51 protein-coding genes and 2 pseudogenes (1 of these 53 running past the window's edge) are annotated in these 55750 nt (G+C 65.5%); 29 read left to right on the forward strand and 24 right to left on the reverse strand.

The genetic code is table 11. The features are described from left to right. The 6 genes and pseudogenes from C936_RS14955 to C936_RS0109610 form a co-directional block, all read left to right on the forward strand. Positions 1–574, forward strand: a pseudogene (locus C936_RS14955) (transposase); the annotation flags it as partial. A 106-nt stretch (positions 575–680) separates the two neighbouring features. After that, entirely contained in the window at positions 681–992 is a 312-nt protein-coding gene (locus C936_RS0109590) for a BrnT family toxin (protein ID WP_018649437.1), read from the forward strand. Then, positions 967–1242 (forward strand): BrnA antitoxin family protein, encoded by a 276-nt coding sequence (locus tag C936_RS0109595; RefSeq protein ID WP_018649438.1) that lies wholly within the window; start codon positions 967–969, stop codon positions 1240–1242. The genes C936_RS0109590 and C936_RS0109595 overlap by 26 nt, the downstream gene beginning before the upstream one ends. Positions 1243–1404: 162 nt before the next feature. Further along, positions 1405–2034: a hypothetical protein gene (locus C936_RS0109600; protein ID WP_018649439.1), complete on the forward strand. Its 630-nt coding sequence runs from the start codon at positions 1405–1407 to the stop codon at positions 2032–2034. 179 nt (positions 2035–2213) lie between these two features. Beyond that, the gene (locus tag C936_RS0109605; RefSeq protein ID WP_018137580.1) at positions 2214–2993 is read left to right on the forward strand and encodes a nuclease-related domain-containing protein; all 780 of its coding nucleotides are present in this window, start codon (positions 2214–2216) and stop codon (positions 2991–2993) included. A gap of 198 nt (positions 2994–3191) precedes the next feature. Then, the gene (locus C936_RS0109610) at positions 3192–5189 is read left to right on the forward strand and encodes a S9 family peptidase (protein ID WP_018649440.1); all 1998 of its coding nucleotides are present in this window, start codon (positions 3192–3194) and stop codon (positions 5187–5189) included. A gap of 86 nt (positions 5190–5275) precedes the next feature. Here C936_RS0109610 and C936_RS0109615 read toward each other — a convergent pair whose 3' ends face one another. Further along, a complete protein-coding gene (locus tag C936_RS0109615; protein ID WP_018649441.1) occupies positions 5276–5752 on the reverse strand; it encodes a YqhA family protein in 477 nt (158 codons plus the stop codon). A gap of 84 nt (positions 5753–5836) precedes the next feature. Continuing rightward, complete coding sequence (locus tag C936_RS0109620; RefSeq protein WP_018649442.1) at positions 5837–7306, reverse strand: amidohydrolase family protein; 1470 nt, start codon at positions 7304–7306, stop codon at positions 5837–5839. A 385-nt stretch (positions 7307–7691) separates the two neighbouring features. Between C936_RS0109620 and C936_RS0109625 the strand changes: the two genes are divergently transcribed. Both C936_RS0109625 and C936_RS0109630 read left to right on the forward strand, forming a co-directional pair. Beyond that, on the forward strand, positions 7692–8012 hold the full coding sequence (locus C936_RS0109625; RefSeq protein ID WP_018649443.1) for a hypothetical protein: 321 nt from the start codon (positions 7692–7694) through the stop codon (positions 8010–8012). 58 nt (positions 8013–8070) lie between these two features. Then, complete coding sequence (locus C936_RS0109630) at positions 8071–8403, forward strand: antibiotic biosynthesis monooxygenase (RefSeq protein ID WP_018137811.1); 333 nt, start codon at positions 8071–8073, stop codon at positions 8401–8403. Positions 8404–8413: 10 nt separating this feature from the next. On the opposite strand, the gene C936_RS0109635 is transcribed toward C936_RS0109630, so the two are convergent. Both C936_RS0109635 and C936_RS0109640 read right to left on the reverse strand, forming a co-directional pair. Next, the gene (locus C936_RS0109635; RefSeq protein WP_018649444.1) at positions 8414–9769 is read right to left on the reverse strand and encodes an MFS transporter; all 1356 of its coding nucleotides are present in this window, start codon (positions 9767–9769) and stop codon (positions 8414–8416) included. A gap of 157 nt (positions 9770–9926) precedes the next feature. Beyond that, complete coding sequence (locus C936_RS0109640) at positions 9927–10187, reverse strand: diguanylate cyclase domain-containing protein (RefSeq protein ID WP_018137809.1); 261 nt, start codon at positions 10185–10187, stop codon at positions 9927–9929. A gap of 351 nt (positions 10188–10538) precedes the next feature. Here C936_RS0109640 and C936_RS0109645 point away from each other — a divergent pair, with 351 nt between their 5' ends. The 5 genes and pseudogenes from C936_RS0109645 (at position 10539) to C936_RS0109665 (ending at position 18514) form a co-directional block, all read left to right on the forward strand. After that, complete coding sequence (locus tag C936_RS0109645) at positions 10539–12275, forward strand: HAD hydrolase family protein (protein ID WP_018174167.1); 1737 nt, start codon at positions 10539–10541, stop codon at positions 12273–12275. Between the two features lie 82 nt (positions 12276–12357). Next, complete coding sequence (ftsH, locus tag C936_RS0109650) at positions 12358–14490, forward strand: ATP-dependent zinc metalloprotease FtsH (RefSeq protein ID WP_018649445.1); 2133 nt, start codon at positions 12358–12360, stop codon at positions 14488–14490. 121 nt (positions 14491–14611) lie between these two features. Beyond that, positions 14612–14695: pseudogene (locus C936_RS14960) on the forward strand (DUF2442 domain-containing protein); the annotation flags it as partial. Positions 14696–14719: 24 nt separating this feature from the next. Further along, complete coding sequence (locus tag C936_RS0109655; protein ID WP_018174169.1) at positions 14720–15436, forward strand: nuclease-related domain-containing protein; 717 nt, start codon at positions 14720–14722, stop codon at positions 15434–15436. Positions 15437–15841: 405 nt separating this feature from the next. Then, complete coding sequence (locus tag C936_RS0109665; RefSeq protein ID WP_018174171.1) at positions 15842–18514, forward strand: AMP-binding protein; 2673 nt, start codon at positions 15842–15844, stop codon at positions 18512–18514. Positions 18515–19113: 599 nt separating this feature from the next. On the opposite strand, the gene C936_RS0109670 is transcribed toward C936_RS0109665, so the two are convergent. From C936_RS0109670 to C936_RS0109680, 3 genes are all read right to left on the reverse strand, one after another. Next, on the reverse strand, positions 19114–19320 hold the full coding sequence (locus C936_RS0109670; protein ID WP_018649446.1) for a cold-shock protein: 207 nt from the start codon (positions 19318–19320) through the stop codon (positions 19114–19116). A gap of 578 nt (positions 19321–19898) precedes the next feature. Continuing rightward, positions 19899–21350 (reverse strand): diguanylate cyclase, encoded by a 1452-nt coding sequence (locus tag C936_RS0109675; protein ID WP_018137803.1) that lies wholly within the window; start codon positions 21348–21350, stop codon positions 19899–19901. A 236-nt stretch (positions 21351–21586) separates the two neighbouring features. Next, positions 21587–22597, reverse strand: coding sequence for a TIGR00341 family protein (locus C936_RS0109680; RefSeq protein ID WP_018137802.1), 1011 nt, complete (start codon positions 22595–22597; stop codon positions 21587–21589). Positions 22598–22797: 200 nt separating this feature from the next. Here C936_RS0109680 and C936_RS0109685 point away from each other — a divergent pair, with 200 nt between their 5' ends. Together C936_RS0109685 and C936_RS0109690 are read left to right on the forward strand one after the other, a co-directional pair. Further along, complete coding sequence (locus tag C936_RS0109685) at positions 22798–24336, forward strand: AAA family ATPase (protein ID WP_018174173.1); 1539 nt, start codon at positions 22798–22800, stop codon at positions 24334–24336. Between the two features lie 175 nt (positions 24337–24511). Continuing rightward, positions 24512–25636, forward strand: a complete 1125-nt coding sequence (locus C936_RS0109690) for a site-2 protease family protein (RefSeq protein WP_018174174.1) — start codon at positions 24512–24514, stop codon at positions 25634–25636. Between the two features lie 53 nt (positions 25637–25689). Here C936_RS0109690 and C936_RS0109695 read toward each other — a convergent pair whose 3' ends face one another. From C936_RS0109695 to C936_RS0109710, 4 genes are all read right to left on the reverse strand, one after another. Further along, positions 25690–26628 carry a hypothetical protein gene (locus C936_RS0109695; RefSeq protein ID WP_018174175.1) on the reverse strand — a complete coding sequence of 313 codons (939 nt, stop codon included), beginning with the start codon at positions 26626–26628 and terminating at the stop codon, positions 25690–25692. A 157-nt stretch (positions 26629–26785) separates the two neighbouring features. Then, positions 26786–28024, reverse strand: coding sequence for an MFS transporter (locus C936_RS0109700; protein ID WP_018174176.1), 1239 nt, complete (start codon positions 28022–28024; stop codon positions 26786–26788). Between the two features lie 342 nt (positions 28025–28366). Next, positions 28367–29140 carry a hypothetical protein gene (locus tag C936_RS0109705; protein WP_018649447.1) on the reverse strand — a complete coding sequence of 258 codons (774 nt, stop codon included), beginning with the start codon at positions 29138–29140 and terminating at the stop codon, positions 28367–28369. 234 nt (positions 29141–29374) lie between these two features. Then, on the reverse strand, positions 29375–31078 hold the full coding sequence (locus C936_RS0109710; protein ID WP_018174178.1) for an HAD family hydrolase: 1704 nt from the start codon (positions 31076–31078) through the stop codon (positions 29375–29377). A 297-nt stretch (positions 31079–31375) separates the two neighbouring features. On the opposite strand from C936_RS0109710, the gene C936_RS0109715 reads away from it, so the two are divergent. Then, the gene (locus C936_RS0109715) at positions 31376–31795 is read left to right on the forward strand and encodes a CBS domain-containing protein (protein WP_018137795.1); all 420 of its coding nucleotides are present in this window, start codon (positions 31376–31378) and stop codon (positions 31793–31795) included. 49 nt (positions 31796–31844) lie between these two features. Here C936_RS0109715 and C936_RS0109720 read toward each other — a convergent pair whose 3' ends face one another. Beyond that, complete coding sequence (locus C936_RS0109720; RefSeq protein ID WP_018174179.1) at positions 31845–33128, reverse strand: hypothetical protein; 1284 nt, start codon at positions 33126–33128, stop codon at positions 31845–31847. Between the two features lie 193 nt (positions 33129–33321). On the opposite strand from C936_RS0109720, the gene C936_RS0109725 reads away from it, so the two are divergent. Beyond that, positions 33322–34092: a hypothetical protein gene (locus C936_RS0109725; RefSeq protein ID WP_018649449.1), complete on the forward strand. Its 771-nt coding sequence runs from the start codon at positions 33322–33324 to the stop codon at positions 34090–34092. Positions 34093–34145: 53 nt separating this feature from the next. Here the strand turns inward: C936_RS0109725 and C936_RS0109730 are convergent, their stop codons facing one another. Beyond that, a complete protein-coding gene (locus C936_RS0109730) occupies positions 34146–34682 on the reverse strand; it encodes an HIT family protein (protein ID WP_018174181.1) in 537 nt (178 codons plus the stop codon). Positions 34683–35136: 454 nt separating this feature from the next. On the opposite strand from C936_RS0109730, the gene C936_RS0109735 reads away from it, so the two are divergent. From C936_RS0109735 to C936_RS0109755, 5 genes are all read left to right on the forward strand, one after another. After that, positions 35137–37194: a sodium-translocating pyrophosphatase gene (locus tag C936_RS0109735; protein ID WP_018137791.1), complete on the forward strand. Its 2058-nt coding sequence runs from the start codon at positions 35137–35139 to the stop codon at positions 37192–37194. Between the two features lie 48 nt (positions 37195–37242). Continuing rightward, positions 37243–37443 (forward strand): hypothetical protein, encoded by a 201-nt coding sequence (locus tag C936_RS0109740; protein WP_018649450.1) that lies wholly within the window; start codon positions 37243–37245, stop codon positions 37441–37443. 115 nt (positions 37444–37558) lie between these two features. Next, positions 37559–38179, forward strand: coding sequence for a VOC family protein (locus C936_RS0109745; RefSeq protein ID WP_231363262.1), 621 nt, complete (start codon positions 37559–37561; stop codon positions 38177–38179). Between the two features lie 40 nt (positions 38180–38219). Next, positions 38220–38699, forward strand: a complete 480-nt coding sequence (locus C936_RS0109750; protein WP_018649452.1) for a VOC family protein — start codon at positions 38220–38222, stop codon at positions 38697–38699. Position 38700: 1 nt separating this feature from the next. Then, a complete protein-coding gene (locus C936_RS0109755) occupies positions 38701–39153 on the forward strand; it encodes an SRPBCC family protein (RefSeq protein WP_018649453.1) in 453 nt (150 codons plus the stop codon). Here C936_RS0109755 and C936_RS0109760 read toward each other — a convergent pair. The 4 genes from C936_RS0109760 to C936_RS15030 form a co-directional block, all read right to left on the reverse strand. After that, entirely contained in the window at positions 39128–39775 is a 648-nt protein-coding gene (locus C936_RS0109760; protein ID WP_018649454.1) for a dienelactone hydrolase family protein, read from the reverse strand. The genes C936_RS0109755 and C936_RS0109760 overlap by 26 nt on opposite strands. After that, complete coding sequence (locus tag C936_RS0109765; RefSeq protein ID WP_018649455.1) at positions 39762–40415, reverse strand: phosphoribosyltransferase; 654 nt, start codon at positions 40413–40415, stop codon at positions 39762–39764. The genes C936_RS0109760 and C936_RS0109765 overlap by 14 nt, the downstream gene beginning before the upstream one ends. A 126-nt stretch (positions 40416–40541) precedes the next feature. Beyond that, positions 40542–41162 (reverse strand): phosphoribosyltransferase, encoded by a 621-nt coding sequence (locus tag C936_RS0109770; RefSeq protein WP_018649456.1) that lies wholly within the window; start codon positions 41160–41162, stop codon positions 40542–40544. 35 nt (positions 41163–41197) lie between these two features. After that, complete coding sequence (locus tag C936_RS15030) at positions 41198–41341, reverse strand: hypothetical protein (protein WP_018137588.1); 144 nt, start codon at positions 41339–41341, stop codon at positions 41198–41200. Positions 41342–41443: 102 nt separating this feature from the next. On the opposite strand from C936_RS15030, the gene C936_RS0109780 reads away from it, so the two are divergent. Beyond that, positions 41444–41992: a cyclin-dependent kinase inhibitor 3 family protein gene (locus tag C936_RS0109780; protein WP_018137589.1), complete on the forward strand. Its 549-nt coding sequence runs from the start codon at positions 41444–41446 to the stop codon at positions 41990–41992. Here the strand turns inward: C936_RS0109780 and C936_RS0109785 are convergent. Further along, entirely contained in the window at positions 41989–42450 is a 462-nt protein-coding gene (locus tag C936_RS0109785; RefSeq protein WP_018137590.1) for an SRPBCC family protein, read from the reverse strand. The two genes, C936_RS0109780 and C936_RS0109785, sit on opposite strands and share 4 nt — an antisense overlap. A 114-nt stretch (positions 42451–42564) precedes the next feature. Between C936_RS0109785 and C936_RS0109790 the strand changes: the two genes are divergently transcribed. Continuing rightward, positions 42565–44088, forward strand: a complete 1524-nt coding sequence (locus tag C936_RS0109790) for an NAD(P)H-dependent oxidoreductase (RefSeq protein WP_018649457.1) — start codon at positions 42565–42567, stop codon at positions 44086–44088. Between the two features lie 103 nt (positions 44089–44191). Beyond that, complete coding sequence (locus tag C936_RS0109795) at positions 44192–44890, forward strand: transporter substrate-binding domain-containing protein (protein ID WP_018649458.1); 699 nt, start codon at positions 44192–44194, stop codon at positions 44888–44890. Positions 44891–44909: 19 nt separating this feature from the next. Here C936_RS0109795 and C936_RS0109800 read toward each other — a convergent pair whose 3' ends face one another. Next, the gene (locus C936_RS0109800; RefSeq protein WP_018137593.1) at positions 44910–45998 is read right to left on the reverse strand and encodes a lecithin--cholesterol acyltransferase; all 1089 of its coding nucleotides are present in this window, start codon (positions 45996–45998) and stop codon (positions 44910–44912) included. Positions 45999–46426: 428 nt separating this feature from the next. Between C936_RS0109800 and C936_RS0109805 the strand changes: the two genes are divergently transcribed. Both C936_RS0109805 and C936_RS0109810 read left to right on the forward strand, forming a co-directional pair. Then, positions 46427–47131 carry a DUF4197 domain-containing protein gene (locus tag C936_RS0109805; RefSeq protein ID WP_018139289.1) on the forward strand — a complete coding sequence of 235 codons (705 nt, stop codon included), beginning with the start codon at positions 46427–46429 and terminating at the stop codon, positions 47129–47131. 332 nt (positions 47132–47463) lie between these two features. After that, positions 47464–47859: a DUF4168 domain-containing protein gene (locus C936_RS0109810; RefSeq protein WP_018174192.1), complete on the forward strand. Its 396-nt coding sequence runs from the start codon at positions 47464–47466 to the stop codon at positions 47857–47859. A gap of 65 nt (positions 47860–47924) precedes the next feature. Here C936_RS0109810 and C936_RS0109815 read toward each other — a convergent pair whose 3' ends face one another. The 4 genes from C936_RS0109815 to C936_RS0109830 form a co-directional block, all read right to left on the reverse strand. After that, entirely contained in the window at positions 47925–49163 is a 1239-nt protein-coding gene (locus C936_RS0109815) for a bifunctional diguanylate cyclase/phosphodiesterase (protein ID WP_018174193.1), read from the reverse strand. A gap of 257 nt (positions 49164–49420) precedes the next feature. Continuing rightward, positions 49421–50368 carry a hypothetical protein gene (locus C936_RS0109820; protein ID WP_018139292.1) on the reverse strand — a complete coding sequence of 316 codons (948 nt, stop codon included), beginning with the start codon at positions 50366–50368 and terminating at the stop codon, positions 49421–49423. Positions 50369–50387: 19 nt separating this feature from the next. Beyond that, entirely contained in the window at positions 50388–51530 is a 1143-nt protein-coding gene (locus C936_RS0109825; RefSeq protein ID WP_018649459.1) for a hypothetical protein, read from the reverse strand. 221 nt (positions 51531–51751) lie between these two features. Beyond that, positions 51752–53059, reverse strand: a complete 1308-nt coding sequence (locus C936_RS0109830) for a PAS domain-containing methyl-accepting chemotaxis protein (protein WP_018649460.1) — start codon at positions 53057–53059, stop codon at positions 51752–51754. 241 nt (positions 53060–53300) lie between these two features. Here C936_RS0109830 and C936_RS0109835 point away from each other — a divergent pair, with 241 nt between their 5' ends. Beyond that, a complete protein-coding gene (locus C936_RS0109835; protein ID WP_018139295.1) occupies positions 53301–54059 on the forward strand; it encodes a hypothetical protein in 759 nt (252 codons plus the stop codon). A gap of 17 nt (positions 54060–54076) precedes the next feature. On the opposite strand, the gene C936_RS0109840 is transcribed toward C936_RS0109835, so the two are convergent. Then, a complete protein-coding gene (locus C936_RS0109840) occupies positions 54077–55204 on the reverse strand; it encodes a flagellin (protein WP_018649461.1) in 1128 nt (375 codons plus the stop codon). Positions 55205–55398: 194 nt separating this feature from the next. On the opposite strand from C936_RS0109840, the gene C936_RS0109845 reads away from it, so the two are divergent. Further along, a protein-coding gene (locus C936_RS0109845; RefSeq protein WP_018174197.1) for a hypothetical protein crosses the window boundary here: on the forward strand, positions 55399–55750 show its 5' portion. It continues 326 nt past the right edge of the window; 352 of the gene's 678 nt are visible here — the first part of the coding sequence; its start codon is at positions 55399–55401; its stop codon lies beyond the right edge, outside the window.

Consider the following 55750-nt stretch of genomic DNA (forward strand, 5'->3'; position numbering starts at 1 on the left):
GAACATCTGGCGCGGCGGGCGAATGCAGAGGATGGCTGCAAGGGCCGCTTCTGGGAAGGCCGCTACAAGAGCCAGGCGCTGCTGGACGACGCGGCCGTGCTGACCTGCATGAGCTACGTGGATCTGAACCCGGTGCGCGCCGGGATGGCGGATACGCCCGAGGCTTCCGATTTCACCTCGATTCAGCAGGGTATCCGGGCGCTGTCCCGCGAAGATCAGGGGCATGAGAGTCCGGCGTGTGAGGGAGGCGAGCCTCGCCTGACTGTATTGGGCCGGGAAGGCGACGATCCGCATGCCAATGCGGTGGCCTTTACCACGGAGGACTACCTGGAGCTGGTGGACTGGACCGGGCGGGCGATCCGCGAGGACAAGCGCGGGGCCATCCCGGAATCCATTCCGCCGATCCTGGAACGCCTGCGGATCGATCCAGTGCATTTCCTGCGGCATGTTGGGCGCGGGGGCAGTACGCAGCATGAGAAGCGCGGCGGTATCGGCAGGGCGATGCTTTATCAAGGGTATCGGGGTGTCGGCGAGGCTCTTCGCGGGTCCGGGCGGATGGATATGTACGCCGTAAGTAGCAGGCGGATTCCCCTTAGGCGGCGCCCAGGCGGACTGGCTCGCATACACCGAAGGGCAGGCGGCCTCTGGAGGCAGGGTGTATATGTTGGTAATATACAGAGATGATCCAGTGGAAGGACATTACCGGGTTTGACTGGGACGATGGAAATGCCCGGAAGAGCGTGGACAAACATGGTGTGGGGCAGTCGGAGGCGGAGCAGGTGTTTTTCAATACCCCGCTACTGGTTCTGGCGGACGAGGTGCACAGCCAGCGTGAGGTTCGCTACCACGCGTTGGGCGTCACCCATGAAAGCCGCGGATTGCACGTTACGTTCACGCTGCGCGATCGAGATACGAAGATCCGTGTTATTTCGGCCCGGGATATGCACCGCAAAGAGCGAGCAATCTATGAGCAACACCAAGAAGATTCCTGAGTTCCAGGACGAGGCGGAAGAACGAGCGTTCTGGGAAAGCCATGATTCCAGCGACTATGTCGATTGGGGCCGAGCCAAGGCCGTCGAGCTCCCGAACCTCAAGCCCTCCACCAAGACGATCTCGCTGCGCTTACCGGAGTCGCTTCTTGACCACATCAAGATCGAGGCCAACAAGCGCGATATGCCGTATCAGTCCCTGATCAAGGCGTGGCTCGCGGACGATGTAAAGCAAGCTCGCAAGAAAGGCTAGCGGTTCGGTTGAGGGGGGGTGGTATCCCGAGCGAAAAGGTGCCCCTCGGCCAATCACGAGACGGACTGATAGAAGGGGCTGTGGGGTCGGATTCTGCCCTAGGGTTCTAGGCCTGATCGGACTCGGGCCAATAGTAGTGATAAGCGACGCATGGAGGCGCGCATGGTTTTACTGATTCTGTATATCCCCGCAGTGCTGGTCGCACTGGGAATCCTGTTTATGGCCAGGCGCGCAGCACTGGGGCCTCGGCTGGGGTACGCCCTTGCCACACTGATTCTCCCTGTCGTGGTGCTCTTTGTGACCTGGGCCATCGCGGGTGGCGACCTGTCGTTGGGGATGGTGCTGGTCGCCGTGTTGCTGAGCTTTTTGGTCGTTCCGGCCGGTCTTGGGGGGATGTTCCTGCGGCGATACCCGTCCGCATCGCCAACGCAGGAGACGAATGTGACTCCGGGTCCGGATCCACGGGTGACCGACATTGCGGGGCACGAGTCCGATTCGTCTCCAAGTAACGATGCGGCTCCGGGACAGGACGACCGGTCGAGGGCGATGCGGCTTGCCGCCCTGGTGCATGCGCCCGGTGCGGTGTTGCTGGGACTCGGCCTCGCAGAACGACTCGGAAATTCGGATCCGATCCTGCCGTGGTTCGAGAACGGCTGGGTGGTCGATGGCATGTTGCTATTGGGGGTGGTGCTGATCGCGATCTCCACGCGGATGATTCTCGCCACGATGTTCGGCCCGTCCTCCAAGGCACGAGATTCGGGGAGCCTGGGCCGCCGGAATCCACGCCTCTGATTCGTTGCGAAGGCACAAAGACGATCTCGATCCGCTCCGGGGTAAAACCCGTGAAGAGCTTAGTGCCGGTGGGTTGCCCCGAGGTGCGACCGATCCCGCTCGCTTAACTGATATCAAAGCCATATCCTGACCCCGCTCAGCCGGCGATGCGGGCTCCCGGGAACGGAAAGGAGGGCGGGATGGATATCGATCTGGGGGCAGCCTTCATAAACGGGGCTCTGCAATTCTGGTGGGCCTGGATGCTTGCGGCGCTGGTTGCAGTTGCTCGGTTCCCGAAGGTGAAGGGCTGGCTTGGCGAGCTGTGGGTTCGTCTGATTCTGGCGGTTGGCCTGGACGGCAAGTCGGGCCGCGTGGTTCACGACGTTATGCTTCAGACCGCGGACGGGACCACGCAGATCGATCATGTGCTGGTGTCGCGGTTCGGGGTGTTCGTCATCGAGACGAAGAATATGCGGGGCTGGATCTTCGGGAGTGAGCGTCAGGCCCAGTGGACACAGAAGATCTACCGCCGGTCGTTGCGTTTCCAGAATCCATTGCGCCAGAACTATCGCCATGAACGCGCGGTAGCCGAGGCGCTGGGGGTAGACCCGGAGCAGATTCACTCGGTAGTGGTTTTCGTCGGTGGCAGCACCTTCAAGACACGGATGCCGGACAACGTGGTCCATGGGCTGGGGCTGGTGAGCTACATCCGCTCATTCCGGGATGAGGTGTGGAGCGAAGACGAGGTCCACGCCATGCTCGCAACGCTGGAGAATTGCGGACTCGAGCGTTCGCGGCAGACGCGCAGGGCACACGTGGAGGGTTTGCGTGAGCGACACGCGGCGCCGGTTACCCCGGACTGCCCGAAATGCGGCAGTACCATGGTGCGGCGCAAGGCGCGCAAGGGAACCCGGGTCGGCCAGGAGTTCTGGGGCTGTTCGCAATACCCGGCGTGTCGCGAGACAAGGGCCTTGCAGTAGAGCCAAGCGGGGACGGTTGATCGGAGCCCCGGCTGGGAACGAAAAGCGGACACCCGGTACTTCCTGGCCGTGTCAGTACGGCGCGTGCTCCCATTCGTCCCGTGCGCGCAGCAGTGTGGGGTCGAAACCGGGGAGAAAAGGACACCCATGATCTCGTTGCGGCAAACTCGGGCGCATTTCCTTTCCCCCGAGGACTCCATGACCCGAACACTGTTGCTGATCGTCCTCTTCTACACGCCGTCGGTATGGGCGGAGGCGCCGGAGCCGATGGTGCCCGCCGACTATTACGACTTCGTGTTCGCGACCGAGCCGCGGCTTTCGCCGGATGCTAGCCGTGTCGCCTTCGTGCGCAGTCACGTGGACGATGAACGCCACAATCGGGAATCGAGTATCTGGATGGTGCCAGCCGATGGCTCGGAATCGGCAAGCCCGTTCAGCCGGGGTGATTCCGATCGTCATCCCCGTTTTTCTCCCGATGGGCGGCAAATGGCCTTCCTGAGGACCGTCGACGAGGACGCCCAGATTCATCTGATGCCCGTGGACGGTGGTGAGGCCCATGCCATCACCGAGATTCAACAGGGCAGTATCTCGGACTTTGCCTGGTTGCCCGATGGTCGACACCTGATCGTCACCCTGACCATCGACCCGGCCGTGGAGGATCCCGCGCAGGAAGAGCAGGGGGATGATGCACCGCAGGCGGATGTGAAGGTCTACTCGCGCGCGCTCAGCCGTCGTGAGTCGCAGGGTTGGCTGGATGAGAGCCGCCGCACCTTGTGGTTGCTGGATTCGGCAAGCGGCGAACTCGAGCGTTTGGCAGGGGACGCCGAGTGGAACTACAACAACCCGACGGTTTCACCGGATGGCCGCTTCCTGGCGTTCAATGCCGATCGCAGCGGCGGCGAGTACGACGGCAGCTTCAATCAGGACGTCTACCTGCTCGACCTTGAAAGCCGTGAGGAACGCAAGCTGGCCGCGCCCGACGGGCGTGCCACCGATCCACTGTTCTCGCCCGACGGGCGCCAGGTCGCCTTCCTCTATCAGTCCGACCGCTTTCGTCCCGTGGAGGTGCACCGCATCGGGATCGGCAACGACGACCACAAGGTACTGCACGATGGCATGGAGTTCTCCGTCACGCAGGCCTGGTGGCCCGAGGGGTTCGATCGTCCCCTGGTGTGGGCGGACTTCCGCGGCAGCCGCCCACTGATGCGCTTGGAAGCCGATGGTGACAGCGAGGTGGTCCTCGGTGACGAAGCCGCTCTCGGCGATATCGACTTTGCCGCCGACGGCGGGTCTCTGGCCCTGCTGGTCGAAGACGAGACCCAGATGCCGGAGGTGCACGTCGCCGACAGCGACGGGTTCGAGTCGCGCCGCCTGACGGGGTTCAACGACGCCCTGCTGGAGTCGCGGTACCGGACCGAGCTGGAACGCTTCAGCTACGAGGTCGAGGATGGCCGCACGGTCGATGCGTTCCTGCTGCGGCCGAAAGGATTCGACGCCGGCGATGACTGGCCGCTGGTACTGAACATTCGTGGCGGCCCGGCGCATATGTGGGGCCATCGCTGGTTCCACGAGTTTCAGATGTTCGCGGGCGCGGGCTACGCGATGCTGTTCACCAACTATCGGGGTTCGACCGGCTATGGCCACGGGTTCCAGGCCTCGGTGCACCAGGACTACGGTGGGGTCGACTATCGCGACAACATGCAGGCCCTGGAGGTGGCACTGGAACGCTACGACTGGATTGATGAGGAGCGCCTGTTTCTGACCGGCGGCAGCCATGGCGGCTTTCTGACCAACTGGATCACCACGCAGACCGATCGCTTCCGCGCGGCGGTCACCCAGCGCAGTGTCTCCAACTGGATCTCCGAGGCCGGCACCCAGGACTACGTGCCGGCACGGATGAATGCCGAGTTTGGCGGTACGATCTGGACGAACTACGACTATTACTGGGGACGTTCACCGCTCAAGTACGCCGACCAGGTGAGTACGCCGACGCTGATCATCCATTCTACCGATGACCGGATCACGCCGATCGGACAGGGCCAGGAGTGGTTCTACGCGCTGCTCAACAACGACGTGGAGACCGAGCTGGCGGTATTTGATGGCGAAGGCCACAACCTGTCCCGGGACGGCACTCCGGTGAACCTGGTCAAACGCCTGGAACTCATCCTCGATTGGTTTAAGCGCCATGAACCGTGATCCGCAGTGCCAGGTATTGATTGCGGGAGAGAAGGAGAGAAGAGGACACCCATAATTTTCCCTGCACGGTTAAAGCGCTGGGTGAGTCAGTCCCCGCCATGGGTCATGTTACGGAACGCAAACACGGCGCTGGCGATGATCACCGCGATGGCGAGGCCGTAGTAGAGCGTTTCCAGAGATGCGCCAACCTCCACTGCCTGCTCCAGGAAAAGCACCACCAGAATCACGATCGCGACCTGAATGATCGTGACTTTGAGGTCATGGAAATGCCGGATCTCCAACACGGAGAGCAAGCTGCTTTTTCCGCGGGAATCCGGGTTGATGAACAGCCGGAACAAGCCGACCGCGATGATCTGGAAGGTCACGGCGATCAGCAGCATGTCGAGGACCTTGAGGAACCTCACCGCCAGGCTCTTGCCCTCATCGACCGTGCTGGGCACCTGCTGGACAAAATCGACCAAGATATTGAACACAATGAATACGTTGGCGGCATACAGCAGGAGAGCCGCAATGGTGCTGACCACGACCGTCACCAGTACCAGCAGCCGGCTGCTGGTGAACATTCTTTCCATCATTCGTGCATGCCTCCATGGGCGATTGGTGGTGCACCGGAGAATCGACTTTCAGGCAGACCGAAGGATATTGAGCTATTCAGCGCGGTCCAGTTTGTTCCGGACGATGGCGCCGCCCTTCATGATCAGGTGCAGGTGGTCGTCGGGTGCATCCAGCCAGTCCAGCCCGGCCGCCGGGTCGGCATCGACCACGAGCAGGTCGGCCAGGGCCCCTTCGGCGATCACGCCGAGGCGGCCGGGGTAGGGGGCGCGGTCGCCGGACAGGGCGAGCAGTTGGCCGGCCGCGCCGGTGGCCATGTGCAGGGCCTCCAGCGGGGGCATGAAGCGGGTCAGCTTGGCCAGCTGGCGGCCCTGGCTGGCGGCGCCCTCGGGGCTGAACAGGATGTCGGTCCCGAAGGCCATGGGCACGCCGTACTGGCGGCCCAGTTCGAAGGCGCGCTCGGTGCCCGCGCTCACCTGGAGCTGCTTGGCCCGGGAGACGGGGTCCGTCTTCGGGTTGGCGTCCTCGTCGTCCAGGAAGGGCTGGATGCTCCACCACACGTTGGCGTCCGCCATCATGCGCACCGTCTCCTCGTCGGCGAGCTGGCCGTGCTCGATGGAGCGCACCCCGGCGCGGATTGCGCGCTGGATGCCCTGCGGCGTGTAGACATGGGCGCATACGTAGGTGCCCCAGTCGGCGGCGGCGCGCACGGCGGCACGCATCTCCTCTTCCAGGTACTGAGCGGTGTCCAGCGGGTCGTACAGGCTGGAGACGCCGCCCCCGGCCATGATCTTGATCTGGCTGGCGCCTTGCATCAGCTGTTCGCGGGTGCGGCGCAGCACCTCGTCCACGCCATCGGCGATCGCAGCGACACCGCTGCTCTCAATGTAATTCGGCGGGGTGCTCGGCATGCGCGGCAACTCGTGGCGCTGGCGAAAATCGCCGTGCCCGGAGGTCTGGGAGATCATCGCGCCGCAGGGGAAGATGCGCGGGCCGGCCACCGCGCCGCGGTCGATGGCCATCTTCAGGCCGAAGGCCGGTCCGCCAAGATCGCGCACGGTGGTGAAGCCGCGCATCAGGGTCGCACCGGCCTCGCGCCCGGCCATCAGGTGCAGGAAGCCGATGTCCGCGGTCATGGCGGTCATCTGGCTGACCCCGACCAGCGTGCTGTGCCAGTGGGCGTCGATCAGGCCGGGGATGACCGCGCGCCCGCCGCAGTCGATTGCGCGCGCACCGGTTGGGCCCTCGCCGCGCCGGGGCAGCGCGGCGATGCGGCCGTCCTCGATCAGGATGTCCACGTCCTCGCGCAGCGAGAGGGTCTCGCCGTCGAACAGCCGCAGGTGGGTGAGCAGCAGCGGCTGCCCGGGCGCGCCGGCCTTGAGCTCGCGCGGGGCGAGGCCGAAGCCCGCGAACATGCCCAGTACGGCGGCGACACCGCCGAGGAACTGGCGCCGGTTCAGGTCGGCCTCGATGCGCCGGAAGGCTGCCTGGGTGTGGGCCGCGCCACAATGGCAGGGGTTGATGCCGGCGTTCGCGCCGTGCGGTGCACAACAGGCCATGCCCATGATGGTGTGGCTCCTGGTGACGGCACCTGGCGGCTGGACTCGGCGCACGCTGCCGGGTAGTGCGGGATGTGCCCCGGTGCCTTGCGGGTACATGAATCCCGGGCGCCGCCGATTGCGGGCGACGGCCGGGGGCATGCTTGCAGCATACCCCTGTTTGGGCGTTCGTCTACTGGCGGGACCGGGCTATTGGTGAACGTGCGCGGGGGGTGAAGGACGGACCGCCTGCGCGAAGAAAAGGAAGAAAAGAGGACAGCCGTGATTTCGTCTCGATATGAGCTCGCGAGGCCCAATAACGGGGCGTCGTTGCTTGAGCATTGTCGGCAAGCCGTCTAGCGTCACAGGGAAGGCCGAAAGACCGCCCGGGATACCGGGAAGGAGTGACCTCATGGCCAGCGATAACATCCCGACCGTGGACTGGCAGGACGGACGGAACGCGGGACGGGTGAAATTCCAGGTGATGCACGAGGAGCCGGTGGTTTTGATGATGCCAGCGGGTATGGACTGGTCCGTGGAGGGCAGCGAGTTTGGGTGCAAGACGGACCCGGACAGCGGAATGCAGCGCGGCTGCGAGGGTGCAGGCCTGGTGCGGAAGCTGGCCGAGCTCAACGACATGCCCAAGCTGAACGACATTGCGGACGCCTGCGAGTACGCGAGTTGTCGCGTCGATATCGACCCCGCCGGCGCGCGCATCATCTTCCACGACTGACCCGTCCGGTAACGCATCGCCGTGACCGCATGGCCTTGCTGACTGCGGAGAGGGGTGGATGATCTTTGTGTTCGAGATCCATCTCCGGCCCGGCTGTACCGCCGAGGAGTATGCGGATGCCTGGGTGCGGGCCAGCCGGATCATCCAGCAGGCCCCAGGTGCTCGTGGCACCCGATTGCACCGGAAGATTGGCGATCCGCATGTACTGCTGGCCATCGCGCACTGGGACTCGAAGGACCAGCGCGATGCGATGGAGGCGGACCAGCCGGACCACGTGCGCCGCATCATTGCAGAGCAGGCGGCTTGCGTGGATGTGCGGGTCATTGGCGAGTTCGAGGACGCCGAATGGTGCGTCGACCCACCCGCAATGGATGACACGAGTATCTGCTGAGTCTTCGGCCTCAGGGAGGTCCCGTGCCACCAAAACCGCCCTTTCCCTGCTGTTCTGTCGAAGAAGGTGAGTGACCGTGTGGGCCCTTCGACGGCGGGTTGTCTGACGCTTGCGTGCGAGCTTCCTCCTCGGCCTCGCCTTCGGTCTGGGGCAGCGCCCGCGGGTCGAGATGGTGGATCACCGGGGTGGTGCGGGTGAGGGTGCGGAAGGGCTCTCGGGCCTCGGCCGTGTCGCGCCTGAGCAGCAATGCGATCAGTGCGACCAGCGCGCCGATGGTGGCCATGTAGGCCAGCAGCCCGGGCCCGCCCAGCAAGGCGATGGCCCACCCGCCGAGGATCGGGCCCGCGACGGCCCCGAGGCCCCAGAGGAAGAGCAGGGCCGCGGTCACTGCCACGAAGTCGTTGGGCTGGAGGACATCGTTGGCGTGGGAGACGGCCAGCGGGTAAAGGGTGAACGCGAGCCCGCCGAACACCCCTGCAAGTGTGAGTATGGCCCAGAGCGGGACAGCGCCGATGGTGGCGACGAGCGCGAGCGATATCAGTGCCACGCCACCACCGACCACGATCATCAGCGTCCGGCGGCCGAAGCGATCCGAGAAGTAGCCGATCGGCCACTGGAGCACCACTCCACCGAGAATCAGGCTGGTCATGACCAGCGATACCCCAGCGATGTCGAGGCCCATGCGCAGGGCGAAGACTGGCGTCAGCGTGAAGGCGGCGCCGCTGACCAGTCCGGCGGCGACGCAGACCGTTGCCGCCAGGGGCGAGGCGGTCACCACCTGGCGCAACTTCATGCGCTTGTGGCCAGGGGTGTCCTGCGGCATCCCTGTGCGTGTCAGGGCCACTGGCACCAGGCAGAGGGCAAACAGTGCCGCCACGACCATGAAGAGTTCGGTGCTGACGGGTTCGTAGAGGTTGAGCAGGGGCTGGCCGGCGGCCAGCCCCAGGTAGGCGAGAAACTGGTAGACCGAAAAGACTCGACCGCGCGTTCGGTTCTCCGTGCGGGCATGGAGCCAGCTTTCGACCACCAGGTAGGCGCCTGCGAGACAGAACCCGATCACCACGCGCAGAGCGAACCAGGCCCAGACGTCAACATGGAGGCCCAGGAGGAGGATCGCGACGGTGGCGATCGCCGCGAAGATCGCGAAGGCGCGGATGTGGCCGGTGCGCCGTATTACCCAGTCGCCCTGCTGGGCTCCGATGACCAGCCCGATGTAGTAGGCGGACATGATGAGCCCCTTGAGCTGGGGGTCGATGGCTTCGAGGCTCAGGCGTGTGCTGACTAGCGTCCCCATGAGGCCGCTGCCCATCACCAGGATGGTGACGGAGGCGAGCAGGGCGACGATGGGGATGAGCAGGCGGGCCAACGCGTCGGCTCTCGATGGGCGGGCGATACAGGCAGTTTGTGCCAGCCCCGGGCCGGCCGACAAGCCGAGCCAGGCCGGGGAACCACCTAGGGTAGGGGGCAACTAGAATTTCTTGATGTTACGAGCCGGGCGGGTGCAGGGCGTACTCAATGGGCGGTCAGTATCGTTGTGATGGTGCCAGGACGACCTTGTTGCGGCCATGGCGCTTGGCGGTGCTCATGGCATCGTCGGCCCGGGTCAGCAGCGTGTCCAGCGCTTCCGGGCTCTCTGGGATCTGGCTCGCGATGCCGATCGAGACGGTCAGGGGGACAGGGGGGTGCCCCGAGCCGTCGTCGGGGAGGGGCTCGCGTTCGAAGCGCGAGCGCAGCTGTTCGGCATCTCGGGGACCCGTGCCGTGCCGGAAGAAGGGGACACCCATGTTTTGTTTCGTTTCCGCTGCGCGGCACGGTGCTGTTTCCGATTTCCGCTGGGCCGTACGCGGCCGGGCGCAAGGGATCTATCCAGACAAGAAGGGGACATCGACGCCCCTCTCCCTGGTCCGTCCCAAGCGGTGAACATGGGGGGCAGGATCACCGGCCCGGACCGGCACTGAAGCGCGGCATCGTCTACATTGGAAACATAATGACGAGGCACGAATGCCTCCCTCCCATGTGTTCGGGGTACCGAGGGATGAAGAGATGATTCGGTCGTTTCCGATCTCTCCGTTCTCGTTTGCATGCGTCTGTCAGGCGGGTGTTCCCTCGGATTCGGTCTATGGTTCCGCAACCCCATGAAACTCAAAGCCCTGGCCCTGGATTACGATGGGACGATCGCCGAGGACGGGCGGCTGAACCCTGCCGTGCGCGGGGCGCTGGAGCGTGCGCGTTCGGCTGGCCTGGTGGTGTTGATCGTTACGGGGCGGATTATTGGTGAGCTGCGGCATTTAGCTGGCGATCTCACCTTCGCCGAAGCGGTCGTCGGTGAAAACGGCGCAGTAATCACCTTTCCCCGGAGCGGGCGCTCGACGGCCTTGCACGAACCGCCGCCGCCGGCGTTTCTCGATGGATTGAGTGAGCGCAGCGTCGAGTTCAAGTGCGGCGAGGTTGTGGTGGAGGCCGCCGCGTCCGCTGCCCCCGAGGCCCTGGAACTGATCCGGCGGCTCGAGCTACCGCTGGCGATCCTGTTCAATCGCGGGCGCATGATGATCCTGCCCCAGGCGATCAGCAAGGCCACGGGATTTGCGGTCGCCCTTGAGGCCTTTCGCCTCTCTCCTCATAACGTCCTGGCGATCGGCGACGCGGAGAACGATCATGAGTTGCTTCGCAGCGCCGAGGTCGGAGTGGCGGTCGAGTGGGGCAGTGCCGCGCTCCAGTCGATCGCCGACGAGGTGTTGCCGGGCAAAGGGCCGGCCGCGGTGGCCGACTACATCGATGCAATTCTGGAGGGGCCGGACACGCTCCGCTCGGGCTATCCCCGTCGAAGACTGGTGTTGGGAACGACGCGTGGCGGCAATGACGTGTCGCTGGCGGTGTCGGGTCGGAACGTGGTTATCAGCGGAGATCCGAGATCCGGAAAGTCATGGGTGGCCGGTCTGGTGTGCGAGCAGCTGATCCTGCATGGCTACAGTCTGTGCATCGTTGACCCTGAAGGCGATTATGCCGGCCTGGAGGGGCTGCCCCGGGTGCTGATGACCGGCGGCGATGATCCGCCGCCCAAGCCGCATGAGCTGACGCGGTTGCTGCGGTATCCGGACCGCAGCGTCATCCTTAACCTGTCGCAGCTTTCTCATCTGGAAAAGCTCGATTACCTCAGAGACATTCTTCCGGAGATCAAAGTGGTGCGCCACAGTACCGGGCTGCCGCATCGGGTACTGGTCGATGAGGCGCATTATTTCCTTTGCGACCCGCAGGCCATGTCGCTGCTGGACGTGGGGGCGGGAGGCTGCACGATGGTGACCTATCGGGCATCACAGCTGCACCCCGATGTCCTGCAGGTGGCCGACGTCATGCTGGTCTCGAGGGCGACCGATCCTGAGGAAGTGGCCGCCCTGGCAAGGGCCGCCCGGGTATCGGTGGATCTGGAGGAATGGAAGAGCCTCCTGGCGGGGTTGGCGGTCAATGAGGTCGCCCTCCTGCCGGGGCCAGAGGAGGCCGAAGGCCGGCTGCGGATCATGCGTCTGGCCGAGCGCCTGACACCCCACGTCCGCCATCGCATGAAGTACATCGATGTCCCGGTGGCCGCGCATCACGCGTTTGTGTTTTCGACAGACGGCCACCCGTCAGGCCAGCGCGCCCATACGCTTAAGGAGTTTGTGGACACGCTGGCGTGGATGGAGCCCAAGCGGTTCCATGGCCACCTGCAGCGCCGCGACTTTTCGAACTGGATCGAGGGGGTGTTCGGAGATCGGCCCCTGGCCGCCCGAATCCGTCAGTTGGAGGACGCCTATCGGGCGGGGCGCATAGCCGACATCCATGAAGCCATCATCGAGGCCGTCCAGTCGCGCTATGCATTCAGGCATGAGGCTTAAGGGAATGCCGGGTGCGCGGGACATGCAACGAACACTGATGATCCTCTCCGACGTTCTCGCGAGTCCGCCCCCTAGGGACGAGATGACTGACCATCGTTCCAACGGAGATCGTGACCGGGAGGACCAGGAGGACCAGGAGGACCAGGAGCCGGGACACCCCGGCGGGGACGATCGCGACTCGGAAGACCGCGACCGGGAAGACCGAGGCTCGCCCGAGCCGTCGCGCGGGGAGCGACCCGGCGACTCACCTGGCGGCATGCCACCGCGTCGCGGCCCCGACCTCGGTCCCGGCCCGGGTGGGCCCGAACCGGACGGCCCGGGCAACAAGGGTGGGCGGCCACAGTGGCTGTTCGTGCTGTGGATCGCGATCAGCGTACTGGTGCTGTTCCAGCTCCTGACGCTGGTGCAGGAGCCGGACCGAGCGGAACTCACCTACAGCGAGTTCGTGCGCGCGGTGGACCAGGGTCAGGTGCACGAGGTGAAGATGCGCGGCCACGAGGTGCAGGGCACGCTGACTGTGGTCGGGCGCCAGGACCTGGGCATCGACGATCCCGGGCACTTCCGTACCTTCACCCCGGAGCTGACCGGCGAGCAGCTGCTGCGCAAGCTGGAAGACCGCGGGGTGGAGATCTCGGCTGAGGCCGCGGACCCGCCATGGTGGCAGGCACTGCTGGTGGGTTTTCTCCCTTTGCTGCTGTTGCTTGGACTGCTGGTGTGGTTCTGGTCTCGCATGCAACAACGGGCGATGTCAGGTGTGGGCGGCGGCCCGCTGCAGTTCGGCAAGTCCATCGCGCGGCGAGTGGAGCCGCAGAAGAGTCGCGTGCGCATGGACGACGTGGCCGGCTGCGACAACGCCAAGCGCGAGGTGCAGGAGGTGATCGACTTCCTCAAGGAGCCGGACCGCTTCAAGGAGCTGGGGGCCACCATCCCGCGCGGCATCCTGATGATGGGGCCGCCGGGCACCGGCAAGACGCTGATGGCGCGCGCGGTGGCCGGGGAGGCCGGGGTGCCGTTCTTCACCGTGACCGGGTCGGAGTTCATCGAGATGTTCGTCGGCGTCGGCGCCTCGCGCGTGCGCGATCTGTTCCGCCAGGCCAAGGAGAACGCGCCGTCAGTGATCTTCATCGACGAGCTGGATGCGATCGGCCGCTCGCGCGGGGCCGGCGTCGGCGGCGGACACGACGAGCGCGAGCAGACCCTGAACCAGATCCTGTCGGAGATGGACGGCTTCGAGCACGAGGAGTCGGTGGTGGTCCTGGCCGCCACCAACCGCCCGGACGTGCTCGATGCCGCGCTGCTGCGCCCCGGGCGTTTCGACCGCAAGATCACCCTCGAAAACCCGCACCGCGAGGCGCGCCGGTCGATTCTCGGCGTGCATACCCGGAAGGTGCCGCTGGCGGACGACGTCGATCTCGACCAGGTTGCTGCCTCGACCATCGGCTTTTCCGGCGCGGAGCTTGCCAACCTGGTCAACGAGGCGGCGCTGTTAGCGGGGCGGCGCCGGCTGAAGCAGGTGGATCGCGCCTGTTTCTTCGATGCTCGCGACCGCATCATGCTGGGCGAGAAGCGCGAGGAGAAGATCTCGGAGCGCGAGCGCCACGTGATCGCCTATCACGAATCCGGGCATGCGCTGCTGGCGTATCTGCTACCGCATGCCGACACCCTGGAGAAGGTCACGGTAATCCCGCGCGGGTTCGCCCTGGGCGTGACCTCGCAGGTGCCGGACGAGGAACGCCACACCTACAACGAGTCCTATCTGCGCGACAGGATCGGCGTGATGTTCGGCGGGCGGCTGGCGGAGTCGCTGGTGTTCGGCGAGGTCAGCAGCGGGGCGGAGAACGATCTGCGTCAGGCGACCCAGCTGGCGCGGCGGATGGTGGCGCACTGGGGCATGAGCAAGCGCGTCGGGCCGGTGTCGCTGCCGCAGAGCGAGGAGCATGTGTTCCTCGGGCGTGAGATCGCGCGCCCGCGCGAACACAGCGAGACCACCGCGGCGTTGATTGACGAAGAGGTGCGCGACCTGCTGGAGGAGATTGAGGGCAACGCCCGCGCCACGCTGGAACATCACCGCGACGCCCTGGATGCCCTCGCCCGCGCACTGGAAGAGCGCGAGACCCTGACCCGCAAGGAGATCGAGGCGATCGTCGACCAGTACGGGCCGGGGCAGCCCGCAGCCGAAAAGTCCGGCAACACCGGAGTCTCTGGCACCCCCTGAGACAGGCAACCCCGACCCCGTGCAAGCACGATCCTGAGAGAGCGGAGCACGAATCGTGGCGGATTCGGCAAGTTTTCGAGGGTCGGCAGCCGGGGCTGTTGGAGGCCTGGAATGAGGTTCTTTGGCCACGAACGCGGATGAGCGTGTTGCGTCTGTGGATTTCACCGAGCATGGTCTGATGGATGGCCGTCGAACTCCCGAACCTTAAGTCCTCAACACCCCAACGCTAATGGCAGACACTCGCTACGTCACCGTAAACCGTCTGACTGAGGAGTCGAAGGCGATCCAGAGGCGCGGGCGCAACCTGGTGCTGCTCCTGGGGTTGCCGGTCGCGCTCGGTGGGTTCTTCGTGCATCCGCTGGTGGGCCTGATCACACTGGCAGGGGTGGTCGCGCTGGTGGGCCTGGTGGGCGGCAGCGCGGTCATCGAGGCGGGTGCGCGGGGCGAAGATGCGGCGCTGGAGTACCTGGCGGAGCTTCCCGGCTCGTTCACGGTCTTCAACCAGGTGGATTTGCCGGATGAACGCTCGCGTACCGGCGTGGCGGAGGCGGATCTGGTGGTGGTGGGGCCGGAGGCGCTGTTCGTGATCGAGGTGAAGCACAACAGCGGGGCCATCGACTGCGACGAGCAGGCTTCGCGATGGACGGTGAGCAAGACCGGGCGGCGCGGCAGCCGCTACACCAAGCAGATGCGCAACCCGGTGCGGCAGGTGAAGAAGCAGGTGTGGCTACTGAGCGAGTACCTGAAGGGCCGCAAGGCCAAGCGCTGGATCCAGCCGATCGTGCTGTTCACGCACCCGGAGGTGTCGCTTGGGCGTGCGGGCGAGCTGTCGGTGCCGGTGCTGACGGGGCCGGAGCTGGTGGAGTACATCCGCAGCTTCCGCCCCGAGCGCCCGCGCCCGGTGAAGGAGAACACGGTTCGGGCCATCGCGGCGCTGAAGGGATGAAGGCGGGGGCGTGCCCCGGACAGGGCCGGCCGGTCCCGCGCGGGCGGTTATTCCTCGGCCGGTTCGCCGGTGACGAGTTCCTGCATGAGTGGACGAATCTTCTGTTCGGTGGCGGGCAGAAGGGGACGGCAGAAGGGGACATCCATGATTTCTTGTTCTGCGGCGTCCTCAAGGCGCGGGGGCCTTGAGGACCTGGCGCCCTCGTCAGCCCGGCCAGAACGGGTATTGTGAAACTCGAGATCCTCCTCTGTGTTCTATGCTCCCAGACTCGAGGGGATGACAGAGACGGCGAATCATGCCTCGACGATGCAGTGATGGACACCGCGAGGCCCTGCTGGCGAGGCTACCGTGCCGCCGCCTCACGGCCTGGCGGGGGGAGCCGGCTCCGGTACAGGGGAGTTCAGGGTGAGTGCGCAAACCATCGGGGAACTGCTGTCTTCCCGTTCCGTTCGCGAGGACCAGGACGCAGTCGTCTCCATGAGCCGCGATGGCTCCGATGCCCTCGCTCGGGGGGAACTGCTCGAACGGGCGGGGCGCCTGGCGGCCGGGCTGCAGGAGGCCGGAGTCGAGCAGGGCGACCGGGTCCTGATCCTGGCTCCCAACAGCGCCGAGTGGGTGGTGTCGGCCCTGGGCGTGATGAATGCCGGTGCGGTCCTGGTACCCCTGGATACCCAGATGCCGCGCGAGGACCTGGACCACGCGATCTCGGATTCCGCACCGCGGTTCATCTTTACCACCACGAAGCTCAGGGACCGGCTCCCCGAGGCCCTTGGCGAGGTACGCATCTATTGGTTCGATGCGGACGCCGATGCTGCGGATGCCTGGGAGGGGCTTCTCGCGAAGGAGCCGGCGGACCCGGTTGCGGGCCCGGATGATATCGCGGCGATCTTCTATACCTCCGGCACCACGGGGCCGCCGAAGGGGGTCCCGCTGACGCATGCCAACCTGAGCAGCAACGTGGAGGCGTTGTGCGGCCAGGAACTCGCGGACGATCGCGATCGGGTGCTGGTGCCCCTGCCGTTTCACCATGTGTATCCGTTTACCGTGGGCATCCTGATTCCGCTGACCCTGGGCGCGACCATCATCGTGCCGTTCTCGCTGGTGGGTCCGCAGATCGTGCGCGCGCTTCGCGAGGGCGAGGCCACGGTGATGCTTGGGGTGCCGCGGTTGTACGAGGCCGTGTGGCAGGCCCTGGAAGATCGGGTCGCGGGGCGCGGCGGGCTGGCGGCGTTCGTGTTCCGGCGGATCATCGGTGTCTCCAGGCTGGCGCGCCGCCGGCTCGGTCTCAACCTCGGCCGGAGGCTGCTGAAGGGCCTGCACAGTCGCCTGGCCCCGCGCCTGCGGCTGGTCGTCGCTGGCGGGTCGGCGCTCGATCCGGAGCTGGCGCGCAACCTGCAGGCGCTGGGCTGGGAGGTGGCGACCGGCTACGGCCTCAGCGAGACCTCCCCGATCCTGACCTACAACCCGCCGGATCGGCTCAAAATCGAGGCCGCCGGTCTGCCGTTGCCCGGAGTCGAGCTCAAGATCGACGATTCGCAGTCTGGCGACGGGCGTGGCGAGGTGATGGCGCGCGGGCCGAACGTGTTCTCCGGCTACCTGAACCTGCCGGACAAGACCCAGGAGGTCCTGGAGGAAGACGCTTGGTTCCGCACCGGCGATACCGGCGAGATCGACGATGACGGTTACCTGCACCTGCTCGGGCGGGAATCTTCGATGATCGTCCTCTCGGGCGGCGAGAACGTTGATCCGGAACGGGTGGAAGATGCATTGAAGACGATCAAGGACGTACGCGAGGCCGGTATTCTGGCGCACGAAGATCGCCTGGCCGCTGTCGTTGTGCCCGAATCGGGTCTGCTGCGCGAGGTGACCGGCGACGATCTCGAGAAGCGCCTGAGGGAGGCGGTGAACCGGGCGGCGAAGGAACTGCCAAGCCATCATCGCCCGGGCACGGTGCGCGTTGCGCTCGACCCGTTGCCGCGCACGCGCCTGGGCAAGCTGCGTCGGCACAAGCTGGAAGAGTTGTTCGAGGAGCTGGGCCGGGAGGACACGGTCTCCGAGGCGCTGCCGGAGCCGGTTTCGCCCGAATCCTGGGCGCCGGAAGACCAGCAGCTGCTGTCGGATCCTGCAGCGGAGCAGACATGGGCCTATCTTGCCGAACGGTTTCATGACCTGCGTCTGACGCCGGACAGCATGCTGGCGGACGAACTCGGGATCGATTCGCTCAACTGGGTGGATCTGACGCTTGCGCTGGAGGACCGCGCGGGCATCGACCTCGACGATTCGGCGATCGAGCGCGTGGAGACGGTGCGCGACCTGCTGAAGGAGGCGGCCGGAGCCGCGGAGGCGAAGGAAGGGCGAGGGGAGCTCAAGCAGCAGCTCCAGGATCCCGAGTCTTTGCTCGATCCTGCTCAGCAGAGTGCTCTGGAGCCGCCGGGGACGGCCGGCCGGGTGGCCGGGCGTCTGCTCCTGGGAGGTGCGCGGCTGCTGAGCCGATTGTTGATGCGCGTGGAGGTGCGGGGCCGACTCCCCGATCCGGATGCGGGTCCCCATATCCTTGCACCGCGCCATCTGAGCTTCGTGGACCCGCTGGCGTTGCTGCCGGCGTTCAGCACGCGACACCTGGAAGCGCTGTACTGGGCGGGCCTGGAGGCCTATCTGTTTTCCAACCGGTTCTCCCGCGCGTTCAGCCGCGTCGCGCGAATTCTGCCGGTCGATCCCGCCGCGGCACCGCGGCGCAGTCTCCTGCAGGCCGCCGCGACTGTGCGGCGCGGCCACAGCCTGGTCTGGTTTCCGGAAGGGCAGCGTTCCCCGGACGGCAGTCTCCAGCGCCTGCGGCCCGGCATCGGGCTGGTGCTCGCAGCACAGCCCGTGCCGGTGGTGCCGATATGGATTGAGGGTACACGCGAGGTGATGGCCCCGGGTCGGATCTTCCCGCGGCCTGGCAAGAGGGTGCGCGTGATCATTGGCGAGCCGATTTCGGTCGATGCCTGCGGCCAGAATGAGCGCGAGATCGTGCAGACCCTTCAGGCCGCACTCGGGGAGCTGGGAGGGGAGCCCGCGGCCGAAGACAATCGGTAGGGGCGCGCACGCGGCGAGGCCGTGCCAAGGGGGCATCTCGTGCCACACGCATTAATGACGGGGTCGGACCACGGTAACGTTGGGAGAATCTCGGGAACCCAGTCGAGAAGGGAGATGGCGAAGTAGGGGGGCACCCATGACTTGGCTCGCTGAGTGGTGTGTCCGGCGCCGCATCGTCCAGGGCGGCTGGGCTCCTGCGCGTGTGGCTGGGGCAGGGGTGGCTGTAGGTCGCTTGGGCCGTCCGGTGGCGCCGCTTTCAGACATTGAATGGGTCGGAGCGATGCCCAGGAAGAGGGCACCCAGGAGTTTTAGCACGGCGCGCAGGACGAGGAGGAAACCGGGCGGGATGCCGGACCAGATTTTTGTCCCCGTTAGTCGAGCATGCCGTGGTCGCGGCCGATGGCACGGGCTCGTGCCTTAAAAACGGCCACGCATGGTGTCCAGGGAAACGCTGCTTGCTCAGGACACGACCCGGACACCGATGACCTGCTGAGGCGTTCTCCCGGGCTGCCCTGTTCGGGGCCAGGCCCGATTGCCTCTACGCGCGGAGGAGCTGGCCCTTTACGCCTTGTTTTCTGGGCGTTTGCAGAAACTGGTGCCTACGCTTCGGGCATCACGTTGGTCGCGCTCGGGCCCTTCGGGCCTTGTTCTACCTCGTAGGAGACTTTCTGTCCCTCGGCGAGGGTCTTGAAGCCGCTGCCCTGGATATTGCTGTGATGCACGAATACGTCCTTGGAACCATCCGAGGGGGTGATGAAACCGAAGCCCTTTTCGTCACTGAACCATTTCACTGTACCGGTAGCCATTCTGTCCTGCTCCTTGCGATTGGAGTCGATGCGGACAGGCATTTCCGGCCGAGTCCGTCGACACGGTGCTGCGCTGCAGTGTCTGTCTGGCGGCAGTCCCTGTGCCGCGAGAGTAGGGCAAGGGCCTGCCAGTCAGCGCGACTGCTGGCGCGGGTGGGGCGGGATGTCGCCCTTGCTTGTTTTATAGCAGTTCGCGCGGGAAGCGGGGCGATTACGCCTGGATCCGGAACGCCCGCGCAGTCGCATGATTTACGAACCGAAGAAGGGCGACGAAGGGGGCACCCATGATTGCGCCAAGAAGATGCCCGAGTTGCAGGACGTGGCAAGGAGAACGGGCGTTCCGCTGAAGTCATGGTCCCGGCGCCTGTGGAGCCCTGGAGCCGAACAATCCGGACAGCTCCAATTGGCCGAGTATTGCGGGGGAGTTGTCATGAATGTCGGGCTTCACGCGGTCACGAGTTACGACTTGCCGCCTATCGAGCGGTGGCTGCGCTCGGGTCATGTGCGCGGCACCTGGGGCGACCCCGATGCGAACCTTCGCGAGCTGAGCGAGCCGCCCGGCGAGGGGCGTGCCCGCGCTACCAGGAGGCCTCGGGTAGCGTCAGTGTCTCGACCCGGTTGCGGCCGGCGCGTTTGGCGCGGTAGAGCGCCTCATCCGCCTGGCGCAGCAGGGCCCTGGGCTCCACGGGCCACCGGGTGTGTACGCTGCACACGCCAATACTGATGGTGACGCGTCCTTCGTCGGTGTCGGGTTGTTTCAGGTCGAGCCCGTACACCGCCTCGCGGATGCGTTCGGCGACCCGCAGCCCGCCCTCGGGGTTGGTGTCGGCCAATACGCAGGCGAATTCCTCGCCACCGTAGCGGGCGCCGACATCGGCGGGGCGGTTCAGTACCGAGCGGATGACGTCGGCGACTGCCCGCAGGCAGTCATCCCCGGCCTGGTGGCCGAAGGCGTCGTTGTACGGCTTGAAGTGGTCGATATCGATCATCAGCAGCGAGAGGGAGCGTTCGCGCCGGGCAGCGCATTCCCGCTCGAGCTGGTGGTCGAACTCGCGTCGGTTGGCGAGGCCGGTCAGCCCGTCCACGCGCGCCTGGCGGGCCAGTTCCTGCTCCACCTGCTTGCGTGCCAGGGTGCCGGCGATCATGTCGGCGACGAGCCGCAGCGCGGTGATCTGGTCGTCGGTCCAGCAATGCGGCGCCTCTACGGCATCGAACCCGAGCATGCCGAAGGCGTTCTGGTCGCTGACCAGCGGGATCAGCAGCAGGGAGCGGATCTCCTCGCGGCGGAACTCCTCCTGTTCCACCGCCGCCTCCGCCGGCAGTTCGTCGACGTCTGGCACGTGCACGACCTTTCTTGCGAGGACCTGTGAGGTGACCCAGTTATGTTCTTGCAGAGGAATCGCCTGAAGGTGCTCCCGGTAGGGCTGTACGCCGCGGGCGCACCATTCGTTGACCAGACTCATCTGATGGGCGGGGAGGTCGAAGCGAAACACGTAGGCGCGCCCGAGGCCGAAGAAGACTCCCAGTCGGGCCAGGCTCTCTTCCATCACCCGGTCGACGTCTCCGGCCGTGATGTTGATCAGTGCGGCGGAGATCTCGGCGATCATGCCTTGCAGGCGATACTGCCGATCGTGGGCCGCCTCCAGCCGGCGGCGGTCGCTGATGTCGACGGCGACCGCGCTTGCTCCAAGCAATTGCCCGTCCGCGGCAAACAGCTGCTCGGAGTGCCACTCCAGGGTGCGGTCCTCGCCGGTGCGGGTGCGGATCGTGCTCTCGAACCCTTGCAGGCCCTGGCCCCGCTCCATGATCTGGCACGCGCGGGCAAAGACCGCCTCGCGGTAGTTGGGATCGGGATATAGCCATTCCCACACGCGGTCGTGCCCCAGCACCTCCTCGCGGGAGTAGCCGCTGATCTGTTCGGCCGCACGGTTCCAGAAGGTGATGCGGCCGTCCACATCCAGTGAATTGATCCAGACCGCTGCGTTGTCGACGATCAGCGCGTTGAACGGGTCCTGATCTTCATACGCCATCGATGCCCCCTGGCCAGGCGAGTGATCACGCTCCATGTTGTCAGAATGCCAGAAAGTCCGGTCGGGGCAAGCATGAGTTAAACCAGAAGCAAGGTTGTAGCAGGGCAGGCATGAAACGGGCGGGCGCACCCAGAAAAGGACGACCAATGCCTCCCCCTTTGGAGGCGTTGGTTCTGAATAAAGACTTTGAATGCAGCGGGTTATCGTGTTTCAGATGCCGATGAGGCTGGAGCGGCCTACAGTGTGATGTCGGCTTCCAGGATCAGAAACACCAGCAGGGCGAGGGTGACGGCCCAAAGCAGCAGATAGCCGGCCATGCTCTGCGCAGCGGCCTCCCGCTGAGCGCGTCCGCGCGGGCGCACGCCCTGATAGAGAAACACGAGCTTGGCCGACAGGTTTACGCACACCACGTTGACCGCCAGTAGCAGGAAGGCCATGTAGGCGGCGGAGAACTCGCCGGAGCCGAGCATGATGCCAACGGTAGCAGCCGGCGGCAGGAGGGCGACGGCCACCATCACGCCGACCAGAACCGTGGGCAGGCCGGTGGTGAGCGACAGCACTGCGGCGGCTCCGGACGCAAGGGCGAGAGCGACCGAGTCGAGACCGACTTGGGTGCGCATTTGCAGTTCGCGCGCGCCGACGTCCACCGACATGACAGTGGCGAGCAGGATCCCGATCAGGATGGCCCCGCCGAGTCCCACCACGTTCGTGCGCAGGGAGCGTCCGATCAGCCGCGTGTCGGCCATGGAGGTCCCGAGCGCCAGTGCCAGGTTGGGACCCAGCAGCGGAGCGATAACCATCGCGCCAATCACCACGGCCACGTTGTCCTCCAGCAGACCAATGGCCGCGACGATGGTGGACAGCACCGTCAACAGGACGAACTGGCCGGTGAGGTCGGCGCCCCCGGCCACGTTGGTATAGAGCTCTTCACGCGAGATGGCGCGGGCCTTCTTGCCGGTGCGTGCAGCATCCTTATCGTCGGCAGTGGAGTCCTGCAACGGGTCGGGCAGGACCGCCTCCACCGGCAGGACCAGGATGCGCGCGGTCTCGACCGCGCCCAGCACACGATAGAGGTCGTCCAGCAGGCGCTGGCGGTAATCCGTGCTGACCAGCATGTGCACGGCCATGCGGTCACGGTTTTCGTCCACCCCGTGCCAGAGGACATCGATGGCCAGCCCGTCGGCGATTCCCAGTACGGTATCCAGATGCCCGGCCGGGCCGACGACTTCAATGATCTTGCTACTCATGGGCCCCCCTTTGCTTCCGGCATCATAGCAGGGGGGGCTGGAGCTGCCGGGCGCGGCAAGAGAACCGGGGGCATGCGCGAACGGGGTACGCAGCATCGCTCAAACTATGCGTGGACCCGGATCGGGGAAGTCGACAACATGGGCGTCACGGGTCTGTGGCATTCGCAGGCAGGAGCCGGTGTTGGGAACGGAGGGAGTGAATGGCAACGGCGCTTCAGAATCAGACGGCGCGCAAGATCCTGCGCGGGCTCAAGTCGCACTATCCGGTGTTCTACCTGCAAGGGTGGGACGAGGACCGCATGGAGCGGCTGCTGCGGGCGGTCGCGCGTTCGTACTACGGCGAGGACGGGCACCTGGAAGTGTGGTCCGCGGGTACAGGGTTCGACAGCGATGCCCCCGACGCCCTGACGACCGATCCGCTGGAGGCGGTGGCACGTGTGGCGAAGGGGCGCACCGAAGGCCCGCGCATGGTGCTGCTGAAGGATCTGCCCACCGGGTTCGAGGGCAACCCGGCGCTGGTCCGCGGGGTGCGCGACCTGTACTACCGGTTGAAGAACAGCCGCGACGTGGTGTTTCTCAGCTGTCCGCTGCTGAAGCTGCCGGAGATCCTGAAGAAGGAGGTCTTCCTGATCGAGGTTGACCTGCCGTCGGAGGAGGAGGTGCTGGAGCAGCTGGAGGCCGCGAGCGGCGCGTCCGGGGTCCCGCGCGAGCAGTTGTTTCGCGTGGCGGCCGGGATGCGCGGGCTGTCGCTGAACGAGGTCGGGCACTTGAGTGCGCGGCTGTTTGGCGGCAAGCCGATGGGCGAGGCCGAGATGCTGGCCGAAATCCAGGAGGAAAAGGGCCAGATCCTGCGCAAGGAGAGCTGCCTGCAGTTCTACCCGCCGCAGCGCTCGCTGGACGACATCGGCGGGCTGGAGAACCTGAAGGAGTGGGTGCGCACGCGCGCGGACCTCTTTACCGAGAAGGCCTGGCGCGACAACGTGCCACTCCCGGCCGGCGTGCTGTTCATGGGGGTCAGCGGCTGCGGCAAGAGCATGGCGGCGAAGGCGATCGCGACCGCCTGGGGCCTGCCGCTGGTGCGCCTGGACATGAGCCTGGTGCTGTCCGGCAGCTTTGGCACGCCGGAGTATGCCTTTGCCCGGGCGACGCGGATTGCAGAGGAGATTGCGCCGATGGTGCTGTGGGTGGACGAGCTGGAGAACGCCTTTGGCTTCGACAGCCAGGCACCGGGCAGCGCCGGTAACGTGAACATTTTTTCGAGCTTTCTAACCTGGCTGCAGGAGAAGTCGCCCCGCGTGTTCGTGGCGGCGACCGCGAACCGCATCCATCAGCTCCCGGCCGAGCTGATGCGCAAGGGCCGGTTCGACCAGCTGTTTTTCCTGGACCTGCCGCAGGCGGAAGAGCGCAAGGAGATCCTGCGGATTCATGTTGAGCGCTACGGCGGCAATATCGAGGAGTTCAATCTGAACTACATGGCCGCCAGCACCGAGGACTGGAGCGGGGCGGAGATCGAGCAGGCGGTGAAGTCGGCGCGCATCGATGCCTATCAGGAGGGGCGGGTGTTCAACCAGCGCGACGTGATCCGCAACGTGATCAACACCGTGCCGCTGTCGCGGACGATGGTGGAGCAGATCCGCGAGATCAAGAGCTGGGTGTTCCAGCGTGCGATCAATGCCTCCAGGACGGAGGCGGGGAGCGCAGCCTCCAGTGCGCCGAAGGCGCCACGGCAGGAGCATTGAGTCAGTAGCGGTCACAGAGGATGGATGGGGTAGACCGCGCGGGGTCCGCGGTGGGGCCGGGAATCGAGGCGGACGGGCGTTTCACAGGGCCGGCCGGCACGTCAGAAGCCCGGTCGAGTGAGGCGGCACCGGTCACGCTGGCCGGTAGCGGTACTGTGATGCAAGGAGCCGAAGAATGTTCAAGACCGTCCTAGTCCTGGGCCATGTCAGTGGCATCCGTATTCAGATCCACATCAGCTGGATCTTCATCCTGATCCTGCTGCTGGCGAGCATGAGCACCGGTTTCTATCACCAGTATCCGGAATGGTGCCTGGCGATGGCGGTTGGCACCGCGGCGGTGACGGCCCTGCTGTTCTTTTCTTCCATCCTCGCCCATGAACTGGGCCACAGCATGGTAGCGCTGCGGCGTGGTGTGCCGGTGGAGTCCATCACCCTGTTCATCTTCGGGGGACTGGCCCAGATGGGGCGAGACCCCGAGCGGGCAGAGGACGAGTTCTGGATAGCGATTGCCGGGCCGGCGGTGAGTGCGGCCCTGGCATTGCTCTTCTGGTGGCTCGCGTTGCTCACCGCGGATTGGTTCGAGCCGGTACCGGTGGCGCTGGGCTGGCTCGCGCTGATCAACATGATCGTGGCCATCTTCAATCTGATCCCGGGTTTTCCGCTGGATGGCGGGCGGGTGTTCCGGGCAGTGATCTGGAAGTTGACGGGCGACCCGCGCAGGGCCATCGAGGCCGCAGTACGGGGTGGGCGGATGGTGGCCTACCTCCTGTTCGGCTTCGCCTTCTGGAACGTCGTGGTGCTGGGCAACCTGATCGGGGGCCTGTGGGTGATGCTGATCGCCTGGTTCCTGCTGAACATGGCCGAGATGCAGGGGCGGATGTATGACATGCGCGAGCGGCTGGTGGATGTCCGTGCGCGGGATCTGGCAAACCCGGATCCGCCATTTGTCGGCCAGGATGTATCGGTCGAGGAGTGGATTGACCGTTTTGTTCTGCCGGGTGGGCGCCGCTCCTTTCTGGTGGGCGATGCGGAGCGGGTTCAGGGACTGGTGACCCTCAGCGACAGCCGCAAGGTGCCGCGGGAGCGGTGGCCGACCACCCGGATCGCCGCGATCATGACCCCCGTGGATGCGCTGAGCCGTGTCGCGCCCGACACGAAGGCGGAGGAGATCCTGCAGGTCATGAGCGAACACAACCTCAATCAGATCCCGGTGATGGATGAATCCGGTCGAGCCATCGGCTGGATCGATCGCCAGCAGCTCCTGCGCACGATCGAGATCCACATGGAGCTCCAGCGTTAGGTGTGATCTCTCAATAGGTTGTCCTCAGGGAGCCCGAGGAGGCGGATGGAGGATCAATTGCGGTGGTCGCGCTGTGTCTGCAGCCTCTCCTGTTCGCGCCATTCCATCTCCTTCTGCCGGAGGTAGGTGTCCTGGTCCAGCTCCCGCAGCTGTTCGGGATAGCGCTCGGTAAGTTCGAACCAGCGCGCCATGCGGAACGCCAGACGATCCTCTTCCGCGACCTCAAGGCTCTCCAGATAGGCCTGGAATGCCAGGTAGAAGCGCATCACGTTGCGCTCGATGACACCTTGCAGACCGTCGACGTAGATCGGCCTTCCGGCATCATCCTCCCCCACCACGGTGAAGCCGGCCCGATCCCCGCCGCCGAAGCGGAGATAGAGGTTCAGGAAGCCCCGGGCCAGGGCTCCGTAATCAACGGCATGCCGAACGTGGATTAGGGTCCGCTCGGCATCCAGAGGTACGGCCTCCAGGGTCATGCGGTAGTCGCGGGTGCCGTAGGGCCCCCGGTCCCCTGCGAGTTTCACGGCCAGATAGTCCTCCTCGGCGATCTGCACCCGGAAGTCCAGGTCCACCCGATAGGCGTTTTCCGGGCGCTGGAAGCGCTTTCTGCTGATGTAGAGTTCGATGCCGGACCGCTCGCCGTCCCCGTGGTGGACGCAGGCCTTCACATTGATATGCAGGAAGAGGGATTCGCACCATACGGCCGCGGACCGGAACTCCTGGGACACCTGATGGAAGGGATGGTCGAGGATGGCATCCACCCGGACCATGACGGTGTCGTTTTGCTGATCGGAGTCCAGCCGTATCGGTTCGGCATCCAGAGGCGTGCGCTCGATGCCCGCGGTTGCGTCCTCGATTCGCTCCGGCAGTGGTCCGTACTCGAGGGCAGACGCCGGGACCCACGCGCTGCCGAGTACCGCCAGGGCCAGCACGGCCGAAATCAGGCCGCTACGCCGCGGGGGCGACCGTTCCGGCGGCAGGTGGAGGCGCAAGGGTTGTTCCGTGTCCATACGGTGAGATTGGTCAAGGCCGGCGGAAAGTGCCAGCACCTGCTGTGCGACGCGGTAAGCACGAATGAGGTCGGGTCACGCTGACTGGAAGAACCGGCAGGGCCAGATGTTCGAAGTTCGATGCCGATGTCTGGCGGTGTCAGGCATTCGCTTCTGCTTGGTGCCGGCGATACAGCCGCCAGGCCGTCAGGCCGACGAGTAGCGAAGCCAGCCCGCCGGTCACGAAGACCAGTGCCGGTGTAATGCCTGCCGGGCCGGTGAGCAGCCAGAACAGTACCGGGGCCACCAGCATCGCGGCGAACGCGAGGAAATTGCTGGCGGCGATGAAGCGGCCGCGTCGCTCGGCGGGGCTGTGGCCCTGCAGGTAGGCCGTGATCGGCACGATGAAAAAGCCGGAGGCGACACCCAGCAGGGCCATGAGCACCAGGGTTGCGTGGTAACTGTCGGCGGCGAAGTACAGCAGTGCGCTGAGCAGGGCTGCGGCGATCATTCCGGCCGGGGCATGGTGCATGGCGATGGTCCCACGCGAGAGATAGCCGGCGAGGATGCTGCCGGCACCGATGCCCAGCGCCAGCGTGGTCAGGATGATGCCGGTTGCAAGCTCGCCGAGCTCCAGGTGGATTTCTGCGAACAGGGGAACGTTGAGCTGGTACAGCGTGCCCAGCGCCCAGAACCACGCGATGCCGAGAATCACCAGGAACAGGACTCGATGCGGCCGAATCTCGTTGATGGACTGTACGATCGTCGCAAACGGGTTGAGTCGGAACGGCGCGGGGTTGTCGGTGGCCACGGTCGGGGTGATGAAGAGGCTTGTCACCAGGCCAGTGATGGACAGTGCCACGACAAGTGCAGCCGGTATCCACAGGTCCTCGCGGGCGAACTCCATCACGAAGCCGGCCAGAGCTGTCCCGAGGATGATGGCCAGGAACGTCCACAGCTGGATATGCCCGTTGGCGCGCGAGAGCTGCTGGTAGCGCACGATCTCCGGCAGGATGCCGAATTTGGACGGGCTGAAGAACGTGCTCTGCAGGCCCATCAGGAAGGTCGTCACCAACAAGCCGGTGAAGTTTTCGGTGATCAGCATCAGCGCGGCGGCCATTAGTACCGCGACCTCGGCCAGACGCGTGGTGACGATCACCGCTTTCTTGCTGTAGCGGTCCGAGATATAGCCTGCCCAGGGCGAGAACAGCACGAATGGCAGCAGGAAAACGAAGCCGACCAGGCTGTAGTAGAAGGTGCCTTCCCCCTCGGCGACGAATTGGCGGATGGCGATGAAAATGACCACCAGCCGGAAGAAGTTGTCGTTGAGGGCATTGATGAAGACGGTCGCCATGTGGGCGATGAAGCCCTTTCTGCGTATGTCCGAGGTCTCGGTCATGGGGGCCGCCTGCCAAGGTTTCCGGAAGGACTCCGGCAAGGGTTGGCGCGGGACAGCGCAATAGTCAAATCGGGTGGATACCGTTCAGGCGGTGGGCTTGCCGGAGTGGCAGGGCTTGGCGGGGCTGCGAGAGGCGGCGTCGGGCTATACCAGTTGCTCTGCTGGCACAGGAAGAGCCGGTACAGGCTCCCCGGCACAGCCGGTGTATGTGGATCGGGCACCCATCCCGTCGAGTGCGGGGCTCTGGTCAGCCCAACAGCCCGTGTTGCCGCCCAGTGATCCGGCGTAGGAAGAGGGCGCCCGTGTATTGGTGCGACCCGCAACGAGCATGTCGGCGCGCGTTCACCTGGCGTCGAATTCTTCTCGCGTGATTTCCACAAACTGGCCGAAGCTGCGCAGTCGGGCGACGTCGCTCCGGTCGACACTCAGCTGCAGTTCGAACGTCTTGCCTGCGACGAGTTCTTCGCGTTGTGCAGTCCCGGTCGATGTCAGTCGTGCCTTGATCGCGGGGATCTTGTTGCCATCCAGGTCCGCTGCCTGGACGAACAGGGTAAGCGTCTGGCCTCGGTGATCCAGGAAATCCCCCGCACCGATGATCGGCGGCCCCCTCAGGGTGAAGGCTGGCGGGGCAGGTTCGTCGCTGTCCGGTTCGGTCAGGTCCTGCGTCAGCGTGGCTGTTCCGGTCAGGATCAGGTGATTGAACGGCATGGGCCTTCTTCCTTCGATCCTGAGCTCGTCAACGGTGTATGGCCTGGCGTCGATCGGCGTCAATGGGATGGTTTGTCCCACCAGGTTCGTGTGAACGTACGCGGAGATCTTCTCGTCCCACTGCCGTTCTCTTTCGGCGACGTGACTGCGGAACGCTTCGGCCTGCTCCCAGTCGGTGGCCTGCATCTGTCGCAGTTCCTGCTGTAACTGCGCGGATTCATCGAAGCGCGCCTGCTCGAGTTCGGGCAGGTTCTTCAGATAGGGGTTGGGCGGGCCGAGGCTACGGGTTTCCTCCGGATCCGCCGCATTGGCTGCATCGGCTTCGTCTGGCTGGCCACAGCCGGAGGTGGCGAGCGCAATGCCGACAAGGAAGAAGAGGGAGCGGCTGTGATTGTGGGCGCGTTTCATCAATAGGTTCCCTGGATTGGCTGGCCAGGCCTTGAGCGGCTCCAATCCGCCACCAACGCCCGACGACACGGCCCAAGCGAAGCCCATGCCAACCAAGGGGAAGAAAGAACAAACAGTCAGTTATACGATTGCGAGCGCAGCATTCCCGGATCCCGAGCGCCTGTCTGGAAAGAAACCTGACGTGCTCGAGCCTGACGCGACTGGTGGTGCGCTTGCGCCGGCCGTCCCGCCGGCTCATGGCGGCAGGGTGTAGCGGGCTTGCGCCAGTTCGGTGATCATCTGGCGCGTCTGTGCCGGTGCCAGGTCGGTGCGCTGCTCGACGCGCTGTGCCTCATCCGCCAGGAACTCGTCTCTGACCGCGTGCCGAAACCAGCGCGAATAGTCGCCGCGGCGCAGGTGAAATAGCCAAGTCTGTTCGTCGATGCCCTGGGCGATCTGGCAAAAGATGGCCATGTTCTGTGCCTTCAGGTTGTGGCGGCTGTCGGGCCCTCGGAAATAGAAGCTGTGCCACCGCAGGTCGCCCTCGGCATACTTGCGATGATGGCGCACGCGCTCTGCGCGCCCGGGCATGGGGCGCATGGCGAACGGGGATTCATCGATAAACCAGGCGATCACCTGCTCCGCCTCTCGTGTCAGGCTGTCGGGCCACGGGACCGTTCTGCCCGTGGCCCGCCCGAACTTGGCCAGTGTCTCCTCGGGTGAAGATCCAATGGCGATGACAATGTCGACCGGCGCCAGGATCTCCGATGCGACATGCTCTGGATGCACAGTTACCAGGGCACTCTCGCCGACCCGTTTCGGCAACGCGGATCCGGTATGCCCCCATGTATCGGGGAGCATGTGGTGGGCCTCGTCGAGCACCAGCCAGTGTGGCCGTCCAGTGCGTGCGCGCATGGCCTGTAGGTTGGGGATGAGTTGCGCAAAAAACTGGGGCCGGTCCCCAAGCGGGATGCCAAGGAGGTTTATGCTCAGGTTGATCTTCGGATCCTCGAGGATCGAGAGGATCTCCGTGACGGCTGGAGCACGCCATTGGTTGCCGAGTGCCACCACGTCGGCCAGCGTTCCGTAGTCGCCTTCCGGGTCGACGATGCAGACCTGGAAGTCTTTCTCGATTAACCGCTCGATGATGCCCGCGGCGAACGTGGACTTGCCACTGCTCGAGGGCCCGGCAACCAGCATGTTGTGCCCGAATGGCGACAGGTTGATCAGCCTCCCGTCTGCCGCTGTGCCGAGCGGGATCAGGTGCTGTTCGAGCCGGCTGTCCAGCCGGCGCAGATCGTTTGCGATCAAGTCGTCGATCAGTTCGATGACGCCGTTCCCGTTCTCGCCAGCGGTCTCCAGGCTGACGGACGCCTTCAGGGACGGCACTGCGTTGGCGACTGCCACGGAGCATTCGCACAAGTCCAGAAACGAGTGGTCATTCTCGGCGTCGCCGATTCCCACCACCTCATGACGCGAAAGCCCCAGCTTGCGCAGCGCACGCTCCAGTCCCTTGGCCTTATTGACGCCGGCCGGCAGGACCATCAGGGCGCCACGGTTGGCGATCACCTGTGCTTCCAGTCCGAGTTCCCAGATCACGTCCTGCACGGCCGCTCGTTGTGCTGCCTGAGTCCCGACGACCACTTGCCCAATCTCCAGGGGCTCCACGCCGCGCTCTCGGAGACCCTTGAGCAACAGCTTCGGCGGGGGGTTGGCATAACGCGCTTCCTCCCGGGTCGCAGGGTTGTAGACAATGGCGCCGTTTTCCGCCACGACCAGGTCGAAGAGGCGCGCACAAGGACAGACTGACAACAGGTCATCCACCCGCCGCCCGGTGACCAGGATCGCCCGTCGTCCCGATTTTCTGAGCCGTTCGACGGCACGAACGGTGTCCTCCGAAACCCGATCATCCGAGGCGAGGGTTCCGTCATAGTCTGCCGCCAGGGCGAGATAACGCATGTGCCTGCCACCTTCCTGTTGCACCGGTGCGGTTAATGGGGTTGCAGCCCTGTTCTGAGGCCGTTCAATGAGTTATAGCCGAGTTCGGTCTTCCGGATCGCATGAGAAATGGCAGTCGATTGGAGACCGATGAAGAGCGAAGAAGATGACATCCATGAGCAACGGCGAACAGATAACGGGATCGGACCTGTAGCCGCAGCAAAACCTCATGGCCTGACCGCTTGCGGAGATTTGCTAGATTCAGAGATGGAGGCGAGCCGGAGCTGCTGGCTTGCGACGAGGACAGGAGATGGAGCCATGGTGTCGAAGAGTGTGCCGGTGGAAGAGTTCACGACCCCCGACCCGATCACCGCGAACGAAGACATGACGATCGCTGATCTTCGGGCATTGATGGAACAGCATGGGGTCCGCCATCTTCCGGTGGTCCGCGGTGGGTCGGTGGTCGGGCTGGTCAGCGACCGGGATGTGCGCATCGTGATGGGCTTGCCGATAGAGGACATCGGCCAGGTTAGCGTGTCCGATATCATGTCAGCCGACCCCTTGACGGTGTCGGCAGCCACGCCCCTGGACGAGGTGGCTTATGCCATGTCCGAGAAGAAGATCGGCAGCGTTATCGTCAATGAAGAAGACGGGAGCCTTTTGGGTATCTTTACGGCGAGCGACGCCCTGAATGCGTTGATCGAGGTCATCCGCGAAGGGGATGCGTCCACCTCGTAACGTCGAGGTCTTGCTCCGGTGCGGTCCGCGTGTTGCCGCGGGGAAAGCATCAACGAAGGCGCCGTACCTCGCTAATGTCGGTCAGGGCGATCGGCATCACCATGTAGCCGCTGCCGATGCGGCGGCGTACGCGGATATGCCCCTCATCGATCTCGAGCAGCTCGCCGTTGCGGGCGCGACCGTCCGCGAGGGTGATCTGCAGGTTGCGGCCGATGTGGTCGCCCAGTGCGTTCAACGCGATCACCGGGTCCCGCGCCGAATGCGGGTGGCGGGCAGAATCGGATGGTAGGGCCGGCGTGGCGTTCCATCCTGCGTTCGGTGTCGCGGCGAGCCTCCCGGGGCGTGGCGTGACCTGGCGCAGGTCGACGCGCCCAAAGGGCCGGCCGGCTACGCTCAGGCTGGATTCGACCTGCCGTAGCCACTGCGTCGGGGAGTCGAGGCCGGCCCAGAGCAGGGCGGGGTTGTCGATCGGACCGATGCGCACGGAGTAACCTCGAGGCTCCTGGATGAAGTGGCCATAGGCCTCGATCATCAGCGGCCCCGGCTGCAGGCCGAGGGGTTCCCAGGCTTCGACCCAGGCCGCCTGGTGGTGCTTGAGGTAGTCCCGGTGCTCCATGTCCATCTCGGCCGCACAGAGCTCCATCAGGGCGGGATAGTACCCGCGGTCCTCGTAATCCACGGTCATGGATTGCAATGAGGTGGCCATCAGGGCGGGCGCGAGGTCACGGGCCCGATTCGAGGCGGCCTGGATGTTGAAATGCGCGGTGGATGTGCCCAGACCCAGGGGACCCATGCCAAAGGTGCTGTGCACGGTCAGGCGGTTCTGGTCCTCCTCGAGATGGTAGCGGATGCTCATGTCCAGCGGGATGTCGCGATAGCCGAGGGCAGCCAGCAGGTCGTCCGCAGGGGCCGCGTGGTAGGCGCCGCAGCCGGCGGTGTCCAGCCACAGGGCCGGGATGCCGTCCTGCGCGCCGGTGGCGAGGCCGGGCGGCAGGGTCAGGCCGTTGACCGCAAAGCCCAGTTGCCGGGGCAGACGGCGGGCATCCAGGGTGTGGCGCAGCCGGAGGAGCTGCCACAGGTTGCCGGTTTCCAGGGTGATGCGTTCGGCCCGCATGCGGCCGATCGCCGTATTGCGCGGCTCGAACAGGAGCCGGTTGACGTGCAGATCGCCGCCCAGGCCGACAGTCACCCCGGCGTAGTGCAGTGTGCCGAGCGGCTCCAGCATCTGCGCCATATCGTCGAGCTTCTGTTCGACCTGGCGGATTTCGTAGTGGTAGTAGCCGATACCCGCGGCGACCACGGCAAGGCCGCCCACGATCCATTTCCCTGGCATGTTCTCCCCCTGCGGTTGCTTGTTCGGGCTCGTCACAGCCGGCCCGACAGCGGGACTGCCCTGTCCCGCGATAACAAGATAGCCGCTGCCGGCACATTCCGCACCTGTAAACAAGGCGGGCGGGCCTGTCTGGGGTACACGTGACAACGTGCTCCGGGCTTGGGCATTAGCCGGAATGGGCGGTTTGACCCGGATGCAGGTGTGCGTCGATGGTGGAGTGATGCGAGGTCCGGTGAACATTCGAGAACGAGAGGATGCGCTGGCGGAGCGATCGGGTGCGGGGTCATTGCGGCTCGGACATAGGCGCTCTGTTCGACGCATCGCGCCCTGGCTCGCGGCGGGCGTCGTCGTCACGCTGATCGTTACCAGTGGTTGCATGCCGTCGGGGGAGGAGGATCAACCGTCAGAGGCCGATGAGGCGTCGGTGCTCGCGCCGCTGGACATTGGTGAGGAGTCTGTTCGGACGGTGGAGGGCACCACGCTCCTTGGCATTGAAGATCTGCCCGGCGATATCCAGGTGGACGAGCAGAACGCCTTCGGAGCAACGAATCGGTTTCGGGAGGCCCACGCATCCCCGGACAATGCCTGGGTGGCGGTGGTTACCAGCGGTGCCGCTCACAGCGGCGGCTGGTTGGTAAGAGTGGACAGCGGCGAGGCGAGCCCCGCGGCGTTTCAGTACGGGGGCCGCGTCACGATCGGCCCCTGGAGCGACGATGGGCGCCATGTGGTGTTCGCGCAGGAAGGGCCTGCCGGGGACCGCACGCTGACGGTCGTGGATCGCGAATCGCTGGGTGACTCGGTGGAAGCGAACACGATCCCGGTGCGTGCCCCCGAGCATGAGGGCCGCGAGCCAGAGCATCGAGACTACGAGGTGGTCGAGTGGGTCGACGGGAAGCTGGTATTTCGCCTGGGCGAGGAGAGGTGGGTGTTTGATCCAGCCGGTAAGTCGGTTATGCCGGACTGACCATCAGGGGCGCGGGCCCCTGTCGCATGGTACGGGCGGATCGAGTGGCTGGGTCAGGCGCGGTCGGCGCGAACGCCCGGGTGGGCGTGTCGGTGGTAGTTCGCTCGATCCGGGATCACGTTGCGGATGCCGCCACGGGGGTCTTCCACGTCGCCCTCGTAGCGGGGCAGCAGGATTACGTGCAGGTGATCGATGCTCCGCCCGGCCATGCGGCCGTCGTTGTTGCCGACGGTGTAGGCATCGGGTGGATTGCCCAGAAAAGGGAGTTCCAGCACGCCTTCGATATGGTTCTTTGGGCGCTCGCTCAGGTCCTCGCGGACCAGCATGCTGCGGTACAGGCTGGCCAGGTCGGTTGACTCGATCACCTGGCGTACGCCATGGATGGCGTCGAAGTAGTCCGACTGTTCGGTCTCGTTGAGTTCGAAAAGGGAAACCACATGCCGCCGCGGGATGACGAGGGCGTGCCCCGGGTTGACCGGGTTGGTGTCGAACAGGGCGACGAACGAGCGGTTCTCGTAGATGAGGGGATCGGCCAGTCCGGCTGCGACGCGGCAGAAGTAACAATCCTTGATGGGTGTGGCACTGGTCATCGAAACGCCTGGTTGATCGGTTTGTTTTGTAAGTCAACGATCTTACGGGATTTTCACCTATTCGTTCGCCTGCGGCCGATGAAGTTCACCTCACGGGTATGCCCCGGTCCATGGTCTGTAAGGTGCCGAACACACGCGTGTTTGCACCCATCGTGCTTGACGACCTGCAAGTCACCACGTAAGTTCCCTAAAATTGTAAGGGGTTTTTGCGGTCCTTCCTTCGAGCCGTCCTGCGGCCAGACCCACCATCCCCCGATACGTTTGTCGAGGCTGTACGCCCCGCGCCAGCGGTGGCCGCGCCCCTCGACGGTCGCGCGCATGCGCGACGGCAGCACAAACCGGATGCCCGGATTCGCGCCGGGCGGCCGTGTCGCGTCGACAGCCTTCTTGTCGGCCGCCGCGGGTGCCCGACGCCCCGGATGTTTTGTGTCACGACGTATCGAAGGGGGAGTCCATGTCCATGCCATTTTTCGGCCTCGTATTTGCGCTGCTGTGCGGCGTTGCTGCGCTGGCCTATGGTCTGTTTTCCATCCGCTGGGTGCTCTCGAAGTCGGAGGGGAGCCAGGAGATGCAGCGCATTGCCCGTGCCGTGCAGGAAGGCGCATCGGCCTACATGAAGCGGCAGTACACGACCATTGCAGTGGTCGGGGTGGTTCTGTTCATCGGGTTGTGGCTGGTGATCGGCGTGGGCTCCGCGATCGGGTTCCTGATCGGTGCAGTGCTGTCGGGTGCGGCGGGCTTTATTGGCATGCATGTGGCGGTACGGGCCAACGTGCGAACTGCGGCGGCCGCGAAGTCGGGGCTGGAAGCGGCGATGGACGTGGCCTTCCGCGGGGGCGCGGTGACCGGCCTGCTGGTGGTCGGGCTCGGGCTGCTGGGGGTGGCAGGCTATTTTGCCGTGCTCTGGTGGCTTGCACCGGAGGGTGGCGAGGTCGGGCTTTCGCCGCTGGTGGGGCTAGCACTGGGCGGCTCGCTGATCTCGATTTTCGCGCGTGTCGGCGGTGGCATCTTCACCAAGGGCGCGGATGTCGGAGCGGACCTGGTGGGCAAGGTCGAGGCGGGCATCCCCGAGGATGATCCCCGCAACCCGGCCGTGATCGCGGACAACGTGGGCGACAACGTCGGGGACTGTGCCGGGATGGCCGCTGACCTGTTCGAGACCTACGCGGTGACCATCATCGCGACGATGATCCTGGGGACCCTGCTGATCCCCGAGCTGGGCCTGATGGCCTCGGTGTATCCGCTGGTGCTGGGTGGCGGGGCGATCCTGGCCTCGATCATCGGTACCTTCGCGGTGAAGGCGCGGCAGGGTTCCGAGATCATCAAGGGACTCTACAAGGGCCTGATGGTCTCCGGCGGGCTCGCCGCGGTGGCCTTCCTGCCGATTACGCTGGTGCTGGTGCCGGACAACGCGCTGGCCACCAGCATGGGCATCGAGAGTGGCGCGGCGATGAGACTGTATGGCGCGGCGCTGGTGGGCCTGGTGCTGACCGGGGTGATCATGGTCGCTACCGACTATTACACCTCCACGGTGTTCCGCCCGGTCCGCCATCTGGCCGAGGCCTCGACCACCGGCCACGCGACCAACATCATCGCCGGTTTGGCGCTGTCGATGAAGGCGACCACCGCGCCGGTGCTGGCGGTCTGCGCGGCGATCCTGGTGGCCTATGCCTTTGGCGGCCTGTACGGCATCGCCATCGCCGCGACCACGATGCTGTCGATGACCGGGATCATCGTGGCGATGGACGCCTACGGGCCGATTACGGACAACGCGGGCGGCATCGCGGAGATGGCCGATCTGCCCTCCGAGGTTCGCGAGACCACCGATGCGCTGGACGCGGTGGGCAACACGACCAAGGCGGTCACCAAGGGTTATGCGATCGGCTCGGCCGGGCTTGCGGCCCTGGTGCTGTTCGCCGACTACACCCACGAGCTGGTGCGCCACACGGGCGGTGTACACAACTTCGAGCTCAGCAATCCGAATGTCATCGTGGGCCTGTTTATCGGGGGGCTGGTCCCGTTCCTGTTCGCGGCGATGACCATGGAGTCCGTGGGCCGGGCGGCCTCGGGCATCGTGAACGAGGTGCGGCGCCAGTTCCGCGAGATCAGCGGGATCATGGAGGGCACCACCAAGCCGGATTACACCCGTGCCGTGGACATGCTCACCGGCGCGGCGATCCGCGAGATGATCCTGCCCTCGCTGCTGCCGGTGCTGGTACCGGTACTGGTGGGTGTGTTCCTCGGTACCGAGGCCCTGGGCGGGCTGCTGATCGGAACGATCGTGACCGGCCTGTTTGTGGCGATCTCCCAGACCGCCGGTGGCGGGGCGTGGGATAACGCGAAGAAGTACATTGAAGATGGACACCATGGTGGAAAGGGCTCCGAGGCCCACCACGCGGCGGTCACCGGCGACACGGTGGGCGACCCGTACAAGGACACCTCGGGCCCTGCGATCAATCCGCTGATCAAGGTCATCAACATCATGGCGCTGCTGCTGGTGCCCGTCCTGTAGGGCCCGCGAAACGCAAGGAGAACCGAGATGCCGACAATCCGACTGCAAATGGCCCCGGATCTGGAGCTGAACATGGAGCTGAACATGGAGCTGGACGTCGAGGGGGTCGACTGCGACAGCCGCGACTGGGACGTGCAGCAGCACAAGGCCGAGATCTACGCCGAGTTCGAGCGCCGGCTCAAGGCCGCGTTTCCCGAGGGCTTCAAGATCCATACCTTCGAGTTCGGCCTGGCCTGCAAGCCGCGCTAACGGGGCGGGAGGGCACGCACGTCAGTGTGTTCTCCCGAACCGAAGGTGGTCTTTGGGGGCACGCGAGTGCCGTGTTCCCCCTGACACCATGCACAAGAGCCGACTCGGAAACATCGTGATCGACTGCCGGACGGAGGATCTGGCCGCCGAGGCGCGTTTTTGGGCCAGCGCACTGGGCTATCCGATGCCCGAGGACTTCGATGCGGCCAGCGGCTTTATCCAGCTCGTCACGCCGCCCGGGGAAGTGCAGGTCATCATCCAGCGCGTGGATCACAATCCGCGCGCACACCTGGATATCGACTCCGACTCGGTCGAGGCGGAGGTCGCGCGTTTGCAGAGTCTGGGCGCAACCGTGGTGGCGCGCCATGCAGAGTGGGTGGTGATGCAGGCGCTGAGGGAGACACTGACTGAGTGGCGCATTCGCGCTCGAGTCGCTTTTGCGTGCGAACAAGGCGCGGTGACTGCCGTGCAGTCATTCTGCACAAGGGAGCCGCAACGCCGTGCGCATGCAAAAGCGGCCGAGCCCCTTCGGGGTTGGCACCCCAGGTTCCCCGATCCTGCGTTGCGCCGCTTGCGGGTAGAACCACTACCCGCTGCACGGCGCGCCTGGTCTCGGAAAACCTGGGGTACCAACGCGAATGCGCCACTCAGTCAGTGTCTCCCTAATGGGCATCGTTTTTGTGTCGGCAGTCCCTATCGGGGCGGCTTCGAGCAGGGAGCCAACACGTGGGAGTAAGGTCAGAGTAGTAGGCCCCGGCCCTTGCGGGAGATACGCGATGGCGACCATTCGGCACAAACTCGTTCCGCACCTGTGGTTCGAGCGTCAGGCCAGGGAGGCGGCCGAGTTCTACGCCTCGGTCTTCGAAAACTCGTGGGTCGAGAGCACGGTCACCCTGGAAGACACCCCGTCCGGTTCGGTGGAGGTCGTCACCTTCTTCGTGCTGGGGCAGGAGTTCCAGGCCATCAGTGCAGGTCCGCTGGTCCCGTTCAACGAGTCGATCTCGTTCATGGTCAAGTGCGATACGCAGCAGGAGATCGACTACTACTGGGACAAGCTGACGGCCGATGGCGGGCAGGAGGTGGAATGCGGCTGGTTGAGGGACAAGTTCGGCCTGTCCTGGCAGATCGTCCCCGCGGTGCTGGACGAGATGATGCAGCCCGGTGATCCCGCGGCGCTGGCCCGGATCACGCAGGCGTTCCTGAAGATGAAGAAGTTCGACATCGCGGCCCTGGTTCGAGCCTTTGAGGGTCGGTGAAATGGACGCCCGCGGGCCCAGCATGGCCGAGGTGCTGCACCTGACCGTATCCATCGCGCGCACTCCCGCAGATGTCTATGCCTTTGCCTCCGATCCGAGAAATCTCCCGTTATGGGCCGAGGGGCTCGCGCGTTCGGAGGTTCGACAGCAGGGGGATGCGTGGGTCGTGGAAGGGCCCGTTGGGAGGGTGACGGTACGGTTTGCGGCGCCCAACGATCTCGGTGTGATGGATCACGATGTCGAGCTCCCCTCGGGCGTGATCGTTCACAACCCCATGCGCGTCCTGCCGAACGGCGAGGGGAGCGAGCTGGTGTTCAGCCTTTTCCGGCAGCCGGGGATGTCCGACGAGCAGTTTGATTCGGACCGGTGCGCGGTGGAGAAGGACCTGGACCAATTGAAGGTGCTGCTGGAAGGAAACCCGGCCCTCCCTATTCGGGATTCAACCACCGGGTAAACCAGTCCGTGGCCAGATCGGCCGCTTGCTCCAGGGTGCCCGGTTCCTCGAACAGGTGAGTGGCGCCCGGGATGATCGCGAGCCTGCAGGTGGCCTGCATGCGGGACTGCGCCTGGCGGTTGAGCTCGATCACCATGGTGTCGTCGCCCCCGACAATCAGCAGGGTGGGTGACGCCACCCGCGGCAGGGCCTCGCCCGCCAGATCCGGGCGGCCGCCGCGGGAGACGACGGCGCGGATGGTATCGGGGGCCGCCGCGGCCGCCTGTAATGCCGCCGCCGCCCCGGTGCTGGCGCCAAACAGGCCCATCGGGAGCCCTGCGAGTCGGGGTTGCGAAGCGGCCCATTCGCAGGCCTGTACGAGCCGACGGGCCAGCAGCGGGATGTCGAACCGGTTCTCGTAGGTGCGATCCTCCGTCTCGGTCAGGAGGTCGAACATCAGCGTGGCGAGATCGGCCGCCTGCAGCACGTGGGCCACCTGGTGGTTGCGCGGGCTGAGGCGGCTGCTGCCGCTTCCATGCGCGAACACGACCAGCCCGGAGGGGGTCTCCGGCAGGCCGAGGATCCCCTGATGCGGACGCCCGTCCAGGGCGAGGGTCACATCGTGTTGCTCAGCGCGAGACATCGGATTTGCGCGAGCGGTGGGCGGTGGCCAGGAGGTCGATCACCTCGTCGTCCGAGGTCTGTTCGAAGGATTCGTAATAGGACCCGACCGAGCCCCGGTAGTACACCGGGCGGTCCAGGGTTACCACGTGGTTGACCTCGGTCTCGAGCAGCTCCGCCGTGTCGGCCGGGGCCACGGGGATCGCGACGACGATCTGGCTGGGGTGGCGTTGCCGGGCGTCGCGGATGGCTGCGCGCATGGTCAGGCCGGTGGCAATGCCATCATCGACGATGATCGCCAGTCTGCCGGCGACGTCCGGGGCGGGCGTGGTGCAGTACAGTTCGCGTCGTCGCCGGGCCTCGGCGCGTTCGCGGGCCTCGGCCCGCTCCAGCCATTCCGGGTCGATGCGTTCCTCCTCGCGGGGGTTGCAGACGCGCTCGCCGTGTTCCGGGACCGCGCAGATTGCGTATTCGGGGTGAAACGGGTGGCCGATCTTGCACGGGATCAGCAGATCCAGCGGCATATCCAGGTGCCGCGCGACCTCGGCCCCGAGCGGGACGCCGCCGCGCGGCAGGGCATACACCACGCCGGATTGACCGCGGAAGCGGTTTAGCGCTTGCGCCAGCCGCCGGCCGGCGTCGGTACGGTCCCGAAAACGCATGGGCCCTCCGGTCAGTACGCAGTTGAACTGTCCTGGAGTGTAGGCCCGAGAGGGCAGGAAAACGGGCGGGTCTGAGCAAAATAGGAGGCCTCGGCCGGTGCCCTTAAGCCCATAGCGGTGTTCGGCCTAGCGGATCTCGAGACTGTGGTAGCGAATCACGCGATCGAGTTCGCCGGGGTGCAGTTCCAGGCCGTAGTCCAGGCGCAGGCGTTCGATCAGTTCCACACGGTGGCTGGGCGGCGGGTCCATCTGCTGGATGAACTGGCCGACGTCCTCGACGACCGCCCAGGGATAGAGCAGCCAGTGCCACTCGCGGACGGTGTGGCTGCGGAAGTCCGCCGGACAGGTGGTCGTGGTCTTCTCGTGCAGCACGGCGGTACGCACGGCCCTGGGCTTGAAGGTCTCCAGATGCGGGCGTGCCGCGGCCAGGGTATCGCCGCTGTCGTTGACGTCGTCCACCAGCAGGACGCGCTCCCCGCGGACCTCGCCACTTAGCGGCACCGTCACGGCCGCGGCCTGTTTCTTGCGGGCGCCGGAGGTGTAGTGCTCCACCTTGAGGCTCAGCAGCTTGTGCACCTGCAGGAAGTCGCACAGGAATCGCGCCGGCATGAAGCCACCACGGGCAATGGCGACGATCGTGTCCGGCCGGAAGCCGCTGTCCAGGATCTGGCGGGCGAGGCGGTCCGCGGCGTCGACCACCGCGTCCACACTGATCAGTTGTACCGGCATCTTGCGGGCTTCAGACATCGCGGGCGCTCTCCATCGCGGCTTCAGCAAGGATGTTATCGGCCGGCCAGAAAGAGCAAGCGTGCGATGAAGGCGATGGTCAGGATGATCCATCCGATGGGATAGGGCAGTACGCCGGTAAAGAATGCGGCCAGGCTGGCGACCAGCAGGAGGCCCAGGATGAGTAACGGGGTGTCCATACCGGTAGGATTGGGAGATGCGGCGTTGGTTCGCAGAAAGGGCCCTTGCGGGCCCGAGATCGGAACGACTGGCCTTGGCGCCGGACGATTGAGAGAGGCTTGATGACTCAGACTAGCGACAATCCCGCCCGCTCCCTGGAGATCGGCACGGTGAGCCTGCCCGAAGGCGGAACGATCGGGATGACGCTTTGCCCCGGCAAGTGCGAGCCGGAGGCGCCCGGTGGTCAGCGGGACCTGGCGGCGGATCTGGCAGCGATCCGGGACTGGGGAGCGACGGCCTTGGTCACGCTGAACCAGGGGCATGAACTGGACAAGCTGGGTGTGCCCGAGCTGGGCAAGGCCGTGCGTGCGGCGGGGATGGCGTGGCTGCACCTGCCGATCGGTGACATGGCGGCGCCGGATCGCCCCTGGGAGCTGCGCTGGCGCGAAGTCGGCCCCGAGGTACACCGTCGGCTGCGTGCGGGCGAAGGGGTGATTTTTCACTGCGGTGGCGGGTTTGGCCGTGCAGGGACGATTGCGGCCTTGACGCTGATCGAACGGGGCCTCGCGCCGGAGGAGGCCATCGCAATGGTGCGCGGGGCGCGCCCCGGCGCGATCGAGAGCCCGGACCAGCAGCGTTATTTGTTGAGCCTGTCCGCTACCGGGGTCTAACGATCCGGGCGCGGACCCTCCTGATCGATGCCTTTTCCCGGTGACTTCTGCAGCTCCGCTTCCACGTTGTCGATGATCTCGCGGCTCAGGGTCTGGATCAGTGGTTTGGCCGCCTGGCGGACGGTCTCTTCGAGCAGCGGATTGTCGAGCTCGTACTCCAGACGCAGGTGGATCGTCGTGCCGTTTTGCGCGGGTGTCAGGTGATAGGTGCCGCGATTCTGCACGCCGGTCAGCGATTGCCAGGAAAAGCGCTCCGGTGGTTCCGTTTCTGTGATCTCGACATCGAAACTCAGGGGAATGCCGGCGATGCGGACGACCCATCGGTAGCGGGCCTCCCCGACGCGCGCTATCGTTTCGATGGCCTCGCTGTAATGGACGAACTCCTCGACCCGCGTAATCAGGGCGAATACATCGGGTTGGTCCGCGCGGATGTGTGCCTGGTGTTCGATCGTGGGCATGATCAGAGACGGGGTTCGGAGGACTTCGAGTATGCAGGGAGGCAACCCGGTATGCACCACGTGCCCTGTTCCGGGGCGTAGCGGTCGCAAGGCCCTTTCCGGGAGCCACCTCGCGTGAAGGTGCTCGTGATCCTGGGCCACCCGCGTACCGACAGCCTGTGCGGCGCGCTGGCCGAGGCCTACCGTGACGGGGCCCGATCCTCCGGGGCGGAAGTGCGCTCCCTGGAGCTGGCGAATCTCGAGTTCGACCCGCACGTTCACACGCCTTCGCCGAATCAGCAGCCGCTGGAAGACGATCTGGACGCGGCGCGCGAACTGGTCGCCTGGGCCGATCATCTCGTATTCGTCTTTCCCACCTGGTGGGGCACCATGCCAGCGCTGCTCAAGGGCTTTCTCGATCGCGTGATGACGCCCGAGTTTGCCTTTCGCAGCTGCGAGGGCGGCACCGGATACGAGGGGCTGCTGCAGGGACGCTCCGCACAGCTGATTACCACGATGGATACCCCGGTACTGATCCATCAGTTGTTGTATCGCCAGCCGGGGATCAACGCGATGGCGCGCGCGACCCTGGGCTTTTGCGGCATCCGCCCGGTGCGCTCGCTGATGCTGGGTTCGGTACGCGAGGCCGATGACCGCCAGCGCGAGGCGTGGCTCGAGCGCGCACGACAGGAAGGGCTGCGCCTGGAGCATGGCCGCGAGAGCCTGCGCGAACGGGCGGCCTTCAAGCTGGGGGGCTGGCTGCAGGCACTGCGCCTGCAGTTCTACCCGATGACCTTCGTGGCCTACACCGCAGGGGCCCTGGCGGCGGCCCCGGACGGCGGTGTGTCGCGCAATCCGGTTTTCTGGCTGGGTTATCTGTGCCTGTTCCTGCTCGAGGTGGCGACGGTCCTGGTCAATGAACGGGTAGATTTCGGCTCCGATCGCCAGAACCGTTTCTACAGCGCCTTTACCGGCGGCTCGCGGGTGCTGGTGGAGGGGCGGCTGTCCCTGCGCGAGATCAACGCCGGTACGTCGGTGGCACTGGGGGGCTTCGCGGCGGCGTTTGCCGCGCTGCTCGCGGTCGCGCCCGGCGATGCCGGTCCCATGCTGTGGGTAACGGGCGTGCTGGCGGTGCTCGCGATCGGGTATACGGCGCCGCCCCTGAAGCTCAGCTATCGCGGGCTCGGGGAGGTGGATGTCGCGCTGACCCACAGCCTGGGCGTGTTGCTGTGCGGGTACGTGTTCCTCGCGGGGGACTGGACGGACCCCTTGCCCTGGTGGCTGAGCCTGCCGTTGTTTCTGGCGATCATCCCGTCGATTACGCTGTCTGGTATCCCCGATCGCGAGGCGGACGCGGCTGTGGCCAAACGGACCCTGGCGGTGCGGCTGGGAAATGGTGGTGCGCTCGGTGTGGCGCTGGTGTTCACCGGTCTGGCGGCGGTTGCGGGAACGGCATTCCACCTGACCGGTTGGGCTCAGGGGGCCTATGCAGGCATTGCCTATTTCGTGGTGCCGCATGCGGCCTGGCTGATATGGATGTTGTGGCGCGAGCGTCAGCGCGGGGCACCGGGCGGGCGTATCGACGGCTTGATGGCGGTATCGCTAGCCTATGTGCTTTGGTTTGGTCTGGTGCCGCTGGTAAATCTTGCCGCGGCTTGAGTGACGGGATGCCGACCTCCGGCGGATTCGGGGCCCGGACGGCACGGTATGGAGGGACTGAGCGATGTTTGGACGGCTTTTAGCGGGTATTGCGGTCTTGGGCATGCTGTCGGTGCCGGCGGTGGCCGATCACCGCGAGGCCTTCCATATCGCGGGCGACCGGGACGAGGCGCCGTACGGGTACATCAATCGCGATGGGCGCTTCGCGGGCCACTATGTCCAGTTGATGCAGGAGGCCTTTGCCCACTTGTGGGTGCCACTGCGCCACGAGCCCTACGAATGGGAGGAGGCGCAGCGGCTGGTGAAGGAGGGCAAGGCCGACGCGATCATTACCACCATGACGCCGGAGCGCGAGGAGTATCTGATCGCGAGCGAGGTCGCCCTGGCGGAACCGGAATGGGTGGCCTTCGTGCGCGAGGACCACCCCGAGCGCGACGAATTGCTGGCCAAGGAACGGCTGGAGGACTTTACTGGATACCGCGTACTGGACTACGCCGGGAACGGCTGGGGCAAGGCCAACCTGGAGGGTCTGGACGTGCAGCGCGAGGGCACGCTGTCGGAGAATCTGCGACGTCTGGCGGCCGGCGAGGGGGACGTGCTGATCAACATGAGTGAGGTGACGGAACACACGATCCGGGAGTTGAAGCGGGCCTATCCCGACGAGGCGGATGCACTGGGTCGGCTGGCGGCCTCCTCGAACGTGCTGGACGTGACCTCGATGCATCTGCTGGTACGCAAGGACTCGCCGCATGCGCACCTGGTGCCACGCATCGACAAGGTCCTGCGGGAGCTGGGGATCTGACCCCTGCGCTGGAGAGACGTTAGTCCTGCGGGTCAATCGCGGGGACAGGCCGGTCCTCGTCCCGCCAGTCGAACAGGATATGCAGGATCGGTTCGACCGCGGGGGGGTATTCCGTCAGGGGGCCGGGAACCAGGAGACCGCGGTGCGAGGCCTCCAGGATCTCGGGTTCGGGGTGTCCCTCCAGTGACAGGGAATCGATCGGCACGACCCCGTCTCCCAGTCCTTCGCTGGTGTCCTCCCACCACTCTTCGATGCGCGCGGGCAAGTCCTCGATGCCGAACTGCTCGCTCAGGGATCGCAGGCTGGCCTCCATCGCCGGGGTCGGCTCGGGTACCACGCCGCCGATGATTCGCACGGGAATGTCCTCTGGCCAGGGGCGCTGATTCAGGTCCGCCAGAAACTCGCTGTCGGGCCGCAGATCGATCTTGGCCGCGCCCGTGCCGTCGCGAAGACCGGCGAAAAGCGAAAAGCGTTGCTCACGTATGTCGGCCAGCCATTCGCGCACCTCGAGCCAGACGCGCAGGCGTGCCCAGTCGGAGCCCTGGTTCGGGGTGGCGACCAGGATTACGCCGGCAATGGGTGGCCCTTCGACCCGCGGAGCCTCGTCGATGGGGTGTCGCCAGCGGGTGACAAAGTCGCGGATCACCAGGCCGCCCATGCTGTGGCCCACCAGGATCACGGGCTGTTCGGCCTCCAGCGTCTCCCAGTACTCGGCCAGGAGGTCGGCGCTGTGATCAATCGCCTGATCGTTCGGGTAGCGAAACTCCCAGCCATTGATGCCGGCCGTGTCGAGGGCGGACGCCAGCGTGTCCCAGATATCGCCGGGCTCGTCGAGCCCGTGCAGCATCACGACTTCGGGGCGGGTGCTGTCGTCGAATACCGTGGATCGCGGGACAAAGCCGCGAAGCTCGTCGGGTAGCTCCATGACCTCCGGAAACCACTCGTGCAGGCGGTCCTGGACCTCCACACGCAACTCGCGCTCCTGCTCCGGGTGCTGCTCCGTCCATGTGACCCAGGCGATGAACGCGAGTAGCGGCAAGCCGAACAGGACGGCGGCAGCGTACAGGCGCTTGCGGGCGGGTCTTTGGCGGCGCGGTCTGTGGGTCATATCACTCAAGGAAACACTGATTAATGTACACGCTCGCGCTCGAGTCGCTTTTGCGTGCGAACAAGGCGCGGTGACCGCCGTGCAGTCATTCTGCACAAGGGAGCCGCAACGCCGTGCGCGCGCCCGTTTTTGATAACAACGAGCGGCCGAGCCCCTTCGTTTATTGAGTTGTGGGGTTGGTACCCCAGGTTCCCCGATCCTGCGTTGCGCCGCTTGCGGGTAGTACCTCTACCCGCTGCACGATGCGCCTTGCCTCGGCAAACCTGGGGTACCAACGCGAGTGTGTCCATTAGTCAGTGTTTCCTTAACAATTGAGCATGCGCGGGTGGATCGCAAGCCTGGCGCGGTGCTGGATGTGACAAGCGGGGCACGGGGTATGCGAGGCGTGATGTGTATCATGCCCCGTATGATTCTGTCGGAGTGTCCGCATGCGTAATTCGCCGCTCTTGTTGTTGCTGTTTCTGCCGTTTTTTCTCTCGGCCTGTGCCGGACTGGATGTCCGCGACTTCGGTTTGAACGGCGAGGGGAGTGGTGGTGACCGGGCGGAAGAGGCGGTCCGCGAGGCCCTTCGAGTCGGCACCGAACGAACCGTGGAACGGACGGGGCAGGAAGACGGCTACTGGGGCAACCAGGCCATACGGATCGGTCTGCCGCAGGAGTTGCGGCAGGCCGGGGATGTGCTGCGCAGCGCTGGCATGGGCAGCCAGGTGGATGATCTCGAGCGGCGCATGAACCGGGCCGCCGAGGCGGCCGCACGGGAGGCGGCCCCGGTGTTTGTGAGTGCGATTCGGGGCATGCAGCCGTCCGACGTGCACGCGGTACTGCGCGGTGATGACGATGCCGCGACCCAGTACCTGCGCGGTGCGTCCGAGTCGGATCTGCGCGAGCGCTATGCGCCCGTGGTGCGCGAGCATATGGAGGGTGCCGGGGTGTACCGGGTGTACCAGCCGCTGCGCGATGCAGCCAGCCGTATCCCCGGCCTGGCCGATCTGGATGTGGACCTGGATCGCTATGTGACCGACCACGCACTGGATGGTCTGTTTACCATTCTGGCGGACGAGGAACGTCGCATTCGCGAGGATCCGGCCGCGCGCACGACGCAGCTCCTGCGGGAGTACTTCGGGTCAAGCTAACCCAGGCGCCGAGCACAAACGGCCGGGCCCCGTGGCATTGCGCCTCGGGGCTTTTTTGTGGGTGAAGGGCCTTGCCGGCGTTGAACGAGGCGGCCCCAGGGAGTGAGTCGGAGCGACACGGGTCGGGGCGATGCATGTGTCTGAATGACCCACCTCTGGATGTGATTGGGACCCGTCCGATCACTGCATTCAGGTGCGGAAACCGCCTGGCGGCGCGGCATGCGGCATTCAGGCCATGTTGGCACGGAGGCTGCATCGCTACGGGTCAGACCGCGCGTTCATTGCGACGGGCTAACGCAATCCAACCAATCTGAAGAAGCAGGAGGCGCAGAATGGGACACAAGACCGGTACAACTTATTCGATCGCCCTGGCTCTAGGGCTCGCATTGGGTGGTGCGGGCACGGTGGCAGCGGATGATCCGCATGTGTTCGAGCAGGAATGGACCGATGATCCCGAAATGTCCGCCGAGGACGTCAGTGAAAGCGATCTGGAAAGCTTTCTGGCGGCCGCGGATGCGGCCCAGGACATCCGCGCGGAATACGCAGATGACATCGCGGAAGCAGAAGGCGAGGGGGCCCAGGAGCTGCGCGACGAGGCCAACGACGAGATGGTCGCCGCAATCGAGGATGAAGGGCTGACCGTCAAGGAATACCAGGAGATTGCTTACCTGATCGACAACGACAGCGATCTTGGTGAGCAATTCGCCGAGGTGGCGGGGGACTCGTAGCCTCCACCAGCACTACGCCTGCTATCTCCCAGGACCCCGGTGGGCGAACCGCCCACCGGGGTTTTCTACGCCCGGGCGCCGCTCGGCGTCGGCGGGTGGTCCGGGTCAACCTCCTCGATCAGCAGAAGGGACGGAATTTCGTCCGCGGTCAGGGGCCGGGCGAAGTAAAACCCCTGGATGCGGTCGAACCCGAGTTCCTCGCTCAGGTCGATCTGGTCCCGGGTCTCGATGCCCTCGGCAACGGTCTTCAGCCCGAGCGATCCGGCCAGCAGTGCGATGCCTCGTGCGAGGTCTTCGGCCGAGGGGTCGTGGCCGAGGCTGGATACAAGCTGGCGGTCGAGCTTCAGCGTATCGATCGGAAACCGATTGAGATAGGCGAGGGACGAATACCCGGTGCCGAAGTCGTCGATGGCGAGCTGTACCCCCAGGTGCTTCAGCGCCTCGAGGGCGGGTTCGGCGTCCTCGAGCGCGAGCACGGTCTCGGTGAGTTCGATGGTCAGGAGTTCGGGTGGCAGGTGGTGGCGCTTGAGCGCGGATGCGACGTCGTACGCGAGTTCGGGGCGAATGAAGTCGCGGGCGGAGAGATTGATCGCGGTGTACCAGGGTTCGCGGCCATGGACCTGCGCAAGGGTCTTCCACTCCTCGGTCTGTCGGCAGGCCTCGGCGATCACCTGCGCGCCGATGTCGTGTATTAGCGAGGAGTCCTCCGCCACGTCGAGAAAGTCCGCCGGCGTCAGCTCGCCGTGCGCCGGGTGCTGCCAGCGGATCAGCGCCTCGACCCCGACGAATCGATGCTGGCGGATCGAGTAGATCGGCTGGTAGCGCAGAAAGAACTCGTTGTGTTTCAGGCCCCGGCGGATATCGAATTCCTGACGCATGCGCCGCAGTTCCTCGGTGACCGGATGCAGCGCGGGAATGACCAGCCAGGCCATCAATTGCCCGATCCCGACGAAGAAGGCGGTGCGCGTCAGCCAGCGTTCGGTCTCCTGTGCGGTGGCGGCGGCGACGTCCACATAGGTCAGGGGCCCGGCCAGTACGCCGGCCACCAGTGCCACGACGAGGGCGGCGCCGGGCCCAAAGCGCGCGGCGGCAAACAGGATGGGCACGTAGTAGAAGTGCGGCACGATGCTGTCGGCGCCACCCGCCAGGTACGGGATCAACCAGGAGAGCAGCAGGCCTGCGACGATGATCAGTGTCGCGGAGACAAAGGACATCCCGACCCAGGCGCGGAGCGTCGTTCGAGCCAGGTAGTCGGAATACCGGGTATTGCCTGCCAGGGGTTGAGCCGACTCGAACCTGGACATTGCGTGGCATCCTTTGGCCTTCCTGGCCGGCTTTGCACCCTGTTGCGGCAGGGCGGGTATGGCGGCGCGGTCACGGTCCTTTACCGGTTCGCGCCCGGGCCTTTACACGCAGCTATAAGTGGTTGTTCCGGGAGTGTAGTTCATATGCGCCGGAACGAGACGTCCGGGCTCATCAGTGATTGAGCCGGGTGCTTTTTTCGGGGCTTGAGGGAAACGGCGCAGGGCGGGAGGTCCTGCCCCGCGGCCGTCAGCGTGGCCTAGTCGCAGGCGGAACGCTCGGCGGGCAGGTTGCCGCGCACGCAGGCGCTGATCTCGGGTGGGCTCTCGTTGCTGCGCATACGTACGAAGAGGCCATCGATTTCGCCAGCGGCGTTGGTCGGGTAATGGTCGCCCATGTGCATGCCGGCCCCGTGCAGGACCCAGTAGTTGAGCATGTTCGCCTCGCCATGGGGCTGTTCCAGGTAGACCAGGGTGGCGCCGTGGGCCATCTCGGTCACGATCAGCCGCCGGATCCGCTCGCCGGCCTCGAATTCGACATAACCCAGCGCATGGCTGCTGACACTGCCGCCGCGCATGCCCTGCATCTCGGGTGCGTGATTGGTCTGGATCAGTCGGAAGCGACCGTGGGGCTGGCCGTCCCGCATCTCGCCGTCGAAGCGCATAACCATCTTCATGCTGCTGTCCATGGCGGAGGCGGCGTACAGCCGCCGCGCCTCCTCGATGCTGGAGACGGCCGCCGGCTCCATGGCCTGGTGGTTCTGGTACCAGGTCATCCAGAAACTGACGGGCCCGTTGTCGACCGTATCCGGGCAGGCGCCGTCGGCGTGCAGTTCGAAGCGGTCAAAGCCCAAGTCTACCGAGCCGCGTCCCTTGTTGGTGACCAGGGCGCGGGTAAAGATAACCTCGGACGGCGCTTCGAGGTTGGCCATGATGCGGTAGCGATCGTCCCAGGCGCACTGCGTGGCACTGCGACCCGGCAGGGCCTGACGGCTGATCTGCCGCGCCTCGCGCGATCCACGTTCGCTGCGATAGGCGTCCAGCAGCGCCCGGGTGCCGGGTTCCAGCAGGCCCGTGTCGACCGCCTGGATATTGCGGTCGAATTGGCGGTCGGCGCCCGGCGTGGCGTGGGCGAGCGAGGTCGTCAGGCCCAGGCTCAGGATCGCGCCCATGGCGAGCATGCGGGCAGGCGTCAGGTGGATTCGCATCAGTGGGTTCTCCGTGGGTTTATTGCCATTGCAGGTCCATGCGTTGCTGCATGCGGTGCCATTCGGCGGTGATGATGTCGCCCGCCACGCGATGGGCGGCGTCCATGCGCGGGCGTGCCTCGGGGTAGAGGAGCATCACGGCCTCGCTGGCGCGGGCGAAGTCGCGCCGGGTGCGGTAGTGCACCATGGTGTGTACCAGCAGGCTGTCGAGGTCGTTGAACGAACGGTCGGCGGACTGGCGGTAGCGCACCATGCGCTCCGGGGTCAGTTCGAGTTGACGGTGGGTTTGCGAGAGCCCGTCGAACAGGGCGAAGAACCCCATGCCCAGCTCGGCGCCCTGGCGCAGGGCGTTGTCGCCCAGCTGACGTTGCAGCAGCTCCCCGGCGCCGAACAGCCCGGCATCGTGGTCACGGGCCAGCAAGCCAAAGACGCTGGCGGCAGAGCCGGACGATGCGCTGCGGGGCTGGGCCAGTTCGCGCATCTGCTGGTCAAGCCGCTGGTGGCCGGCGTCCAGCAGGAGTTCCAGCGCCGGGGCGGTGTCGTGGTCCAGGGCTCCGAGTACGCTTCGGCGTTGGCCTTGCGGGAGGCGCTCCAGTTCGCGGAGTACCCCGGCGATGTCCCGCGAGCCGATCTGCAGGCGTTCCAGCTCGCCGCGCACGGCGGCCTCCGGGTCCTCCAGCACCTGCGCAAGCCGCCGGACCTGATGGCCGGCGTGTTCGCCCACCAGTCCACGGCTCCCCAGCTCGCCCAGGATGGCGGTGGCCTGCTCAAGGCCCCCGGCCGAGGTGCGGCCGGGTTCGGTGGCCGCGGCAAGGGCATGGCCGAAGTCCATCGCGGGTATGCCGGACGACCGGCTGGCCTGGTCGAGCATGCCGCCCAGACGATTCGACTGCTGCGCACCATAGGCCATCGCCGCCGTTTGCAGCAGGCGTCCGGCCAGCCCGGAGATGTCGCGCGAGGACTCGCCCAGTGCCTCGTCGACCCACCCGGCCAGCTCTCCGGAGGCGGTATAAGGCGAGAGGTAGAAGCCGGTGTTGTGCGGCAGGGGGGCGGGGGTGACCGCAGACAGAGCTTGTGCGGGCAGCAGCGCAGTCAGCCCGAACAGGCTGAGGCCGGCCAGGGGCCCGAGTCTCGCGAACAAGCCGAACATGCGCGCTGGCATGGGGCGTTTCCCTCCCTGTCGGGTGGTCGCAGCCATTCGGATCCGTTCCGGAATGTTTGCCGCCGATCGCTCGGGATCGCCACCCAAAGGAAAGACTAGGCGAGAGAACCCTCGCGGTCAATGAGGGAATGAGGGGGGGTGGCGGGGCTTCGATGGTCAGGAGCGGCCCGTTGCCCGGATGGATTTGCCTTCCGGGTGTGCGAGGCCTCTCGCAGGCCGGGTCATGTGCGCGGGATCGAGGAGACGGATTCGACGACGTGGCTGGCGCCTTCGCGAATCTCGGCCATGATCTGCTGTACCGACAGGACCTGTTGGCGCCCTTGCTCGGCCACCTGGTTCACGGTGTCGATGCGCTCTGCGATCGCCTGGGTGCTTTGCAGGTTGCCATGAATGACCTCGGCGATCTGACTGGTGGCGTCGCGGGTATCGGACGCGAGCTTGCGGACCTCCTGTGCTACCACGGCAAAGCCGCGCCCTTGCTCTCCGGCACGCGCGGCCTCGATAGCGGCATTGAGGGACAGCATCTTGGTGGTTTCCGCCACGCTGCGGATGGTCTCGATGATCGACTCGATACTGCGCGCCTCGGCATTGAGTCGATCGATCGCCGATTTGGTTTCGGCCACATGCTGGCGGATCTGTTCGGAGTTGGTCGCATTGGCCTCCAGCGAGGCCTCTCCGCGTTGCGCGCCATCCGCGGTTTTCTGGGCCATTTCGCAGGCGATGGCGGAGGCCTCCCGGGTGCGCTCGGCCATGTGCACGCTGGCGGTGATGTCCGTGGCGAACTTGATGACCTTCACGGTATGACCCTGGTCATCGAGAATCGGGTTGTAGGTGGCCTCCAGCCAGATCTCCTCGCCGGAGGACTTGAAACGGCGGAATTTGCCGCTCATGAAGCGCCCGCGGGCGAGGTCTTGCCAGAAATTCGGGTTCTCGCGGTAGAAGGCGTCGTCGCAGAACATCCGGTGGTGCTGGCCCTGAATGTGTTCGAGCGGGTAACCGACGGCCTGCAGGAAGTTGTCGTTGGCCTTGAGGATGGTGCCGTCCGGCGTGAACTCGATGACCGCCTGGGAGCGATCCAGCGCCTCGAATACGGCTGCCTGGTCGTGGAGCGTCTCCATCTTGCCGGTCACATTCGATGCGATCTTGACGACCTTGTACACGTCGCCCTGGGCATCGCGTACCGGAAAGTAGGTGGCTTCCAGCCAGATGGTCTCGCCAGCCCGCGTGACCCTGGGGAAGGTGCCGGCGTGGGACTCGCCCGTAGCCAGCTGCCGCCAGAATTGGCGGTATTCCGTGGAGCGAACGTAGTCCGGGTCGCAGAACATCCGGTGGTGCTGGCCGATCACATCCTCGCGGGGATGACCGACAGTCTCGAGGAAGTGCGAGTTGGCGTCGAGCACCGTACCGTTCGGCGCAAATTCGATATAGGCGACGGCCTCGCGGACGGCCGCGAGTATCGCCGTAGCGTCGTCGCTGGAAACCGCAAGGGGCGCCCCCTGGGTGGGGAACCGGGTGGCATTTGCACACATGGGTACGTCCTGAGCGGTTGATTGATGATGCCCTATTGAACTTCATGTACACACATTGTACAAGAACTATACACAAAGGGTTTTCGAGGGTGCAGAAATGGAAAAGAAGAACAAGACGACATTGCCGGTGTTGCGAGCGAGCGCATGGGTAGTGCCGCTTCTGGTGGTGTCTGTACTGCTGTTGGCGGGTTGTGCCGCTACTTTCCCGGAGCCCGATGAGGGCCGGGCTTTCGCCGACGGAATGACGGCCCAGGAACTGTTCGACCGGACCATGGCCGCGCACGGAGGGGATCTTCGCGAGTACGACGGGGACCTGAACCAGGCTACGGACGGCGAGTGGGGGCGAATGGTTCAGCGTGTGCAGCCGCTGGTGGCGGATGGTGGCTACCGTGGCCAGGGCGAGGAGCGCTACCGCCCGGCGGACGAGTTGTACGCAGTCCATTACACGGGGCCGGAGGGCACCAAGACGGTGATCCGCCAGCGTGACGAGATTCGCGTGTACTACGACGGCGAGCGGAGCGAGGACGAGGACCGGATTCGTGCCACCGCGATGACGACCGATGCCGGCAAGCTGTTCCACTACGGACCGACCTTCGTGAAACACCGCGCGACCTCAATGACGCGGCTGGCGGATCGCCGCGAGGGCGGCGTGGACTACCGTCGCGTGCTGGCGACCATCCAGCCGGGCTTTGGCAAGGCGGACGAGGATCAGGTGGTGATGTGGATCCACCCCGAAACCGATCGGCTCTATCGGGTGCATATCACCCTGACCGGCTTCGAGCCGACCCGGAATGCCCATGTCGATACGACCTTCCTGGAGTACGAGGAGGTCGGCCCGTATACGCTGCCATCGCGTTTCGAAGAACGCGTGCTTGGGCCGATTCGGCTGTTCGTTCACGAATGGTGGGTGACCAGTCGTGACCAGGACCGTGGCTGGACCGATGACGATGTCCGGGGGCCGGAGTTCTCTGGCGCGGCGGCCCGACCCGCAGGGGAGTAGGCGCGCCGGCCCCCTGATTACTGGAGCAGCCGCAGGAAGGTCTGGGGTAGCGCGTTGGCCTGAACGAGCACGGCGAGCCCGGCCTGTTGCAGGATCTGGGCGCGCACCAGGCGGCTGACCTCGGCCGCGTAATCGGCGTCCAGAATGCGGCTGCGGGCCGCCGCCAGGTTGTCGCTGGTGATGCCCAGGTTGGTGATGGTCGACTCGAAGCGGTTCTGGATGGCCCCGAACTGGCTGCGCCGCGCGTTGACCGCATCCAGCGCGGCATCCACACGTGACAGGGCGTCGCTGGCCCCCTGGCGCGAGGTCAGGTCGATATCGTTCAGGCTCCCCCCGGGCTCGGTGGTGGCCGGCAGCCCGAGCGTGGCGAGGGCGGTCTCCCCCGAGATCGTCAGGGTCTCGCGGGCGATCAGGTTGAGCCGGCCGTCGTCGGTCAGGATCGCGCGGCCGGTTGATCCGAGGGCGCGGTCGATCGCGGTCGCCAGTTCCTGGGGGGAGCGATAGGGTCCCGCAGGGATCTCCACCGGGTCGCGCTCGCCCACACGGATGGAGAAATCCTGATCCACCTCCAGCGGATTGCCGGCGAAGGCGGCCTCCAGTTCGCCGGACCAGGCACTGGCAATGTCGCCCACGAAGCGGTTGCGCATGCTGTTGCCGAGGTCGATGGCGAGGGTCTGCCCGGCGTTGGCGCCGATCTGGAAGAACGCGGTGCCCATGGACCCGTCCAGCAGCGAACGGCCGTTAAAGGTTGTCTGGGTCGCGATGCGGTCGTTCTCGGCCAGGAGCTGGCGAACCTCGCGGTCGATGGCGCCGCGGTCCGAGGCCGACAGGGTGGCATTGGCCGCCTGTATCGCCAGCTCGCGGATACGTTGCAGGTTGCCGGTCATGGAGCCCAGGGCGCCCTCGGCGGTCTGGGCCAGCGAGATGCCGTCCTGCGCGTTGCGCATGGCCTGGTTCAGGCCGCGGATCTGGGTTGTGAAGCGTTCGGAGATGGCCAGCCCGGCGGCGTCGTCGCGCGCCGAGTTGATGCGCTGGCCTGAAGACAGGCGCTGGAAGGCCGTCTGCAGGGCGGCCTGCGACTGGCGCAGGTGGCGCTGGGCATTGAGCGACAGGAGGTTGGTGGCAACACTCAACACCTGGGCCATGTTGTCGGGTCTCGCACGCCACAAGGGCGATCCGGCGAAGGGCCGGATTCCGCAGCCGGAATTTCCCGTCTACATTCGCTTAACGGCGGGGTTTGAGGAAACTTTAGGCTTGCAAGGCCACGAAACGATGTACGGCGTGCACATCGGCGCGTGTTTGCTTAGGCTGCGCCGATTGGACTGGATTGGAGAGGGGCATGGCCGATACGCAACCCGAGCGCAGGCAGTCGCTGTTCTGGCGCGCGCTGATCGCGATCCTGCTCGGGGTCGGGCTGGGGATCGTCTGGCTTTATGTCACCGCCCTGCTGGGGCTCGGCGGCGGGATCGACTTTATGCCCGTACCGCTGGCCCGGACCTTCGAGTGGGGTACGCCGCTTTTGCTGGTCGGTGGTGCTGTCGGTTATGTGCTGGGCTGGCGGCGGGTGGCGGCTACGCTGTTCGGGCTGGCGGGGATGCTGTTGCTGGCGGCCCTGGCCTTCGAGGGTGCTCGCGTGATCCTGCAGGACCCCGAGGCGCGCAGCTACGAGCACCAGATGGCACAAACGGCCA

The sequence above is a fragment of the Thioalkalivibrio sp. ALJ4 genome (assembly GCF_000377225.1).
GTDB lineage: Bacteria > Pseudomonadota > Gammaproteobacteria > Ectothiorhodospirales > Ectothiorhodospiraceae > Thioalkalivibrio.

What these genes read in the sequence shown, in the direction of transcription:
- C936_RS0109590 (WP_018649437.1), top strand. Translation starts at nt 681, where the DNA reads ATGATCCAGTGGAAGGACATTACCGGGTTTGACTGGGACGATGGAAAT.
- C936_RS0109595 (WP_018649438.1), top strand. Translation starts at nt 967, where the DNA reads ATGAGCAACACCAAGAAGATTCCTGAGTTCCAGGACGAGGCGGAAGAA.
- C936_RS0109600 (WP_018649439.1), top strand. Translation starts at nt 1,405, where the DNA reads ATGGTTTTACTGATTCTGTATATCCCCGCAGTGCTGGTCGCACTGGGA.
- C936_RS0109605 (WP_018137580.1), top strand. Translation starts at nt 2,214, where the DNA reads ATGGATATCGATCTGGGGGCAGCCTTCATAAACGGGGCTCTGCAATTC.
- C936_RS0109610 (WP_018649440.1), top strand. Translation starts at nt 3,192, where the DNA reads ATGACCCGAACACTGTTGCTGATCGTCCTCTTCTACACGCCGTCGGTA.
- C936_RS0109615 (WP_018649441.1), bottom strand. Translation starts at nt 5,752, where the DNA reads ATGTTCACCAGCAGCCGGCTGCTGGTACTGGTGACGGTCGTGGTCAGC.
- C936_RS0109620 (WP_018649442.1), bottom strand. Translation starts at nt 7,306, where the DNA reads ATGGGCATGGCCTGTTGTGCACCGCACGGCGCGAACGCCGGCATCAAC.
- C936_RS0109625 (WP_018649443.1), top strand. Translation starts at nt 7,692, where the DNA reads ATGGCCAGCGATAACATCCCGACCGTGGACTGGCAGGACGGACGGAAC.
- C936_RS0109630 (WP_018137811.1), top strand. Translation starts at nt 8,071, where the DNA reads ATGATCTTTGTGTTCGAGATCCATCTCCGGCCCGGCTGTACCGCCGAG.
- C936_RS0109640 (WP_018137809.1), bottom strand. Translation starts at nt 10,187, where the DNA reads ATGGGTGTCCCCTTCTTCCGGCACGGCACGGGTCCCCGAGATGCCGAA.
- C936_RS0109645 (WP_018174167.1), top strand. Translation starts at nt 10,539, where the DNA reads ATGAAACTCAAAGCCCTGGCCCTGGATTACGATGGGACGATCGCCGAG.
- ftsH (WP_018649445.1), top strand. Translation starts at nt 12,358, where the DNA reads ATGACTGACCATCGTTCCAACGGAGATCGTGACCGGGAGGACCAGGAG.
- C936_RS0109655 (WP_018174169.1), top strand. Translation starts at nt 14,720, where the DNA reads ATGGCAGACACTCGCTACGTCACCGTAAACCGTCTGACTGAGGAGTCG.
- C936_RS0109670 (WP_018649446.1), bottom strand. Translation starts at nt 19,320, where the DNA reads ATGGCTACCGGTACAGTGAAATGGTTCAGTGACGAAAAGGGCTTCGGT.
- C936_RS0109675 (WP_018137803.1), bottom strand. Translation starts at nt 21,350, where the DNA reads ATGGCGTATGAAGATCAGGACCCGTTCAACGCGCTGATCGTCGACAAC.
- C936_RS0109680 (WP_018137802.1), bottom strand. Translation starts at nt 22,597, where the DNA reads ATGAGTAGCAAGATCATTGAAGTCGTCGGCCCGGCCGGGCATCTGGAT.
- C936_RS0109685 (WP_018174173.1), top strand. Translation starts at nt 22,798, where the DNA reads ATGGCAACGGCGCTTCAGAATCAGACGGCGCGCAAGATCCTGCGCGGG.
- C936_RS0109690 (WP_018174174.1), top strand. Translation starts at nt 24,512, where the DNA reads ATGTTCAAGACCGTCCTAGTCCTGGGCCATGTCAGTGGCATCCGTATT.
- C936_RS0109700 (WP_018174176.1), bottom strand. Translation starts at nt 28,024, where the DNA reads ATGACCGAGACCTCGGACATACGCAGAAAGGGCTTCATCGCCCACATG.
- C936_RS0109705 (WP_018649447.1), bottom strand. Translation starts at nt 29,140, where the DNA reads ATGAAACGCGCCCACAATCACAGCCGCTCCCTCTTCTTCCTTGTCGGC.
- C936_RS0109710 (WP_018174178.1), bottom strand. Translation starts at nt 31,078, where the DNA reads ATGCGTTATCTCGCCCTGGCGGCAGACTATGACGGAACCCTCGCCTCG.
- C936_RS0109715 (WP_018137795.1), top strand. Translation starts at nt 31,376, where the DNA reads ATGGTGTCGAAGAGTGTGCCGGTGGAAGAGTTCACGACCCCCGACCCG.
- C936_RS0109720 (WP_018174179.1), bottom strand. Translation starts at nt 33,128, where the DNA reads ATGCCAGGGAAATGGATCGTGGGCGGCCTTGCCGTGGTCGCCGCGGGT.
- C936_RS0109725 (WP_018649449.1), top strand. Translation starts at nt 33,322, where the DNA reads ATGCAGGTGTGCGTCGATGGTGGAGTGATGCGAGGTCCGGTGAACATT.
- C936_RS0109730 (WP_018174181.1), bottom strand. Translation starts at nt 34,682, where the DNA reads ATGACCAGTGCCACACCCATCAAGGATTGTTACTTCTGCCGCGTCGCA.
- C936_RS0109735 (WP_018137791.1), top strand. Translation starts at nt 35,137, where the DNA reads ATGTCCATGCCATTTTTCGGCCTCGTATTTGCGCTGCTGTGCGGCGTT.
- C936_RS0109740 (WP_018649450.1), top strand. Translation starts at nt 37,243, where the DNA reads ATGGCCCCGGATCTGGAGCTGAACATGGAGCTGAACATGGAGCTGGAC.
- C936_RS0109750 (WP_018649452.1), top strand. Translation starts at nt 38,220, where the DNA reads ATGGCGACCATTCGGCACAAACTCGTTCCGCACCTGTGGTTCGAGCGT.
- C936_RS0109755 (WP_018649453.1), top strand. Translation starts at nt 38,701, where the DNA reads ATGGACGCCCGCGGGCCCAGCATGGCCGAGGTGCTGCACCTGACCGTA.
- C936_RS0109760 (WP_018649454.1), bottom strand. Translation starts at nt 39,775, where the DNA reads ATGTCTCGCGCTGAGCAACACGATGTGACCCTCGCCCTGGACGGGCGT.
- C936_RS0109765 (WP_018649455.1), bottom strand. Translation starts at nt 40,415, where the DNA reads ATGCGTTTTCGGGACCGTACCGACGCCGGCCGGCGGCTGGCGCAAGCG.
- C936_RS0109770 (WP_018649456.1), bottom strand. Translation starts at nt 41,162, where the DNA reads ATGTCTGAAGCCCGCAAGATGCCGGTACAACTGATCAGTGTGGACGCG.
- C936_RS15030 (WP_018137588.1), bottom strand. Translation starts at nt 41,341, where the DNA reads ATGGACACCCCGTTACTCATCCTGGGCCTCCTGCTGGTCGCCAGCCTG.
- C936_RS0109780 (WP_018137589.1), top strand. Translation starts at nt 41,444, where the DNA reads ATGACTCAGACTAGCGACAATCCCGCCCGCTCCCTGGAGATCGGCACG.
- C936_RS0109785 (WP_018137590.1), bottom strand. Translation starts at nt 42,450, where the DNA reads ATGCCCACGATCGAACACCAGGCACACATCCGCGCGGACCAACCCGAT.
- C936_RS0109795 (WP_018649458.1), top strand. Translation starts at nt 44,192, where the DNA reads ATGCTGTCGGTGCCGGCGGTGGCCGATCACCGCGAGGCCTTCCATATC.
- C936_RS0109800 (WP_018137593.1), bottom strand. Translation starts at nt 45,998, where the DNA reads ATGACCCACAGACCGCGCCGCCAAAGACCCGCCCGCAAGCGCCTGTAC.
- C936_RS0109805 (WP_018139289.1), top strand. Translation starts at nt 46,427, where the DNA reads ATGCGTAATTCGCCGCTCTTGTTGTTGCTGTTTCTGCCGTTTTTTCTC.
- C936_RS0109810 (WP_018174192.1), top strand. Translation starts at nt 47,464, where the DNA reads ATGGGACACAAGACCGGTACAACTTATTCGATCGCCCTGGCTCTAGGG.
- C936_RS0109815 (WP_018174193.1), bottom strand. Translation starts at nt 49,163, where the DNA reads ATGTCCAGGTTCGAGTCGGCTCAACCCCTGGCAGGCAATACCCGGTAT.
- C936_RS0109820 (WP_018139292.1), bottom strand. Translation starts at nt 50,368, where the DNA reads ATGCGAATCCACCTGACGCCTGCCCGCATGCTCGCCATGGGCGCGATC.
- C936_RS0109825 (WP_018649459.1), bottom strand. Translation starts at nt 51,530, where the DNA reads ATGCCAGCGCGCATGTTCGGCTTGTTCGCGAGACTCGGGCCCCTGGCC.
- C936_RS0109830 (WP_018649460.1), bottom strand. Translation starts at nt 53,059, where the DNA reads ATGTGTGCAAATGCCACCCGGTTCCCCACCCAGGGGGCGCCCCTTGCG.
- C936_RS0109835 (WP_018139295.1), top strand. Translation starts at nt 53,301, where the DNA reads ATGACGGCCCAGGAACTGTTCGACCGGACCATGGCCGCGCACGGAGGG.
- C936_RS0109840 (WP_018649461.1), bottom strand. Translation starts at nt 55,204, where the DNA reads ATGGCCCAGGTGTTGAGTGTTGCCACCAACCTCCTGTCGCTCAATGCC.